Below are 57,055 nucleotides of genomic sequence, written 5' to 3'. Positions count from 1 at the left end.
ATGGGCGCCGGGCTGGGCGAGGCACGCGAGGCCATCCGCCTCGTCATGCTGGTCAATGATGTGACGCTTCGCGCCATCACGGGGCCGGAACTGGCAAAGGGCTTCGGCTTCTTCCAGTCGAAGCCGTCTTCTGCTTTCTCGCCGGTCGCGGTGACGCCGGACGAGCTTGGTGATGCCTGGGACGGCGGCAAGGTCAGCCTGCCGCTGCTCGCCGATCTCAACGGCAAACCGTTCGGCCGTGCCAATGCCGGCATCGACATGACCTTCGATTTCCCGGCCTTGATCGTGCATGCCGCGAAAACGCGGCCGCTCGCCGCCGGCGCCATCATCGGCTCCGGCACCGTCTCCAATAAGCTGAATGATGGGCCAGGCAAGCCGGTCGCGGCAGGCGGCGCCGGCTATTCGTGCATCGCCGAACTGCGCATGATCGAGACCATCGAGAGCGGCGAGCCGAAGACACCGTTCCTGCGCTTCGGCGACACGGTGCGGATCGAGATGAAGGACAAGGCCGGCCATTCGATCTTCGGCGCCATCGAGCAGAAGGTCGAGAAATACGAGGGGGAGAAAGGAACCTGAAAGGGTGACCTTGCTCGAGCACCTGCGCCGGATGGCGCGCAACAATTTGTGGTCGAACGACCGGCTCTACCGCGCCGTGCTGGAGCTTCAGCCCGGCGAGTTCGAGGCCGGTCGAACCAGTTTCTTTCCCTCGATCAAGGAGACGCTCAACCACATCCTTGCGGTCGATTGTCTCTATCTCGATTTTCTGACCGGTGGCGGCCTCGGTGCTGCGGCCTATGACGACTTCATACCGTTTGACGATGCGTCAAGCCTGGCCGCTACACAGACCGATTTTGACCGCAGGCTTGTCGCCTTCTGCGACGGCCTGTCGGAGGCAGATCTCGACCGCCGCGTCATCACCGACCGCCGCGAGGACGGCATGATCCCCGAAAGGATCGGCGACATCCTCGCCCATGTCTTCCTGCACGACATCCACCATCGCGGCCAAGTGCACGCGATGCTGTCGGGCACCTCGGTTGCACCGCCGCAATTGGATGAGTTCTTGCTCGATTACGACATTAAGCTCAGGAAGGACGAGGTCGAGCGGCTTGGGTTGTGAACAAGTGAGAACGCTTCGGGAATTATTGTAGTTACGAAAATTATTGACTTAATTCATGTAGGTACATAAATTCAGATGCAGATCGTCTGGGATGAACCTAAACGGTTGGCCAACATTGACAAACACGGCTTGGATTTCGCGGCGCTAGACGAGGAGTTTTTCCTTGCCTCGGCGATCCGGGCGGCCAAATCCGGCCGTTTCATGGCGATTGGTCGGGTAGTCGGCGGCGGCGTTGTTGCAGTGGTCTTTTCCCGGCTTGGCTCCGAAGGCATCTCGGTTATTTCAATGCGGGCGGCCAACCAGACGGAAAGGAGATTGTTCGATGGCGAAAGCTAAGCTGAACACTACAAAGCTGGACAACGGATTCAAGTCAGGCAAGGGATTCACCGAGGAAGATTGGGATGCGGTTTCGGACAATCCCGAATGGACCGAGGAGGATTTTCGGAATGCTCGTCCCTTCGCCGACGTGTTTCCGGACCTTGCCGAAAGCATTCGCCGCTCACGTGGTCGGCCGGCACTCGACAATCCGAAGAAGCAGGTAACGCTGCGCCTCGACAGCGATGTGGTTGCTCGTTTCCGTGCCAGCGGGCCCGGCTGGCAGAGCCGAATCAACGAAATTCTGAGGAAGGCCGCCGGCCTTTAGAGTAGCCGGCGGCTTGGTCTTTCGGCTGACTACGCCGCCCTGCCATCCAGCTTGATCACGCCACGCTTGATCTGGTCCTGCTCGATCGATTCGAACAGCGCGCGGAAATTCCCTTCGCCAAAACCTTCGTCGCCCTTCCTTTGGATAAATTCGAAGAAGATCGGCCCGATCACCGTCTTCGAGAAGATCTGCAGCAAGATCTTGGTCATACCGCCGTCGACGACGCCTTCGCCGTCGATCAGGATGCCGTGCTTCTTCATGCGCTCGATCGGCTCGTCATGGCCGTGCACGCGCTCATGCGACATCTCGTAATAGGTGTCGGGCGGGCCGGGCATGAACTTCAGCCCGTTGGCGGCGAGCTTGTCGGTGGCATCGTAGATCGCGTCCGTACCGACGGCGATGTGCTGGATGCCCTCGCCATTGTACTTCTTCAAATACTCGGCGATCTGGCTGGTTTCGTCCTTGGACTCGTTGAGCGGAATGCGAATCTTGCCGCAGGGCGAGGTGATCGCCCGGCTGACCAGTCCGGTGATCCTGCCGTCGATGTCGAAGAAATGGATCTGCTTGAAGCCGAACAGGTCACGGTAGAAATCCCACCACTTGTCCATGTTGCCGCGATAGACATTGTGGGTCAGGTGGTCGAGATAGTAGAAGCCGACGCCTTCGGGTTTCGAATTGCGCTCGCCCAGCCACTCGAACTCGGCATCGTAAGCCGAGCCCTTGTCGCCATAGGTTTCGATGAAATAGAGGAGCGATCCGCCGATGCCGACGATCGCCGGCGCGTCGAGCGCCTTGTCGGTGCCCTCATAGGGCACAGCACCCTTCGACACGGCATGGTCGAAGGCATGCTTGGCATCGACCACGCGCCACGCCATCGAGGCGGCGCAGGGGCCGTGCTTTTCGACGAATTTCATCGCATGCGAGCCTGGCTCGGCATTGACGACATAGTTGATGTCGCCCTGGCGCCAGACGGTAATGTCCTTGGTGCGGTGCTTCGCCACCGCGACATAGCCCATGCGGGCAAAGAGCTCGGCGAGTTTTGCCGGGTCTGAATGCGCGAACTCAACGAATTCGAAGCCGTCGGTGCCGGCGGGATTCGCCTTGCTGATCTTGGCAGGCGGGGCGTCATGCGGGAAGGGGCCCATGGCAGTCCTCCGAAAGCTGGTGCGGCCGTGCTTGGCCAGTTTTCACCATAATAACGCTGGACGGCTGCATGGTGCTTGCATTCAACCGCCTGGAATGCCCATCATGTGCGTAGATTGTGCATGATTGGGGAGAAAATCATGGATGATGCGCGCCTTGATCAATTTGACCGCAAGATACTGGCGCTCCTGCAGGGCGATGCGCGGCTCACCAACAACGACCTTTCGGAGCGTGTGAACCTGTCGGCCTCGCAATGCTCGCGCCGCCGCCAGCGGCTGGAGGAAGATGGCTATATCAGGGGCTATCGCGCCGTGCTCGACCGCGACCGTCTCGGCTTTTCGCTGGTCAATGTGATTTCGGTGACCTTGGCCACCCACAACCGCGACAATGCCCGCCGCTTCGGCGAGCTGGTGGCGCGGCTACCCGAGGTGCAGGAAGCGCACGCGCTGACCGGCGAGATGGATTACATCCTGAAGGTGGTGACGCCCGATCTCAAATCGCTTTCCGAGTTCGTCAACGGCGTGCTGCTGCCGCATGAATCGGTGCAGCACGTCAAGACAGCGATCGTGCTGGAAACGTTGAAAGAGACCGGCGCGCTGCCGATTTAGTTTGCGGAGATCTTTGTTGGATGCGACGGCGACGGAACGCGAACCTGCGGAATTGGCTCTCGCCAATGCGCAAGCTTTCACCCCCGCTGCTGCTGGATCAGCCCATAGAGGTTGGTGCAGCGCGCGCCGGAGCGGCAATAGGCGAAGACTGGGCCTTCGAGCTCGTCGAGCGCCTCGGCCTGATCCTCGACATTGTCCATGGTGAGCTGGCCGCTGATCACCGGGATGTAGCGGAAGGCGAGCCCCGCAGCTTCCGCGGCCGCCTTGACGCTGTCGGCAGAGGGCTGGCCGGGCTGCTCGTCGTCCGGCCGGTTGCAGATGACGCTCTTGAAGCCGGCGTCCTTGATGGCAACGATGTCCTCGGGCTGGATCTGCCCCGAGACCGAATAGTCTTCGCTGATCTGGCGGTATTCCATAGCGTCGTCCTCGCAATCCTTGGCCGCAGTCATGCCACCGCGCGGCATTAGCGGCAATCCGTAGCACCGGATCTCTCTGCCAAATAGAGAGTGCGGGGCGGAAAATCCAACCGGGCCGATTTTAGCCCGGTTGGATGATGCCGCTTAGCTTCCGAGCAGCGCGCCTTTGAACTGCTCGATGTTGTTGTGCATCATGTCGATATAAGTCGAGGCCGGGCCGTCGGGCGGCGACAGCGCATCGGAATAGAGCGTGCCGCCGACCTTGATGCCGGTCTCGCTGGCGATCTGCTCGATGAGCCTGGGGTTGGTGATGTTCTCGATGAAGATTGCCGCCGCCTTGTCCTGCTTGACCTGGTTGACCAGCTTGGCCACGTCGGCGGCCGAAGGCTCGGAATCGGTCGAGATGCCTTGCGGAGCAAGGAAGGTCAGGCCGTATGCATGCTCGAAATAGCCGAAGGCGTCGTGCGAGGTGATGACGACGCGCTTGGCCTCGGGGATCGCCTGGATCGCCGCGGTCACTTCGCCCTCCAACGCGTCGAGCTTCTGCGTGTAAGCGGCGGCATTGGCCTTGTAGCTGTCGCAGCCCGCGCTATCGGCGGCGCAGAATGCATCGGCGATATTCTTCACGTAGATCTTGGCATTGGCAATCGACTGGAAGGCGTGCGGGTCGTTGACCGTCTTGCCGCCGCCGGTGCCGGCGCCTTCGGCCGCGTCGGCATCGGCGAATTCCGGCTTGAAGGCGATCGGCGTCACGCCCTTGGTCAGCGTCACGATCGTCGCCTTGGTGGCGCTGGTGTCGACCAGGCGCTGCAAAAAGCCTTCGAAATGCAGACCGTTGACCAGCACGACATCGGCGCCGGCCATCGCCACCGCATCGGCGGGGGTCGGCTCGTAGACATGCGCGTCGCCGTCCGGGCCGACGATGGTGGTGATGTTGACGCGGTCGCCGCCGACATTTTTCGCAAAGTCAGCGATCACCGTGAAGCTCGCCACCACCTTGAGCGGCGCCGCAAAAGCGGACGATGTGGCGAAAGCGCTTAATGTTATAACGCTCAGCGCCAGGGCGGCGCGGAAGGATTTCAACATTGGGAAGAGTCTCCTTGCTTGGGGATTAAGCTGTGCGGTGGCGGTGATGCACGATACGGGCGCGCAGCGCGCCGCGCGTGCCGAACAGGATCGAGCAGAAATAAACGACGCCGGCCGAAAGGATGATAGCCGGGCCGGACGGCAGTGAGGCGTGATAGGACAAAAGCAGTCCGGCTATGCAGGAGGCAAAGCCGATCAGCACCGCCAGCGCGCACATCGGCTCGACGCGAACCGTCCAGAAGCGGGCGGCGGCGGCCGGCAGCATCATCAGCCCGACCGAGAGCAGCGTGCCCAGCGCCTGGAAACCGCCAACGAGGTTGAGCACGACCAGCCCAAGAAAGATGAAATGGACCGGGCTGCCCATGCGGCTCACCGAGCGCAGGAACAGCGGATCGAGGCATTCGGCGACCAGCGCCCGCCAGAAGATGGCGAGGCAGGCGAGCGTCACAACCACGATGCCGCAGATCAGGATCAGCGCCTCGTTGTTGAGCGCCAGCACGGTGCCGAACAGCACATGCATCAGGTCGACGCTCGAGCCGCGGATCGACACCATAAGCACGCCGATGGCGAGCGAGATCAGATAGAAGGCCGCCATCGAGGCGTCCTCGCGCTGGATGGTGAAGCGCGAAACCGCCCCTGCGCCGAGCGCGACGATGATGCCGGCGATCAGCCCGCCGACGGTCATCGGCAGGATCTCGAGGCCATAGAACAGGAAGCCCGCGGCGGCACCGGGCAGGATGGCGTGCGCCATTGCGTCGCCCGACAGGCTCATGCGCCTGAGCATCAGGAAGACGCCGACCGGGCAGGCGCCGAGCGACAGCATCAGCGAGCCGAACAGCGCCCGTTGCATGAAGGCGAAATCGGCGAAGGGCTGGATGAACAGGCCGTAGAGAAACTCCATCACGCCGCCCTCGGTCCGGAGCCATGGCCGTGATGATGATCATGCGCGTGCGCGTGGTCATGATGTTCGTGGTCATGGCCATGGTCATCGGGCTCGCACCAGGGCGCGTTCTCTTCCCAGGCCTCGTGAAAACGCCGCGCCTTGAGCAGGTTTTCAGGCCTGAGCGTCTGTTTTGTGTCGCCCCAGGCGACAGGCTGGCGGGCGAGCAGCAGCGTCTCGGGAAAATTCCGCCGCACGAGATCGAGGTCGTGGACGACCACCATGATCGTGCGCTCCTCGCCATGCCAGCGCTTTATCAGCTGGATGAGGTCGCCGACGGTCTTGGCGTCGACGGCATTGAACGGCTCGTCGAGCAGGATGAGGTCGGCATCCTGCAACAGCACGCGGGCAAACAACGTGCGCTGCAGCTGACCCCCGGAGAGCGTGTCGATCGGCCGCTTCTCGAAGCCGCCGAGCCCGACCGCCATCAGCGCCTTGCTGACCGACTCGCGATCCTCTTTGGTGTAGCGTCCGAGCATGCCGCGCTTCGGCCACAGGCCAAGCGAGACCAGGTCGACCACCCGCGCCGGGAAGCTGCGGTCGAGCTCCGACTGCTGCGGCAGATAAGCGGTGCGCACGCCGGGCGCGCGGACAACCGTGCCCTCCATCGGCTTCAGCACGCCGACAATGCCCTTCATCAGCGTCGACTTGCCCGAGCCGTTGGCGCCGACGACGGCAGTCAGCGAGCCTTTTCGGACCGTGCCGTTGAGGTGATGGATGGCGGGATGGCTGTTGTAACCGAGCGTCAGGTCGCGGAAGGTCAGGCAGGCATTTGTCATCAGACGTTCCGGATCGGACACGAATTCGAGAGTACTCGTCGATATGTGATGTTATTACATTAGTCAACATGCCGGTTCGGCAGAATTGTGTCCAGATCGGTCAACTCGCCGTGTACACGGAAGCGGTCCGGAGCCGATAAATTGGCTCAATCGGTTTCGCGCCGGTCGGCCTTGCCCGGAGCCGGCACGAACTCTAAACAGGCGCGACCCTAGAAAAGAAGGAAACTCTCCCATGAGCATTCGTCGTATCGATGTCGGCCCGCGCATGAGCCAGATCGTCATTCACGGCAACACTGTCTATCTGGCCGGCCAAGTCGGTGAGCCCGGCGGCAACGTCGCCTCGCAGACTCGCGACATCCTGAAGACCATCGACGAATTGCTGGCCAAGGCTGGCACCGACAAGACCAAGATCGTGCAGGCGATCATCTGGCTGGCCGACATGGGCACCTTCGCCGAGATGAATTCGGAGTGGGACAAGTGGGTGCCGCAGGGCCACACCCCCGCCCGCGCCACCGGCGAAGCCAAGCTCGCCACCCCGGAATATCTGGTCGAGATCATCGTTACGGCGGCGCTGTAAGGCGCAGGAACCGCCAATCTTCCCCGTGGGCCCCACGAGGGGAAGATCGCTCATCCCTGCGAAGGCGTGAACCGCGCCACAAGCGTGTGGCTTTCCGCCGGATAGATGAAGCGCACTTGCGTGACCGGATGCTCGGCGCTCCAGGTGCGGCGCTCGACCACCAGGCAGGGCGCGCCGGGATCGATGTCGAGCGTGTCGGCGATAGTTTCGTCAGCCGCCATGGCGCGGATACGGTGCTCGGCCTCGCTCCACGGCACGCGTCCGATCAGCCAGGGGCCGGGCGCAATGTCGAGAAATTCTTCCTCGCTGGCCTCGCCCACCGCCGAAAGATTGATCAGGCGCTGCTCGAGCGCGAATGGCCGTTCGCCGGCAAAATGCAGCCCCTCCAGCCAAAGCACTGGACCCGTGGCTGATAGCCCAAGCAGCGACCGATCCTCGGCATTGCCACGCCGTTTCATGCGCTCGAGCCGTTCATAACGATAGGGCAGGCCAAGCGCCTCGACCTCGATCCTGATGTCGTGCAGCTCCAGCACCGCCGCCTGCGACTGCGGCTGGCGCACGAAGCTGCCCGAGCGGCGGCGGCGCTCGATCAACCCCGCCTTGGCGAGCTGCGACAGCGCCTTGTTCACCGTCATGCGCGAACAATCATATTGAGCCGTCAGCTCGTGCTCGAACGGGATGCGGTGGCCGGGTGCCCATGCACCCGACAGGATTTTTTCCCGGATGTCGGACAGGATCCGCTGGTGCAGCGAGAGAGTCTCGCCGTCTTCCATCTCTGCCGTTTCGGCCATGCTCATCGGGATCAGCCTTCGGACAGCGCCATCATCACTTTGCGGAAGCGCCCGGCGACCGCCTCGCGTTTGACATGCCTGCCGCCGCTCACTTGCTTCTTGCCATGCACCCAGACACAATCGACCTTGCTGCCATTGGCAAAGATCCAGGCGTCGAGGATGGCATCGCCCGCCTTGCCGGCAAGCGAGGGATGGCTAGCGTCGAGCGAGACGAAATCGGCGGGCCTGGCGACGGCGAGGGTTGAGGGGCCGGCGCCGAGCGCGATACTGCCGCCATCGAGCGCGGCCTCGAACAGCGCGCGACCGGTAGAGCCGCCGGCGCGCGCCAGCACATTGCGGGCGCGGTGGGCAAGGCGCTGCGAATATTCGAGCTGCCGAAGCTCGTCCGGCGGGCCGATCAGCACATTGGAGTCGGAGCCGACGCCGAAGCGGCCGCCATGTTCGATGAACAGGGGGGCGGCGAAAGTGCCGTCGCCGAGATTGGCCTCGGTGATCGGGCAGAGGCCAGCGACGGCTCCGGCCTTGGCCATGGCGATCGTCTCGGCTTCGGTCATATGCGTGGCGTGGATCAGGCACCAGCGACTGTCGACCTTGGCGTTTGCCAGCAGGAATTCGACCGGGCGCTTGCCCGACCAGGCGATGCAGTCCTCGACCTCCTTCACCTGCTCGGCGACATGGATGTGGATCGGCCCGTTCGGCGCCATTGCGGCAACGGCGTTGACTTCGTCCGGCGTTGCGGCGCGCAGGCTGTGCGGCGCGACGCCGACGACGGCTTGCTCAAGCGAGCGAACGCCCTCGCGAGTTTTCTCAAGCAAACGTCTGAAGCATTCGACATCATTGATGAATCGCCGCTGGCCTTCGTTGGGAGCAGCGCCGCCGAAGGCCGAATGGGCATAGAAGACTGGCAGCAGGGTCAGCTCGATGCCGGTGTCGGCGGCGGCAGAAGCAATGCGCTCCGCCATCTCGGCGATGTTGGCATAAGGCTGCCCGTCGCGGTCGTGATGCAGATAGTGAAACTCGCCGACGCGCGAAAAACCGGCTTCCAGCATCTCCACATAAAGCTGCGCCGCGACCGCTTCGACCTGGTCCGGCGTCATCGACAGCGCGAAGCGGTACATCACCTCGCGCCAGCTCCAGAAACTGTCGGCCGAGGGACCGCGCAGTTCGGCAAGCCCCGCCATGCCGCGCTGGAAGGCGTGGCTGTGCAGGTTGGGCATGCCGGGCAGGACGATGGCGTGGCGTTCGTCGCCGGCGTGCGCCGAAGAGCCCGCTTCGACTGCAGAGATACGGCCGCCCTCGAATGCGATCCTCACATTGCCCCGCCAACCGCCGGGCAGCAGCGCCTGTTCCGCAAAGATCACCGTCACGTCCAAACTCCCAATCCGAAAGCCCGAGCGACATTAACACTTGCGTCGCGTTCCAATATGTATATACATAATCGTCATCCTTTCAAATGGAAAAGATGATGGGTGGAGCAAACGGAAAGAGCAGCCTTCGTCTGTGGCGCAATGCGCGCCTGGCGACCATGGCCGAGGGTGCTCCCGGTCTCGGCATCGTCGAGAAAGGTGCGATCGCCGCGCGCGACGGGCTGATCGTCTATGCCGGACCGGAGGCCGACCTGCCGGCAGCCGCCGGGCAGGGCGCCGAAACGGTTGATTGCCAGGGCCGCTGGATCACCCCCGGCCTGATCGATTGCCACACCCACCTTGTCTACGCCGGCAACCGCGCCAACGAATTCGAGATGCGCCTGGCCGGAGCCACCTATGAGGAGGTGGCGAGGGCAGGGGGTGGCATCGTTTCCTCGGTCAAGTCGCTGCGCGCCGCGAGCGAAGACGAGCTCGTCTCCCAGACGCTGCCCCGCCTCGACGCGCTGATGGCCGAAGGCGTGACGACCGTCGAGGTCAAGTCGGGCTACGGCCTCGATGCCGACAATGAAAAAAAGTCGCTGCGCGCTGCCCGCCGTCTGGCCAGTGAGCGTCCAATCACGATCCTCACGACCTGTCTCGCCGCCCATGCGCTGCCGCCCGAAGCCAGGGGCGACAAGGACGCTTTCATCGATCTCGTCGCCGGCACGATCCTCCCGGCGGTTGCCGCCGAAAAGCTCGCGGACGCCGTCGACGGTTTTTGCGAGGGCATTGCCTTCTCACCGGAACAGATCGCGCGCGTCTTCGATAAGGCGAAAGCGCTTGGCCTGCCGGTGAAGCTTCACGCCGACCAGTTGTCCAACCTGCATGGCGCCGCGCTTGCCGCGCGCTACGGCGCGCTGTCGGCTGATCACCTGGAATACACCGATGAGGAGGGCGCCGCGGCGATGGCCGGGTCCGGCACCGTCGCGACCATCCTGCCCGGCGCCTACTACTTCATCCGCGAGACCAAGAGGCCGCCGGTCGATCTCTTCCGCCGCCACGGCGTGAAGATGGCGGTCGCCACCGACTCCAATCCCGGCACCTCGCCGCTTACCTCGCTGCTGCTCACCATGAACATGGCCGCGACGCTCTTTGGCCTGACCATCGACGAATGCCTCGCCGGCGTCACCCGCGAGGCCGCGCGTGCGCTGGGGCTTCTCGACCGGACCGGCACGCTGGAAGCCGGCAAATCGGCCGACCTTGCCGTCTGGGATATCGAGCGTCCGGCCGAACTTGTCTACCGCATGGGCTTCAATCCGCTCCATGCCCGCATCTGGAGAGGACAATGACCGAACTGATCCTGAAGCCCGGCAGCGCAACGCTTGCCGACTGGCGCGCCATCTATCGCGGCGCCGTGCCGAAGCTCGACGATGCCTGCCGGCCGAAGATCAAGGCCAGCGCCGAAGCCGTCGCCCGCATCGTCGCCAAAGGCGAGCCGGTCTACGGCATCAACACCGGCTTCGGTAAGCTCGCCAGCGTTCGCATTCCGGCAAACGATCTTGAAACGCTGCAACGCAACATCGTGCTTTCCCACGCCGCGGGCGTCGGCGAACCGATGCCGGCCCCCGTGGTGCGGCTGATGATGGCGTTGAAGCTGGCGAGCCTCGCCCAGGGCGCTTCCGGCGTGCGCGCCGAGACCATCGACCTGCTCCAGGGGATGCTCGCCAACGACGTCATCCCGGTGGTGCCGGCGCAAGGTTCTGTCGGCGCCTCGGGCGACCTTGCGCCGCTCGCGCATATGACGGCGGTCATGATCGGCGTCGGTGAATGTTTTACCCCGCATGGCCGCTTCCCGGCCAAGGTTGCCTTCGTCTCGCATGGGCTGGAACCGGTCACGCTCGGGGCCAAGGAAGGCCTGGCGCTGCTCAACGGCACCCAGTTCTCGACCGCCTTCGCGCTCGCCGCCCTGTTCGAAGCCGAGACGCTCTACCAGTCGGCGCTGGTCGCCGGCGCGCTGTCGACCGATGCTGCCCGCGGCTCCGACGCGCCTTTCGATCCGCGTATTCATCTGTTGCGCAAGCATCGCGGCCAGATCGAGACCGCGGACGCGTTGCGCGACCTGATGGCCGGCAGCGCCATTCGTGAATCGCACCGCGTTGGCGACGAGCGCGTGCAGGATCCATACTGCCTGCGCTGCCAGCCGCAGGTGATGGGCGCCGCGCTCGACGTCCTGCGCAAGGCGGCCGACACGCTCGAGACCGAAGCCAACGGCGTCACCGACAACCCGCTGATCTTCGCCGAGGACGACACCGCGCTCTCGGGCGGCAACTTTCACGCCGAGCCGGTGGCCTTTGCCGCCGACATGATCGCGCTTGCCGTCTGCGAGATCGGCTCGCTGTCTGAGCGCCGCATCGCCATGCTGGTCGATCCGGCGCTCTCCGGCATGCCGGCTTTCCTGACGCCGAAGCCTGGCCTCAATTCCGGTTTCATGATCCCCCAGGTGACGGCGGCGGCGCTCGTTTCGGAAAACAAGCAGAAGGCCTATCCGGCGAGCGTCGATTCCATCCCGACCTCGGCCAACCAGGAAGACCATGTCTCGATGGCTGCCCACGGCGCGCGCCGGCTGCTCGGCATGATCGAGAATGCAACGGCCGTCATCGGCATCGAGCTGTTGGCAGCCGCGCAGGGCTGCGATTTCCATGCCCCGCTCGCTTCGAGCGAAGCGCTGGAAACGGTGCGCAAGCTGGTCCGAGCCGAGGTGCCGCATCTCGACAACGACCGGCATTTCCACCCCGACATGGAAAAGGCGATCGCCCTGGTCCGCAGCGGCGCCGCGGTTAAGGCGGCGGGTGCGGTGGCGCTGCCGGGGATTGCGTCATGAGATTGAATGCTCTGATAGGTCGCGATCCTTCACGTCCCCCGCTGTCCTGCCGGACATCTCCCCCACAAGGGGGGAGATTGGCAACTTTGGCGCCCCGCTCCTTCTTGCAACGTGGACGATTGGCGAAAGCCGGCGTGATATCTGATCTCCCCCCTCGTGGGGGAGATGTCCGGCAGGACAGAGGGGGGCGCCGTAGAGCTCCAACCCGTGGAGAGCTCCAATGACCACGCCCTGGCTCACCATCACACGCGGTACGGCGCCGCTGCTGGTCTCGATCCCGCACACCGGCATAGATCTTGCGGGCCTCGACAGCCGGTTGGTGTCGCCGTGGCTCGGCCGCCGCGACTGCGACTGGTGGATCAACAAGCTGTACGACTTCGCGAACGATCTTGGCGCCACGGTCGTCCACACCGCCATCTCGCGCACCGTCATCGACGTCAACCGCGACCCCTCCGGCGTCTCGCTTTATCCTGGACAGGCGACGACCACGCTCTGCCCCACCGACACGTTTGATGGCGACCCGCTCTACCGCATGGGCGAGGAGCCGACGCCGTCCGAGATCGACCGGCGCCGCGAGACTTACTTCGCGCCTTACCATGCCGCACTGCAGGCTGAGATCGACCGGCTGCGCGGCATGCATGAGAAGATCGTGCTGTATGATTGCCATTCGATCCGCTCGGTGCTGCCGCGCCTGTTCGAAGGCACGCTGCCGGTGTTCAATCTCGGCACCAATGACGGCAAGAGCACCGAACCATCGCTGCAGGAAAAGGTAGCCGCCATCCTCGCGGCGAGCAGCCAGTCCTGGGTGGTCAATGGGCGCTTCAAGGGCGGTTGGATCACCAGAAGTTTCGGCCGGCCGCAGAGCGGCGTCCATGCGCTGCAGATGGAGCTCTCGAACCGCGGCTATATGCGCGAGCCGTCGGAAAAGGGCGCGCCAGACAACTGGCCGGTGCCTTACGACCCAACCTACGCGGCGCCGATCCGCGCCACGCTGAAAACCATTCTCGAAACCGCGATTGCCTGGGCCGCGCGCTGACGCTCCCGCCGCACCTGATCGAAAGGGAACTGCCGACATGACCGACCCTCGCCACAACATCCGTGAAGTCCGCGCGCCGCGCGGCGACAAGCTCAACGCCCGCTATTGGACGACCGAGGCGCCGCTGCGCATGCTGATGAACAATCTCGATCCGGAGGTCGCCGAGAACCCGAACGAGCTCGTGGTCTATGGCGGCATCGGCCGGGCGGCGCGCACCTGGAACGATTTCGACCGCATCGCCGCGTCACTGAAGACGCTCGGCGAGGACGAGACGCTCTTGGTGCAGTCGGGCAAGCCGGTCGGCGTCTTCCGCACCCACAAGGACGCGCCGCGCGTCTTGATCGCCAATTCCAACATCGTGCCGCACTGGGCGACCTGGGAAAAATTCAACGAGCTCGATAGGAAGGGCCTGATGATGTACGGCCAGATGACGGCCGGTTCCTGGATCTATATCGGCACGCAAGGCATCGTTCAGGGCACCTACGAGACCTTCGTCGAGGCCGGCCGCCAGCACTATGGCGGCAATCTCAATGGCAAGTGGATCCTGACCGCCGGCCTCGGCGGCATGGGCGGCGCCCAGCCTCTGGCCGCCGTCATGGCCGGCGCCTCCTGCCTCGCCATCGAATGCAATCCGGACTCGATCGACTTCCGCTTGCGCACTCGCTACCTCGACGAGAAGGCCGAAACGCTCGACGAGGCGATGGAAATGATCGAGCGCTGGATCAAGGCCGGCGAGGCGAAGTCCGTCGGCCTGCTCGGCAATGCCGCCGAGATCGTGCCGGAGATGTTCAGGCGTGGGATCCGCCCCGATATCCTCACCGACCAGACCTCGGCGCATGACCCGATCAACGGCTATCTGCCCAAGGGCTGGACCATGGCCGAATGGCGCGAGAAGCGCGTCAGCGATCCGAAGGCGGTGGAGAAGGCGGCGCGCGCGTCGATGCGCGAGCATGTCGAGGCGATGGTGGCGTTCTGGAACGCCGGCGTGCCGACGCTCGACTACGGTAACAACATCCGCCAGGTCGCCAAGGACGAGGGTTTCGAAAATGCCTTCGCCTTCCCCGGCTTCGTGCCGGCTTACATCCGTCCGCTGTTCTGTCGCGGCATCGGCCCGTTTCGCTGGGCTGCGCTCTCGGGCGATCCGGAAGATATCTACAAGACGGACGCCAAGGTGCGCGAACTCACCCCCGGCAACACGCATCTGCACAATTGGCTCGACATGGCGCGCGAGCGCATCTCCTTCCAGGGCCTGCCGGCGCGCATCTGCTGGGTCGGGCTTGGCGACCGCCACCGATTGGGACTCGCCTTCAACGAAATGGTGGCCAAGGGCGAGATCAAGGCGCCGGTCGTCATCGGCCGCGACCATCTCGATTCCGGCTCGGTCGCCTCGCCGAACCGCGAGACCGAGGCGATGAAGGATGGCTCCGACGCCATTTCCGACTGGCCGCTGCTCAACGCGCTGCTCAACACCGCGTCCGGCGCCACCTGGGTCTCGCTGCATCACGGCGGCGGCGTCGGCATGGGCTTCTCGCAGCATGCCGGCATGGTGATCGTCGCCGACGGAACGCCTGACGCGGCCAGGCGCCTGGAGCGCGTGCTGTGGAACGACCCCGCGACCGGCGTCATGCGTCACGCCGATGCCGGTTACGACATCGCCATCGAGTGCGCGAAGGAGCACCAGCTCAACCTGCCGGGCATACTGGGTTGAACCGATGCGCATCCTTCGTACCGCCGGCTATCGCGTCATGCCGTGGAAGAACGGCGGCGGCACGACCACCGAGATCGCCGTCTCGCCTGATGGCGCCGGTCTCGAGGATTTCGACTGGCGCATCTCCATGGCGCGCGTCGAGACCAGCGGGCCATTCTCCAGCTTCGCCGGGGTCGACCGCACGCTGTCGGTGCTGGAAGGCGACGGCATTATGCTCGACATCGCCTCTCGACCGCCGGCGCGGCTGACGCCAGCCTCGGCGCCGCTTCCTTTTCCCGGCGACGTGCCGACCCGCGCCACGTTGATTGGCGGCCCGATCACCGATCTCAACGTCATGAGCCGCCGCGGCTGCATCAGCCATACGGTCGAGCGCTTGCCTGTTTCGGGTGAAGTCGAGATAAGGTCGACCGACGGCACGACGATTATCTTGCCGGTTGGCGGTGGCGTCACAGTCCTCACGGACACCGCTGCCAGCCTCGGACCGCTTGATGCGCTCGTCCTCGATCAGCAGAGCCAGAAACTGCGCCTCCAGCCTGAAGGGCATGAGCTGATTTTTGTGATCCGCCTGCGCGTCACCGCCGCCAATGGTTAACGGCTGTTGCCAAACATGATCGCGGCGCGGGCGAAATATCGCCTGGCCCCTTGCATGTATCACGAAAAAGCCTGAATCCTTTCCCTGATCGGACCCGGGGCGGGAAGCGAGGGGCGTTCGCCCTTGAGTTGTCGAAAGGGGACGCCCCTGTCATGGAGCGCAAACAAACTTTCGGCCGAACCTGCCATGCAACAGATTGCATTTGAACCGGTTTTAGGGCCATTGCCGTGGCGGTGACGCCGCATCGCGCCCGCCTTACGGAATAATCAATGAACATCCAGACGAATCCCGCCAAGATCGAACAAACTAGTGCCGGCTTCCCGACCGTCACGGAAGCGCCGATACGCTCCAATTTCCTGCCGGAAGACCGGCTGCGCGCGCTGGGCGCAGCACTCGCCAAGGGCGATGTCAGGGACCTGTTCGGGCTTTCGCCGTTCGAATTCCAGGCCCGCATCCGCGATAGCGCCAAGAAGATTCTCGAAGTCTACCGTTCGACCAACGCCGCCCAGGCCAAGGGCGAGACGATCACGCCCGCGGCGCAATGGCTGCTCGACAACAACTACCTGGTCGAAGAGACCATATTTCAGGTCAAGCGCGATCTGCCGCGCCGTTTCTACCGCCAGTTGCCGACGCTCAAGCTTGCGGGCGGCACGGCGTTGCCGCGCGCCTTCGTCGTCGCCTGGAGCTATGTCGAGCATTCCGACAGCGCCGTCTCGGCGACCATGTTCAAGGCCATCGTCGAGGGCTTTCAATCGGTCGAGCCGCTGAAGATCGGCGAGCTCTGGGCGCTGCCGTCGCTGCTGCGGTTCGTGCTGATCGAAAACCTCCGACGCATCGCAGTGCGCGTCAACCGTACGAGAGAGATGCGCCAGATCGCCAACGAGGTCGCCGACCGGGTGCTGGCGACCGACGACAATGCCGACCGGACCAGGATCCTGTCGAGCTACGCCGCGCATGCGCAGGATACCACTTTCGCCACCCAGCTCCTTTATCGCCTGCGTGACGGTTCGCAGAACGCCGGCCGCGCGCTGGAATGGCTGGAGGGCGAGCTCGAGAAGACCGGCTCCGACGCCGAGGAGATCATCATCTCCGAGCATCAGACGCTGTCCAGCGGCAACGTCACCACCGGCAACATCATCCGCGGCCTGCGCCTCATCAACGACGTCGACTGGACGGTCTGGTTCGAGGGCGTCAGCCGCATCGACACGCTGCTGCGCGAGAAGACCGATTTCGCCGCGCTCGATTTCTTCTCGCGCGATCAGTATCGCACCGCGATCGAGCAGCTTGCGCGCCGCTCCGACCTTTCCGAATTCCGCGTCGCCGAAACGGCGATCGAGCTTGCAGGCCACATGCCTGGGGTCACCGATGCGTCCGGCGTGCCGGAAACTGCCGACCCCTCCGTGCATACCGATGTCGGCTTCTTCCTGGTCGGGCCGCGCCGGCCGGAGCTGGAACAGGCGATCGGCTATCGGGCTCCCTTCTATGTGACTTTCAAGCGCGCCTTTGCCGCCACCGGCTGGCTCGGCATCGTCGTGCCGGTCTTCCTGCTGACGGTGCTCCTGCTTGTGCTGTCCGGCAACGCGCTTGCCAATCTCGGCCTCTCGGCGGGGGCGATCACGCTGATGCTGGCTTTGTTCGCGGTGCCGGCGAGCGAAGGCGCGTTGGCCTTCTTCAACACCGTCGTGGCGCTCTTCCTCAAGCCGACGCGGCTAGTCGGCTATGACTACAAGCACGGCATCCCCACCTCAGCGCGCACGCTGGTCGTCGTGCCTTCGCTCATCGGGTCGCGCGACGACGTCGAGGAAAACATCCGCAACATCGAGGTGCATCATCTCGCCAACACGGCAGAAGAGATCCATTTCGCGCTTTTGTCCGACTGGCCGGATTCCAAGACCGAAATCGACGCAGCCGACATCGAGATCCTGCAATATGCCCGCGACGAGATCGCCAGGCTGAACGCCCGCTATCCGTCGGAAGGCGCTCCGCGCTTCTATCTTCTGCATCGCCGCCGGCTCTACAATCAGGCCCAGGGCTGCTGGATGGGCTGGGAACGCAAGCGCGGCAAGCTGCACGAGCTCAACCTTCTGCTGCGCGGCGACAGCGACACCACCTTCCTGCCGCTCGATGTGCCGCTGCCGGACAAAGTCACCTATGTGATGACGCTCGACGCCGATACGCGCACCACCCGCGACGCCGTCTCGAGCCTTGTCGGCAAGCTCGCGCATCCGCTCAATCGTCCGCATTTCGATCCGGCAAAGCGCGTCGTCACAGCCGGCTACACCATCCTGCAGCCGCGCATCACCGCCTCGCTCACCAGCGGCGACGATGCCTCCTTCTTCCAGCGCGTCTTCTCGGCCAATCGCGGTCTCGACCCGTACGTCTTTGCCGTGTCCGACGTCTATCAGGACGTCTTCGGCGACGGCACTTTCACCGGCAAGGGCCTCTACCATATCGACGCCTTCGAAACGGCGCTGAAGGGCCGCATCGAGGAAAACACCATCCTCAGCCACGATTTGCTCGAAGGCGCCCTGGCGCGCGCCGCGCTCGTCACCGATGTCGAACTGGTCGAGGACTATCCGACCCGCTACTCGGTCGACGCCTCACGCCACCACCGCTGGGCGCGCGGCGACTGGCAATTGCTCGGCTTCATGTTCGATCCGCGCTCTGGCGTTCCGGCACTGTCGCGCTGGAAGATGGTCGATAACCTCCGCCGCTCGGTGACCCCGATCTTCTGGGTGATGGCCTGTATCGCCGGCTGGACGCTGCTGCCGTTCACGCAGGCCGCGCAGTGGCAGGCGCTGATGATCCTCAGCCTGTTCATGGCCCCGACTTTCGACATCGTCAACGGCATCCTGCCGAAGAGCGGCGACCAGACGCCGCGCGGCCATTTCTCGGCGCTGGCGCGCGACACTGTGTTCGGCACCGCGCTGGTGGCGCTGAAGGTGCTTTTGATGGCGCACCTTGCCTGGATGATGGGCGATGCCATCGTCCGCACTCTTTACCGGCTCTTCGTCAGCCGCCAGAACCTTCTGGAGTGGCGCACCGCCTCGCAGGCGCACAAGACCGGCGGCAGCGATCTCGGCGCCTATTACAGCATGATGTATGGCGCCGTGATCATCGGCGTCGTCGGCCTTGCCGTTCCGGTGCTGGCCGATTCCACCGGCGCGTTCGTCGCCTTCTTCTTCGCGATTTTCTGGATCGGCTCGCCCGCCGTCGCCTGCTGGATCAGCCGCTCGGCCGAGACCGAGGACAGGCTGCGCATTTCCGCCGCTGACATCCATGCGCTGCGCACCGTGGCGCGTCGCACCTGGCATTATTTCGAGACCTTCGTGACGGCCGAGCATCACCATCTGCCGCCCGACAATTTCCAGGAAAGCCCGGCCCCGGTGGTGGCGCCGCGTACCTCGCCGACCAACATCGGCGTCTACCTGCTCTCGGTGGTGTCGGCGCGCGACTTCGGCTGGATCAGCCTGTCGGATGCCATCACCCGCATCGACGCCACGATGACGACCATCGAGAACATGCCGCGCGATCGCGGGCATCTCTACAATTGGTACGACACGACGACGCTGAAGCCGCTTTATCCGCTCTATATCTCGGCGGTCGACAGCGGCAATCTCGCCGGCCATCTGGTCGCCGTGGCCGCGGCCTGCGCCGAATGGGCCGAGGCGCCTTCCGTCCACCTGCAGGGCGATTTCGAGGGCATCCTCGACACCGTCACCATCCTCGACGAGAGCCTGGAGGAACTGCCCGACGACCGCCGCCAGCTGCGGCCGCTTCGCCAGCGTCTTGCCGACCGCCTCGACGGCATGCGCCGGGCAGTGATGACCATCAAGGCGCAGCCCGAGATGGCCTCGATCCGCACGATCAATCTCGCGGTGCTGGCCGGCGAGATCCGCAAGCTCGCCACGGCCATCCACGTCGAGGCGGCGTCGCCCAAGAGCGACGTCATCGCCGACTGGGCGGCCAGGCTGGAGGCGACCTGCGAGGCCCATGTGCACGATTCGCACAATGACGAAAGCGCGGTCTCGGCGCTCCGCACCAAGCTGCTCGCGCTGCGCGGGCGCTGCCGCCGCTACGCCTTCGAGATGGATTTTTCCTTCCTGATGCGGCAGGAGCGCAAGCTCCTGTCGATTGGCTATCGCGTCGAGGAGCACCAGCTCGACGAGAGCTGCTACGACTTGCTCGCCTCCGAGGCGCGGCTGACCAGCCTGTTCGGCATCGCCAAGGGCGACTTGCCGACCGAGCACTGGTTCCGGCTCGGCAGGCCGATTGTCGAGATCGGTTTCAAGGGCGCGCTGATGTCCTGGTCGGGCTCGATGTTCGAGTACCTGATGCCGCCGCTGGTGATGAAGGAGCCGCAGGGCTCGATCCTCAACCAGACCAGCAAGCTCATCATCAAGCGCCAGATCCAGTATGCGCGCTCGAAGAACGTGCCCTGGGGCATCTCGGAAGCGGCCTACAATGCCCGCGACCGCGAGCTCACCTACCAGTACACCAACTTCGGCGTGCCCGGCCTCGGCCTGAAGCGTGGTCTCGGCCAGAACACCGTGATCGCGCCTTACGCCACCATCCTGGCGGCGCAGTTCAATCCGCGTGAGGCGGTGCAGAACCTGATGCGGCTGCGCGCGATCGGCGCGCTCGGCCGGCACGGCTTTTACGATGCGGTCGACTTCACGCCGCAGCGCGTGCCGGAAGGCACCGACCATGCCGTCGTCCAGAACTACATGGCCCACCATTCCGGCATGTCGATCGCCGCCGTGGCGGACGCCATCTTCGAGGGTCGGCTGCGCGAACGCTTCCACAGCGATCCGGTGATTGAGTCGGCCGAACTCCTCTTGCAGGAGAAGGCGCCGCGCGACATCCCGACCGCCACCGTCAGGACCGAGGCCGACGAGCGCTCCAAGGACGAGACCGAGACCGAGAGCCCGGACAGCCGCATCATCCTTGACCCGATCAAGGCGCTGCGCGCGACCAACGTCATGTCGAATGGCCGTTACTCGGTCATGGTCACCGCCACCGGCTCCGGCTACAGCCGCTTCGGCGAGCTTGCCATCACCCGTTGGCAGCCGGACCCGAGCGAAGACCGTCTCGGCTCCTATATCTTCTTGCGCGACACCGCGACCGGCGACTGGTGGTCGGCCACCGCCGAGCCGAAGCGCGCCGAGGGCGAGCGCGTGCAGACGCTGTTTGCCGACGACAAGGCGAGCTTTACCAAATCGATCGGCTCGCTGCGTTCGGAGGTCGAGTGCATCGTCATCTCCGAAGGGAACGGCGAAGGCCGGCGCGTCACGCTTTACAATGACGGCCCCACCGACCGGCACATCGAGGTGACGTCCTTTGCCGAGCTGGTGCTGGGCAACGAAGCCTCCGACAACGCCCATCCGGCGTTCTCGAAGATGTTCGTCGAGACCGAGATCTCCGCTAACAACGGCGCGATCTTCGCCACCAGGCGCAAGCGCGAAAAGAACGAGCCCGACCTAACCATGGTGCATTTCGTCACCGATCCGTCGGGTCCCTCGCGCGACGCCGAGGCCGAAACCGATCGCCGCGCCTTCATCGGCCGTGGCCGCACCATCGCCGACGCTGCCGCCTTCGACCCCGGCGCCCGGCTCTCCGGCAGCCACGGGTTCACGCTCGACCCGGTGGCGGCACTTCGCCGCCAGGTGCGCGTGCCGGCCAACAAGAAGATCTCGCTGACCTTCTGGACCGTCGTCGGCGCCAACCGGGGCGAGCTCGACGAGGCGATCGGCCGCCTCGACCATCAGGAGAGCTTCGCCCGCCAGGCGATGCTCGCCTGGACGCGCAGCCAGGTGCAGACGCGCCATCTCGGCCTCAGCCTGACCGATGCCGCCAATGTGCAGAAGCTGGCGCGTTACCTGATCTATCCCGATCCGTTCCTGCGTCTGCCCGCCGACTCCATCGCCTCGGGCCTCGGCCGCCAATCGAGCCTCTGGCCGACCAGCATCTCCGGCGATTTCCCGATCTTCCTGGTGCGCATCGGCGACGTCGCCGATCTCGAGATCGTCGCCCAGGCGCTGCGCTTCCAGGAATACATGCGCGCCCGCGGCATGATGATCGACTTCGTCGTCGTCAACGAGCAGGCATCCTCCTACGTGCAGGACCTGCAGCGCGCAGTGGAGACGCTGTGCGAGAACAGCCGCCTGCGTGGTCGCGAGCTTGGCCCGCGTCAGCACATCTTCGCCGTGCGCCGCGACCTGATGGACGAGCCGACCTACAAGACCCTACTGTCGGTCGCGCGTGTTGCGCTCCACACCCGCAACGGCACCATCTTCGACCAGCTCGAGCGGGCCGAAACGGCGGCATTGCAGGCTCGCGATGCTTTGCAGCAGGCGGAAGGCGTTCCGGCCCGCCAGCCGTCGTCGCCTTTGCCTGAGCCGACGCGGGCAAGCGAGGGGGGAGCCGATATTGCCGCCGACGGCACCGGCCTCAGCCTCTGGAACGGCTTTGGCGGCTTCGACGGCGACGGCCGCCACTACGTGACGCGGCTGACCGGCCGTCGTGTGACGCCGCAGCCCTGGATCAACGTCATCTCCAACGCTTCCTTCGGCTTCCACGTCTCGGCCGAGGGCGCCGGCTTCACCTGGAGCCGCAACAGCCGCGACTACCAGCTGACCCCGTGGTCGAACGACCCGGTGTCGAACCGGCCGGGCGAGGGCTTCTATATCTACGACCAGTTGAGCGGCAAGGCGTTCTCGCCGATGGCCGCGGTGGTGCGCGATCCCTCGATGACCTACGAGACCTGGCACGGGCAGGGGTTCTCGACCTTCCGCTCGAAGCGCGGGCCGCTGTCGATGGATCTGACGCAGGTCGTCGACCCGGTGGATCCGGTGAAGATCACCCGGCTGCGCATCCAGAATGCCGGCCCCGCGCCGGCAAGGCTGCGCGTCTATGCCTATGCCGAGTGGGTGCTCGGCGGCCATCGCTCGCGCACGGCGGCAACCATCGTGCCGACCAGGGACGCCGCGACGGGGGCCATGCTGGCGCAGAACCCCTACGGGCTCGACTTCGGCGAACGGGTGGCTTTCCTCGCCGCGACGGCGCCTGTTCATTCGGTGACCGCCGACCGCGGCGAGTTCGTCGGCAGGCACGGCACGACCGAATATCCGCAGGCCGTGCTTGGCGGAGTTGCTTTGTCCGGCCGCGTCGAGGCAGGCGACGATCCGTGCGCGGTGATCGCCAGTGACATCGACATCCCGGCCGGCGGCGACGTGACGCTGTTCTGGCTGCTTGGCGACGCCGCCACGGCCGCCGAGGCGAGCGCCCTGGTGCAGACCCACAGGGACAAGGATTTCGACCGGCGTCTGGCCGACAATGAGCGCGTCTGGCGCGGCTTCCTCGACACCATTCAGGTCGAGACGCCGGACAAGGCGCTCAACGCCATGGTCAACCACTGGCTGCCCTACCAGAGCCTGGCCTGCCGCATCCGCGCGCGGTCGGCCTTCTACCAGGCGAGCGGCGCCTTCGGCTTCCGCGACCAGTTGCAGGATACGCTGGCCTTGCTGGCGCATGATCCGAAGCTGGCGCGCGACCAGATTCTCAACGCCGCCCGCCGGCAGTTCCAGGAGGGCGACGTGCAGCACTGGTGGCTGCCCCGCACCGATGCCGGCGTGCGCACCATGATCTCGGACGATGTCGTATGGCTGGCGCACGCGACGGCCCGCTACATCGAGGTGACGGGCGATGCCGCCATCCTCAAGGAGCAGATACCGTTCATCGACGGGCAGGAGCTTGGCGAGGGGGAGCACGACGCCTTCTTCACGCCCGAGATCACCAAGACCACAGCCTCGCTTTACGAGCACTGCGCGCGGGCGCTCGATCTGGCCATCAAGCGCAGCAGCCCGGCCGGCCTGCCGCTGATCCTCGGCGGCGACTGGAACGACGGCATGAACCGTGTCGGCGAGGGCGGCAAGGGCGAAAGCGTCTGGCTAGGCTGGTTCCTGCTGAAGACGCTGGGTGACTTCGCCCCCATCGCCAAGGGACAGAGCGATGGCAAGCGGGCGCAGGCCTGGACGAAGCACGCGGACCTGCTGAAGCGGGCGCTGGAGAGCACGGCCTGGGACGGCCAGTGGTACCGGCGCGGCAGCTTCGACGACGGCACGCCGCTTGGCTCCCGCAATTCGGATGAGTGCAAGATCGACTCCATCGCCCAGTCCTGGAGCGTGCTGTCGGACGAGGGGGATCCTGCCCGCTCGACCACGGCCATGGAACAGGCGACGAAGATGCTCGTCGACGACAAGCACAAGATCGTCAAGCTGTTCACGCCGCCCTTCTCGAACAGCGACAAGGATCCCGGCTATATCAAGAGCTACCCGCCGGGCGTGCGCGAGAACGGCGGCCAGTACACCCATGCCGCCACCTGGTTCGTCATCGCGCTGGCCGAGATGGGACGCACCGACGAGGCTTATCGCTGCTTCTCGATGCTGAACCCGGTCAACCACGCCTCGGACGAGGCGGCGGCCGAGCATTACCGCGTCGAGCCTTACGTCGTGGCGGCGGACATCTACGCCGGCGAAGGAAAAGGCGGCCGCGGCGGCTGGACCTGGTACACGGGGTCGGCCGGCTGGCTCTACCGGGCCGCGGTGGAAGGAATCCTCGGCATCGAGCGGCGCGGCAAGCAGATCACGTTTAGGCCGAAGCTGCCCGGCCACTGGGATGGCTACGCCGCCACACTCAAGATGTTCGGCGGCGAAATCAAGGTTCGCGTCATCCGCGACAAAAAGACCAAGTCGATCGCGCTTGAAGTCAATGGTTCGAAGACCAAATCATGGTCTTTCGAACCGAAGGCCGGCGAGATGACCGACGTCGTCGTCAAGATACCTGCGTAGGATCAACGGTTTGCCTTGCAGGCCGCGCATCTCTCGGGATGCGCGGCCGAGCTTGGCGTTTTACTTTGCCAATGGGCCGGGCAGCGTGCGCCCACGCTGCTTCAGGCACGGCTAAGCAAGCGCCAAGTGATTAAAAATGTGGCAGCGCTGGGCAGGTGCCATTGTTTTGCCGCAAGGCTGACATTTCACCTTTTATCTCAAACCGTTAGGTGATCACGTCAGATTTCGCACCGTCGTCATCTTTTGTTCGCTAAATGGGAACGGAAGGGATAGACGACGCATTGTTTCGCGACACATAAACCGGTACGTGTCAAAAAATGGTGCGGCGCACAATACCGACATTGAGCACAGACAAGAGTTTGGCGGAGTAGCTGAAGTGTCACTTCTGCAGATCTACTTTAGAGCGCTGAGTTATCTGGCTGCGGACAAGAAGCGCGTCGCGCTGATCTGCGGCGCCAACGTCGCGCTTGCCGCGATCGCCATTCTCGAGCCGATCCTTTTGGGCCGGGTGATCGGCGCCATTTCCGAAAAAGGTCCGGTGTTTTCGACGCTCGCCGTCTGGGCCGCTCTCGGTGTCTTCAATGTCATAGCTTTCGTGCTGGTGTCGCGCGGCGCCGACCGCTTCGCCCATGCCCGGCGTTCGGAAGTGCTGTGCCAGTCCTTCGAGCGCGTCATCACCATGCCGCTCGCTTGGCACCACCAGCGCGGCACGTCCAATTCGCTGCACACGCTGCTGCGCGCCGTCGAAACCCTGTTCAGCCTGTGGCTCGAATTCATGCGCGTGCATCTCTCGACGGCCATTGCGCTGGTGCTGCTGGTGCCGACCGCGCTTTCCATGGACATCCGCATGTCAATCGTGCTGCTGGGCCTCGGCGTGCTTTACGTCGGAATCGGCCGTATCGTCATGCGCCGTACCAAGTCGGGGCAGACCGCCGTCGAGCGCCACTACCACACCGTCTTTGCCCATGTGACCGACAGCGTCAGCAACGTCGCCGTGCTGCAGAGCTACAACCGCATCGGCCATGAGACCGCGACGCTGAAGCGCTACGTCAAGGACCTGCTCGACGCGCAGAACCCGGTGCTCGACTGGTGGGCGATCGCCAATGCGCTGAACCGCCTGTCGTCGACCATCTCGATGATGATCGTGCTCTCGATTGGCGCTTATCTCGTCACGCGTGGCGAGCTTCGTGTCGGAGACGTCGTCGCCTTCACCGGCTTTGCCGGAATGCTGATCGCCCGTCTCGACCAGATGTCGGCCTTCACGACGCAGATTTCCGAGGCCCGCGCCAAGCTCGAGGATTTCTATCGCCTCGAGGACTCGGCCGCCGAAACCGCCGAGCCGGACGGCCTGCGCGAGTTGACCAACGTCACCGGCCGTGTGCGCTTCGAGGACGTCAGCTTCGAGTTCGCGAATTCGGGCCATGGTATCGAGAATGTCTCCTTCGAGGTGCCGGCCGGCAAGACCGTCGCCATCGTCGGCCCGACCGGCGCCGGCAAGACGACGCTTATCAACCTGCTGCAGCGCGTGTTCACGCCGTCCAGCGGCCGCATCCTGATCGACGGCATCGACACTCGCACGGTGACCCGCAAGTCGCTGCGCCACTCGATCGCCACCGTCTTCCAGGACGCCGGCCTGCTCAACCGCTCGATCGAGGATAACATCCGGGTCGGCCGTGCCGATGCGAGCAATGACGAGGTGCACGCCGCCGCCAATGCCGCCGCCGCACAGGACTTCATCCTGGCCAAGAGCAGCGGCTACGATACCGTCGTCGGCGAGCGCGGTGGCCAGCTCTCGGGCGGCGAGCGCCAGCGCATCGCCATCGCCCGCGCCGTGCTGAAGGATGCGCCGATCCTGGTGCTCGACGAGGCGACGAGCGCGCTCGACGTCGAGACCGAGGACCGAGTCAAGGAAGCGATCGACGAACTGCGCCGCAACCGCACGACCTTCATCATCGCCCACCGCCTGACCACCGTGCGCGACGCCGACTTGGTCGTCTTCATGGACAAGGGCAAGGTGGTCGAATACGGCGGCTTCACCGAGCTGTCGCTGCGCAACGGCCGCTTCGCAGCCCTGCTGCGCGCCGGCGGCCTGCTCAACGACGAGGAGGTCCGTCGCCTCAGCCGTCCAGTGACGGAAGCGGCGTAAGCTTTCTTCCCTGTGGGACAAGGTCGCCGCAGGCGACAGATGAAGGTGTTCCAGGAAGACCAGCGTCTCACTCCGTCGCGCAGCCTATCCGTCTCGGCGCTCGCGCGTCGATCCACCTTCTCTCACAAGGGGAGAAGGAAAGAGTGCGACAACCGTCCGATTGCCCCTGATGCATCGCCGGTCTATTTAGATCGGCATGAGCGACACCACCTCACGCCTCGCCGGCTGGATCAATCTCGCCAACCCGACGCGCTTCGTCGGGCTGGCCGACAAGGTCATTCCGTGGCTCGCGGCGACCGCTGCGATCCTGCTCGGCGTCGGCCTCTATATGAGCTTCACCGCGCCGGAGGATTTCCAGCAGGGCATCACGGTGCGCATCATGTACATCCACGTGCCTTTCGCCTGGCTTGCCATGATGTGCTACACCATCATGGCGATCTCGGCGCTCGGCACGCTGGTCTGGCGCCATCCGCTGGCCGACGTGGCGCTGAAGGCAGCGGCTCCGATCGGCGCCACCTTCACCGCGCTCGCGCTGATCACCGGCTCGATCTGGGGCAAGCCGATGTGGGGCACCTGGTGGGTGTGGGACGCTCGGCTGACCTCGGTCTTCGTGCTTTTCCTCATGTATCTTGGGATTATCGCGCTGACCCGCGCACTGGACGACGCCGGCCGCGCCGCCTGGGCCGCCGCCATCATCACGCTGGTCGGCTTCATCAACATACCGATCATCAAATTCTCGGTCGATTGGTGGAACACGCTGCACCAGCCGGCCTCGGTCTTCCGCCTCGGCGGCCCGACCATCGACCCTTCGATGCTGTGGCCGCTCGCCGTGATGGCGCTTGGCTTCACCGTGCTGTTCTTCGCGCTGCACCTGATGGCGATCCGCACGGAGATTTTCAGGCGCCGCGTGATCGCGATGCGCAGGGTTGCGGCGCGGCAGGCGGAACGGCAGTAGATTTTCGACCAATAGCGGTCTGTCGCGTTCCTTCTCGCCCCCCTCTGTCCTGCCGGACATCTCCCCCACAAGGATGGTGGCTTTCGGCAACTTTCAGCGTTTGGAGGAGGGCGCGACGCCCGAGCCGCCAATCTCCCCCCAAAAGTGGGGGAGATGTCCGGCAGGACACGGGGGGCGCTGTCCCGCCAGCCTAGACGAACTTAAAACATCTGCGTGCGTCTGAGGATCCTCAAGCCATCTTCCCCCGCGCCGCCACCGGCAGCGTTTCCAGCACCTTGTCGCCGTCGATCAGATGCACCTGGTCGAACAAATTCGTCACCACGCAGCAATGATCGGGAACCACGCGCACGCGCTCGCCAATGCGCAGGGCGCCGCCGTCTGAAAGCGTGACGTTGCCGTGCTCCTCGCTCAGTCCAGTCACTCGCGCGCTGGGCACGCCGAGCAGCTCGCCGAAATCCGGCAGTCCTAGCGTATCGGAGGACAAAGCCTTGCTGCCGCTGTCGAGGATGGCGCGGGAGGGCGTCGGGTGGCTGACCACGGTGGCCAGCACCGTCAGCGCGCAATCGTCGAGCGTGCCGACGCCTTTGGCGACCTGGTAGCGGTCGAGATAGATGTAGGTGCCGGGCCGGTATTCGGTGACGACGCTGTCCTCGCCCGAGCGCCACATGTCCGGCGTGCCTCCGCTGGAGATGCGCCGGCATTCGAGCCCGGCCGCCGCAAGCGTCTCGCGCGCGTTCCGCAGCCACGCCTCGGCTTCGGCGGCGCGGCCCGCCGCCGGATAAGTCATCAGCCCGCCGAAGGTTAGTCCTCTGGCCTGGTCGATCACTTTCGCCAGTGCAACCGCTTCGGCCGGGCTCTGCACGCCGCAGCGGCCCATGCCGGTGTCGCATTCGACCAGCACCGGCAGCGGGTGGCCGGTATCGGTGAAGGTCGCGGCTAGCCCTGACAGCGTTTCGTGGCTGTCCGCCGTGACCGACAGCGTGACGCGGCCATGCAGTGCCTTCAGCCGCTCCAGCTTGGCGCGGCCGAGAATGTTGTAGGGCAGGAAAATGTCCTCAAGCCCGGCATCGGCCATCACCTCGGCCTCGCCGATCTTCTGGCAGGTTATGCCGACCGCGCCAGCCGCGACCTGCTTCTTCGCCCAGTAGGGCAGCTTGTGCGTCTTGATATGCGGGCGGAGCTTCAGCCCGTGGCGGTCGGCATGCGCCTGCGCCTTTGCGATGTTGGCTTCGGCGCGGGCCGCGTCGATCAGGATCGCCGGCGTGTCGAGATCGTCTATGCTTGCCATGAAAATCACCGTTCAAAAGCATGTCTCCCGAAAGTGGGAACCGGTTTCGGGATAAAGACATGCGCAATCAAAAACCCGTTGGGGTTATGGGCTCGTTCGGGCCGGATGTCACGGGGCCAGAGCCGCCAGTTTGCGTCGACAGCGGACCGGCATTGCGATATTCGGGTTGGCAGATTTCAGCAGGCAGCGGCCGGAAGGAAAACGACCATGAAGCGCTCCAAAATCAACGACATCATCCGCGAAGCCGACGCCTTCATCCGCTCGTTCGGCTACATCATGCCGCCCTTCGCCTACTGGTCGCCGGAAGAGATGAAGGCGCACAAGGCGGACTCTTCGGCCATTTTCAGCTCGCGTCTCGGCTGGGACATCACCGACTACGGCCAGGAGAAGTTCGATGAGCTTGGTCTCTTCCTTTTTACCGTCCGCAACGGCCGCTACGCGGACATGAAGCTCGGCATGGGCATGCTCTACGCCGAGAAGATCATGATCTCGCGCAAGGACCAGCTGTCGCCCATGCACCGCCACAACATTAAGGCCGAGGACATCATCAACCGCGGCGGCGGCAAGCTGGTGCTGGAACTGTTCATGCACGACCGCGACGGCGGCATCGACCCGAAGGCCGAAGTGTCGGTGCCGGTCGACGGCACCATCACCAGATTGCCCGCCGGCGGGCTCCTGAAGCTCGACCCGGGCCAGAGCGTGACGCTGCTGCCGGGCGTCTGGCACGCCTTCTGGGCCGAGGGCAAGGACGTGCTGATCGGCGAGGTCTCGACCGTCAATGACGACCTCACCGACAACGTCTTCCGCGATCCGATCGGCCGCTTCTCCAACATCGAGGAGGATGTGGCGCCGGTTCACCTTCTGGTGTCCGACTACGAGAAGTGGGTGGGGTAGGCGGGGGCGCTGAGGCTCTATCCGGTCTGATTAAGGAGTGCGCGCAGCCGGCGCACTTCCGCGACCAGGCGAGGAACGTCCTGCCGCGCAGCCGCAATGAAATCTTGCTCCGCGACGGTCGCACCGGACCTTTCAATGTCTTCGCCGCGCTCTGCGCCGTTGCCGGTCTGGATGAAGTTGGATCCTCCGTCGAAATCCCGACCTTCGTCCCAAGATTTCCACGGTCCGGGGCAGGCTGCGGCCGCCCGCGATTCCATTTCCTGAAGTTCGAATTCGGGCAACGAACTCATCATTCCCTCGCTTAGGCGTCTACCGCGCGTACTTGTCCGCCTTCCGATTGCCCAGCAGCAGCTTGCGCTCCAGGTGCGCGCGCAGCTCGCCGTAATAGGCGGTGAGGAATGCCCTTGAATCGACTGGCTCGACCCTGGCGCCGATCTTGCGGCCTATCGTTTCCGCCACCGCTTTCATCGCGAAATAGTCGTCGCGGCGCAGCACTTCCTCCAGCTTGTGCAGCTCGGCGATGCCATAGGCGTCGAGCTGCGCGGCGCTGAACTGGAAGCGGGTCGCGACCGGATCCTTGCGCAGCGACAGATCCTCGAGCAGCGCCACCTTCGGCGCCTCGACCACCCAGGTTCCGGCGAGCAGGTCGCCAATCCGCAGCCGGTCGCGGTTGAAGAGCGGGAATAAGGAGAACAGCAGCGCCCACACCAGGCCGAAGATGGTCGACAGCGTGTCGGCGACGCCGGCGCTGCCGCGCGCCGCCAGGATCGACAGCGGCAGGAACACCTCGATCTCGCGCATCAGGTTGCGCGCGATGACCTGGTCGAGGCTGAGGCCGGCGCCGCTGCGCGAAGCGACGCGGACGCCGACCATCCGCTTGCCGGGCGTCGCCGCCCGCCGGCCCGCCTCGAAGGCGATGAAATAGACGTTGCGCAGCAGGAAGATGAAAATGATCCAGACGATGAAGAGCGGTTCGGCGTCCTTCACGCCGAGCCCGCCCAGGCCGAAGATCGCGACAAGGCTGACCGCGACGGCGGCGACGACGATGATCACCACATCGAGCAGGAATCCGGAAGCCCGCGTCCCGGCATCCGCCAGCTTGACGCGCAGGTCCACGCCCTCCGGCGTGACCAGCGGGCGCACCAGCGCGGCGGGATTCCTAGCCGTTGCCATGCCGCACCATCCGGAACAGGTAGAAATAAGAAATCCAGAACGCCAGCATGCCGCCGCCGATCGAATAGCGGGCGATATCGCTTGTGATCGTCTGCCGGCCGATGCCTTCGAGCAGGCCGGCAAACAGCAACATCACGACGACGCCGACCATCGCGGTCGCCGCCACGCGGCCCGCGCGTGAGGCCGCGGCCATGCGCGTCAGCTCGCCGGGAAAGGCGATGCTGGTGCCGATTCGCATGCCGGCCGCGCCCGCGATGGCGATGGCAAAAAGCTCCGTCGTGCCGTGGATCGACAGCCAGCCGCCGAGCTCGAAACCGAGCCCCTTGGCGGCATAGATCTGGAAGATGGCGCCGAGCATGCAGCCGTTCATCAGGATGATCAGCACGCTGGGCACCGCGAAGGCGAAGCCGAGCGCGAAGGCCAGGATCGACACCTGCGTGTTGTGGGTGAAGAGATAAGCGGCGAAGCCCGAGAGAAAGTGGTCGCCGCCGCCATAGAGCACGCTGCGCAGCATCTCGGCCGACGAATCCGGATTGCGCCCGCCGGCGAGGCTCGGCGCGATGATGGCGTCGTACCAGCGCTTGTCGGAGGCGACCAGCCAGTATCCGGCAGCGGCACCGATCACCGTCAGGGCGACCGACGCCCACACCTCGCGCCACAGGTCGCGGATCGCCGCCGGCCAGTCGTGCAGGAAGAAGTCGCCGATGCGCGTTCTCAAGGATCGCCGCGCGCCATAGAGGTAAAAATAGCCGCGCAGGCAGAGCGCTTCGAGATAGGCGATGAGCGCGCTGTCGAGCGAAGTGGCGCGTGCCACCGAAAGCGAGGACAGCGCCGAGCGGTAGAGGAGGGGCAGTGACAGCAGCTCGTCTTCCGACAGCGCGCGCGGCGCGCGCTTCTCGACGCGGGCAAGCAGCGCCTCGAACGCCTTCCAGCCGGCCTCGCGCTCCTGGCGGAAGCTTGCCAGCGACTGGCGGAGCGTATCGGTGCCGGCGGGCAGCATCATAAGAGGTTTTCCTCCTTGAGCTGGATATAGCGCTCGACCAGGGCGGGGCCGAGCCGCTGGTGGTCGGCCTCGATGACATGCGCGCCGAGCAGCCTGAGGCGTCCGATCACCACCTGCCGCTGTTTGAGCAGGTCGCCGGCGGTGACCGCGCGGGCCACGTCCTCCGGGACGGTAGGCGCCATATCGGCCAAGGTCTCCAGCTCGACATCCTTCATCAGCATGAACAGCACCAGATGCCGCTCGGTCAGCCGCCCGACGGTGCGCAGCATCAGCTCGGCGCTGATCGAGTCGACGAAATCGGTGAAGACGATGACCAGCGAGCGCCGGTCGAGCTTCGCGGCGAGCGTCGTCAGCGCCAGGGTGAAATTGGTCTCCTCGGTCGAATAGTCGATCTCGGCGGCGCGCTTCTGGATCATGGTGAAGCTCGGCGAGCCGCGCACGGCGCCGCTGGAAACGCGCGGCCTGGCGTCGAAAGAAAACAGGCTGACGAGGTCGCCGCCCTTGAGCGCAATGAAGGCGGACAACAGCGCCGCCGTCACGGCCCGGTCGACTTTCGGCACGCCCTCGACCGGCTCGCACATCAGCCGCCCGCTATCGATGGCCAAGACGATGTTGTTGTTCTCTTCGATGCGGAATTCGCGGGCAAGCAATTTGCCGTGGCGGGCGCTGCGCTTCCAGTCGATCATGCGCCGGCCCATGCCGGGCTGGTAGTCCTTGAGCGCCTCGAACTCGCGGCCCTGGCCGGCGCGCTTCTGCGCATGGCCGTCGGCAAGAGCGGAGCGCTGCAGCAGCGTGATCGCCTCGTCGCGCGCGCGGCTGACATCGAGCAAAACCGCTATCTTGCGGTCCACCGGCAGCACGGCCTGGTTCCAGACCAGCCCGAACGGCCCTTGCCAGCGCAGCCATAGCCGATCGAAGCTGGCGATGCCGCGCCGAACGGCGTCGAATTCGAGATCGAGCGTGCCGCCATTCGCCGGCAGCGTGCCGCCCGTGCCGTTGACCGGCGCCAGCCGCTGGTCATGCCCGACGCGCGCCTGCAGCCGCCGCGTTCGCGCCCCGAGACCGGCTGCGATGTGCAGCGTGAAACGTCCGCCGACGCCGACCTGCGGCGGCGCGGTGAGCGTGGCGCTGAGCGACGCGCGTCCGCGCCCGGCCGCCGCGTCGACCGCCAGGAAGGCAAGCAATGCGCAAATCCAGAGCAGCCCGAGATACCAGACATGCGGCAGCGCGAGCGCGGTCAGGAAGGCGGGAATCGCTCCCGCCGCCGCCGCCCATACCGCTCTGCCGCTCGGATAGATCAACGCGGCGCTTCCGTCTGGTCGACGAGGTCGGACACGATCTGCTCGACCAGCCGTCCGTCGATCTGCGCCGCCGGCGAGAGGATGACGCGGTGGCGCAGCGCCGGCACGGCTAAAGCCTTGACGTCGTCGGGGATGACATAGTTGCGGCCGTCGAGCGCGGCCCGGGCTCGCGCCGCGCGCGCCAGCATGGCGCCGGCACGCGGGCTTGCGCCGACCTCCAGATCCGGGCTTTCGCGCGTGCCGCGCACGAGGGCAGCGATGTAGCCGACGACGTCGTCGACCAGCGTGACGGCGCCCACTGTGGCAAGCGCCGCCTCCAGCGTCTTGCGGTCGGTCTGCGCCTTGATGCCGTATTGCTCGATGTTGTGCGAGGCGGAGCCGCCGCCGTGGTGGATGATGATGGCACGTTCTTCCTGCGCGTCCGGATAGCTGACCCGGTGCTTGAACAGGAAGCGGTCGAGCTGGGCCTCGGGGAGTGGATAGACGCCTTGATGCTCGATCGGGTTCTGCGTCGCCACCACCATGAAGTTCTTGCCGAGCGAATGGGTCGTGCCGTCGAATGTGACAGCGTGCTCCTGCATGGCTTCGAGCAGTGCAGCCTGCGTCTTCGGCGGCGTTCGGTTGATCTCGTCGGCAAGCAGCAGATCGCAGAAGATCGGGCCGCGCGTCAGCGTGAACTGGCCGGTCTGGAAATTGTAGATGTTGGCGCCGACGATGTCGCCGGGCATCAGGTCGGGCGTGAACTGGATGCGCCCATAGGCGACGCCGAGCGCCTGCGCGAAGCAGCGCGCGGTCATGGTCTTTGCGGTACCGGGCGGACCTTCGAGCAATATATGCCCGCCGGCGAACAGCGCCGTCAGCATCAGATCGACCGTGTCGCGCTGCCCGGTGATCGCTTTAGCCACCTCTTCCCTGATCGCGCTCGCCAGGGCTTTCACTTCAACGACGTTCACCGAGCCTCCTTGCCGTCCAGTCATGCAGCTCTTCCGCTGCTTCATGCATTGCGGCCAATGTTTTGGAACCGTTCGCAGCCTTGAACCGCGCGGTGAAGCCGTTCGCTTCATTTTTGTCGCGGGAATCCAGCCAGCGGTCTAGCGCTTCACCCTGCAGCCCGTGCGGCGCGCCAAGCAGCGCGGCGGCGCGCTGGCGCATCAGCGCGGCATAGCGGTCGCCGAGTTCCTGCAGCCGTCCTGCCCGCTTCAGGAGCATTGCCGTGGTGTCGACCAGCGCCTGCTTGCCGAAGGCGATGGCGCGACCCTCGGTGCGCGGCGGCCCGAAGCGACCGAGCCCGTGCAGGAAGGCGAGGGCAGCCGCCACCAGCACCGACAGCGTCAGCGCCAGGAAGGGCGGTTCGACCAGGAGCTTGCCGAGATCGTAGTTCTGGCCGATGCCGTGAAGCGTCAGGTCGAACATAACCGCGCCCTTGGCGGGCTCCAGCATGGCGATCATGTCGAGCGCCGCTGCCGCCTTTTGGGGATCCTTCAGCGCCGCGTTGTTGATGAGATCGGGATCGGTCAGGATGTAGAAGGGTTCGCTGTCGAGTTCGGTGAGAACAGCCTTGCCGTCACCCGCGGCAATCAGCGGATGATTGTCGGCTACCCATTGCAACTCCTCGGGCACGGCGATCTTGCGCCCCTCTATATCGATCCGATCGACCGATGGCTTGCCGTCGCCGAGCTTGGCCTTGGCGAGGCGACCGAGCCAGTCGTTGACCGCCGTTGCGGGCAGCCGCTCGACTTTCGTCTCCCAGCCCTCCTGGCCCGGCTGCGGAAAGGTGACCCATTTGGGCAGCACGAAAAGCGTGTGCTTGCCCAAGCGGAGCTTGATGATGCGCTGAAGCGCCGCCGGGTCGCTGTTGGGCGCGATGGTGACGATCAGCAGGAATGTGGATGCCAGGGGAGATTGCAGATCCTTCTCCCCGCGCGCCATGGGCGGCGCCTGCCCGTTGGTGAGCTTCAGCCATTCCATGAGCCCGGCATAGCCGGTGCCGCCCTTGGAGAGCGGTGTTGCGCCGCCCTGGGGCTGACGAAAGTCCGGAGCGTAGGTCGAGAGCAGGAAAAATCCGGCGGCCGCGAGCAGGCTGGCGAAGATGCCCCAGAACAGCGTCCTGCGGCTGAACGGCTCTTGTGCCTCTGTCGCCTCCGCGCTCATGCCCAGGCATCCCGGAAGGCAAAGCGCTCATAGGCGCCGCGCGCCTGCTGCCAGCCCTCGGCGCCGACCGGCCGGCGAGCGAACAAGGCAGCCTCGACGATGCGCGCGATCTCACTGAAGGCAGCGCGGGGGCGGGACGGGATGGAACCTGCGGCGGCGATGTCGCGCGCGGTCAGCGACGGGCGCAGGAAGTCGGGCAGGCGGCTGGCGATGTCGGCAACGCTGCGCCGGAGCAGCAGATGCACCGCCTCGTCATAGTCGCCGCGCGCGGCGAGCGCATCGGCTTCGGAGAGCAGGATCTGAGCCGCGCCGGCATCCGGGCGCCATTCCTCCTGCGCCTCCGCCTCCTTGCTCACGCGCCGCCACGGCAGCCGCCAGGCGATGCCCTTCGCCTCGAGCACGAGCAGGAACACGATGATTGCGACGCCGATGATCACCGCGCCCCAGAACAGATAGACCATGTAAGGGCCTAGCTTTGCCAGGGCTTCCAGAAAAGGCTTCAGCCATTCCGGCGGCTCCGGCCGCACCAGCCCCGGCAGGTCAAACTGGATCGAATCGTCAGCCAGCAGCTGCTTGTGCATCTTGGCCAGCCATTCGGCGTCCGCTGTGGCCGGCTGCGCCGCTGTCACCAACTCGCTCCCCTGCTACCTACGGGTTCGACACTGGCAATACCGCAGGACAATTGCAAGTGATTGGACGCGTCTCGTCAATACTGGCAGATTTGCTTTGGGGCGATTGGCTGGCGTGGAGCGGCCAAGCAGGGGAGGGGGTCATGACTTCAGCCGCGTTGGTACGGCAGGAGAAGTATCAGATCGGCCGAGTGTTCAACAACACTTTCTCCGTGATCGGTCGTAATATTGTACTCTGCGTTGGTCTTGCGGCGCTGTTTTCAGGACTGCCGCAACTGGTCACCCAACTCATGCCACAACTGGTCACCCAGCACGTGGGTCTGAATTCCCATACTGGAAATCCGGCGAATTTTGCCGCGGCTATCACGAACCACAAGCTCGGCTTCATCATTGGAACTGCGGTCATTGTAATACTTTATCTCGCCTTTGCGGTTCTGTTGCAGTCGAGCCTCGTCCGGGTGGCGATCGAGGACATGAACGGCAAGAAGCCGACTTTCGGGGATTCCATCGCAACAGCGATCCGCTTCCTGTTGCCCACGGTCGCCATAGGTCTGCTTGTAGCGCTCGGCGTGGGCGCGGCCTCGATTGCCTTGCTGGTGCCCGGAATCATCCTCGGGCTCGGCTGGTCGGTGGCAATACCGGTGCTCATTCAGGAGCGCTTGGGCGTCTTCGGCTCGATGTCGCGCAGCCGCGCCCTGACCAAAGGCAGCCGCTGGGCTCTGTTTGGCCTTTTCGTGATCCTGGTCATCATGGGGCTCGTGATTCAATCCATAACCGGAGTGGTCGTTTATCTATTCCATGGCATCGTCGCCGCCGTCGTGGCCGCCATGGTCCAGAGCATCGGCTCGATGGTGGGTTCCGTCGCAGCCGCGGTCAGCTATGTCGAACTGCGCCAGGTCAAGGAAGGCACCGGCGTCGATGAACTGGCGGAGATATTCTCGTAGTCTGGGATGCTGGCGAGGCCGGCCGAAGTGCTGGTGAGCGGCAGCCCCCGCTGAGAGCCTGCCTGAAAATCGTCATCCTGGCCTCAAATCAGAGCGCGACCGTGAGCTTTTTCTGCAGCCGGCGGTTCTGGCTCACACCGGGAATACCCGAAACAATTGCAAGTCCACTGGACGGAGCTCGCAGTTCTTGGCAAATTTACTTTGAAGTTGCCGAATTGGATTCGGCGGCGGCTCGGGGGAAAGCTATCATGACCACTGCGACATTGGGACGACCAGGCAGATTCGAAATCGGCAGGGTGTTCAACAGCACTTTTGCCGTCATCACGCGCAACATAGGACTCTGCGTCGGGCTTGGGCTTTTGTTCGCCGGCCTGCCGACGCTGCTCATCAGGTTGTGGACCCAACCGCAGATGGAAGCGGTTATGAACGGCGATCCGAGTGCCATGGCGGATCCGAACGCGGTGCTGCGCAACTCCTATCTCAGCATCCTCGCGGGATTGATTTCCTTCGTCTTCACGCTGCTGCTCCAGTCGTCGCTGGTGCGGGCAACGATCGAGGATCTGAACGGAAGGCGGCCATCCTTCGGCGACAGCGTGCAGATTGCCATCCGCTTCCTATTGCCGACGCTTGCGATCGGCCTGCTCGTCGGCATCGGCTCTGCGCTTGCTATGATCGCGCTGATCGTCCCCGGCATCATCCTGTGGCTTGGCTGGTCGATGTCGGTTCCCGTTCTCATCCAGGAGCGGTTGGGCGTATTCGGCTCGATGTCGCGCAGCCGAGCGCTGACCAAAGGCAATCGCTGGTCGCTGTTCGGCCTCTTCCTCATCCTGGTCATCATCGCGATGGTCATCCAGTGGGGGATCCTGGTGGTGCTGCTTCTCTTCGGCGGGATCCTCGCCGAACTGGGCGCCGCCGTGGTGCAGGCCGTCGTCTCGATGGTGCTCTCCGTTGCCACCGCGGTCAGCTATGTCGAACTGCGCCAAGTCAAGGAAGGCACCAGCGTCGACGAATTGGCGAAAATCTTCTCTTAGCAACGGCCTGGCCGCCTTCCACTTTGAGGGCGGCCGCCCGCTGTCTCAACGACAACAGCAGTGGTCTGCCTGCACGCTCGTGCGGCAGAGGCATGACGATGTGATCGGCACGTCCGCCTTGGTCAGCGCCAAAGCAAGTTTCGCCTGCAAGCCCGGCAGCTCCTCGCTCTCGCGGCGCCCCTTCAGGCATTCGACCAGCCCGTGTAGCGCCCAGACATTGTCCGGATGCTGGGCGCAGCGCTGCACGGCGCCGCTGAGGCCCAGATCGTCGCGATCGGTCCTGGGAGGAATCAGGACTCGAGCCAGACCGTCTCGAAATGCTGCTCGAGCGCCTGGTGCTGCTCGCAGCCATGCACGCCCTTGCGGTAGGTGCGGTAGACCGAGCGCCAGTAGGGCTGGATGATGATGCCGGAGTCGCGCAAATTCTGCTCGATCTTGGCCATGATCTCCTTGCGCTGGGCGGCGTCCGGCGTCGCAAGTGCTTTATCGAGAAGCTCGTCGAACTCCTTGTTCGAATAAGCGCTTTCGTTCCAGGCCGCGCCTGATTTATAGGCCAGCGCCAGCACCTGGACGCCGAGCGGACGGCCGAGCCATTCGGTGCAGGAGTAGGGGAACTTGCTCCAGTCGTTCCAGAAGGTGGCGGCCGGCAGCACGGTGCGCTTGATCTTGAGGCCGGCCTCGCGGATCTGGGCGGCGATCGCGTCGGCGGTGCTCTTTTGCCATTCGATGTCGACCGAGATCAGCTCGTATTCGTGCTCGGCCTTGCCGGATTCGGCCAACAGCTTCTTCGCTGCGTCGACATCGCGCTTGGCCGGGCCGATATCGGCGAATTCGGGATGCATCGGTCCGACATGGTGGTTATCGGCGGGCTTGCCCCTGCCGTCGAGGCCGAGCTTCAGCACGGCCGCATTGTCGACGGCAAGCTGGGCGGCACGGCGCACCTTGACGTCGTCATAGGGCGCGTTGCCGACATTGAAGCGCGCGACGATGGTCGAGCCGGTCGCGATCTCGGAATTTTCGAGCCCCATCTGCTCGGTCTGCGACACGGCGTCCGAGGCGGTCTCGTGGTCGGTGTCGATCTCGCCGGATTCGAAAGCCGACAGCATGGCGTTGGGATCGGAGCCGTAGTCGACCCACTTGATGCCGTCGAGATAGAACTCGCCCTTCCACCACTTGTCCTTGCGCTTCACCTCCGCACCGGTCTCGGCGTCCCAACTCACCAACTCGCACGGGCCGGTGGTGATGGCCAAAGCCTTCTTCGGATCGGCATCGCCTTCATAGGAGCGGTGCATGATCAGCGCCGGATAGTCGGCCATGCCGGCGATCAGCGAGATGTCGGACTTTGGCAGGTTGAGCTTGACGGTGTAGTCGTCGACTTTCTGGATGCCGCCGTCGACCGGCTTCTTGGTGTCGGCGTTGACCAGCGCACCCATGCGCGCGGCGACCGAATTGCCGGCGACCGAGGCATCGCACCAGCGGTTGAGGTTGTGGATCACGTCGTCGGCGTTGAAAGTGTCGCCGTTCGACCAGGTGATGCCTTTGCGCACGTGAAGCGTGATCGTCTTGGCGTCGTCGCTGGTCTCCCAGTTTTCGAGCAGCCAGGGCTCGAAGGTGAAGTCGGTTTTCCAGCGCACCAGATATTCGTTGCAGTGACGCGCGACATTCGACATCTCGACGCCATCGAAAGTGCGCGGATCCTTGAAGCCCTTCACGTTCATGGCGACGCGCAGGACCCCGCCGCGCTTCGGCTCCTCGGCCCGAGCGGGCGAGGGAGTAAGGCCGCCCAGCGCCAGCGCGCCGGCGGCGCTGACGCCCAAGCCGGCCATAAGCGCCAGATACTCGCGCCGGCTGATCGCGCCCTTCTTGAAATCACCCGCGGTCGGCTTTGCCCGCGGGTGCAGTTTTCTGTCGGTCAGCATGAATTTCATTGTCGTTCCCTCTATTGTTGGTGCAGGTCGCCCGCGCGGCGGCTTTTGGCGGCAACGACCTGCACGAAACCCAGGGGCGCCCCCCTGCCGTCAGGCGCGGAGGCGGATACGGCCGCTGGGCGCCGTTGCCTGCGAGGGGATCATAGGTCCGCTTTCCGCGACGAAATGTTTGGTTTTCCGCAATTCTTGTGCGCTGTTCCGCAGGCTAAAGTTGGCTGACGCGCATAATTGCTGCGCCTTGCCGGGCGGCTGGGTCTCCGGTCTTCGCGGTCAGAGCTCTGCGTAAAGTTGCGCCGCATTCTCGAAGGTGAAGCGCAGCGGCACCGATCCCTCGACCTGCCACACGCTCACCGTGTCGCCTGCCATCAGCCGGCAAGCGTCGAGCGTGTTGGTCACGGCGCCGCCATAGAGGCGGTTGGCGAGGTTGAGGATGCCGGTCTGGTGCATGGCGCTGCTGCCGCTGCCGCAGGCATCCTTGACCAGGAGCACGCGAAAACCGTGCGCCACCGCGTCCTTCACCGTGGCGTCGATGCAGGCTTCGGTCCACACGCCGGCAATCACCAGCCATTCGATGCCGGCTGCTTCGAGCTTGTCGCCAAAATCGTTCTTGCCGAAGACGCTGGCTTCCTGCTTGACCAGAGTGGCTTCGCCGTTTTGCGGCGCCACTTCATGGCAGATCGCCGTCAGCGGATCGTCCTTGTCGGAGAAGGCCGACTTGCCGCTCTCGTCGAGCGGATGGAACGGCCGCGCCTCGGCGAGGTCGACGATATAGGCCCAATGATAGAGCGGCACGAAATTGCGCCGCGCCGCCTCCTGCAGGCGTTCGACGTTGGCGAGGATGTCGGCAAAGCCCTCGACCAGATAGCGTTTGTCCTTGCGATGCTCCTCCTGGAGATCGATGAACACCGCGGCCACCGTGCCGCGCCGGATGGAAATGGGGGATTTCATGCGGATGCTCTCAAAGGGGTGCGGCGGCGCGTCGGAATGTGCCGCAGCGTATCAGCTTCGTCATTCCAGCGCGAAGCAGCCGCGAAGCGGCGTCGCGAAGACCCTGGAATCCATTCCGTTACCTTGACCGAAGAGTGCGGCCCAACAGAATTCTGCACCGTTGCGGCGCTCGGACGTAACGGAATGGATCCTAGGGTCTGCGCCGCGTCGCTTCGCACCTTGCTTCGCCCGAGGATGACGACGACATGAGTGCTGCGGCCAATCTCGAACGCCTGCGACAACGTATGGGCGGCGCCAACACAGCGTATCGGCATCAAACCGCTCATTCCAGAAACTCATCCTCATAAGGAAACCGCGAAAGCAGCTCGGTCCCCGTTTCGGTAATGAGAATCTCGTCCTCCAGCTTGACGCCCTCGCGGCCGCCTTTCTCGCCGATATAGCTTTCGACGCTCACCACCATGCCCGGCACGATCATGCCGTCGCGGCCGTACGTCTCGTAATCCATCGCGTGGGCGATGAAGGGCGTCTCGCCATGCATGCCGACGCCGTGCATGACCGAGGTATAGCGCTGGTCGACGAAGCGGTCCGGGATTTTCCAGGCCCTCTCGGCGATCTCGCGGAAGGCCATGCCGGGTTTCACGATGGAAATGTTGTGCTGCACCTGGTCGTGCGCCATGCGGTAGAGCGATTTCTGGTAGGGCGTCGGCTTGCCCGGGCCGCAGCGGAAGGTGCGCGAGAAGTCGGAATAATAGCCGTAGCAGCCGATGGTGTCGGTATCGAGCGCGACCAGCTCGCCCGGCCTGATCTTGCGGCCGCTCGCCTCGTTGAACCACGGATTGGTGCGCTGTCCTGAAGTCAGCAGCCGGGTCTCGATGAACTCGCCGCCTTGGCGGATCACCTCGTGATACATAATGGCGAAGAGCTCGTTTTCGGAAACGCCGGGCTTGATCGCCTCGCGCACGGCGGCCACCGCGGCTTCGGCTCCAGCCATGGAGGCCTGCAGGCATTTCACCTCCTCTAGCGTCTTCACCGCACGCACGGCAAGAATCTCGCCCTGGCAGTCCTTCACCTCGCAGCCGCGCTTTTCCAGGGCGAGCGCCTGCAGATGGCTGCAGCGGTCGAGGCCGAGCTTCATCGAGCCGCCGCCATGCTTCTTGAGCAACTCGGTGATCTCGTCGGCGAACGGACCCGCCGTCTCGTCGTCGCGGCCGGAGACGGAGGACCAGACGAGCTTGGAAGGACGCGCCTCGTCGATCGTGTCGAGCACCATCGAGACATGGTAGCTCTGCGGATATTCGAACAGCACGATCGGCCCTTCGGTCGGGATGAAGAAGTAGCGGGTCGAATTGCGCAGGAAATAGCCGAACATGTTGCGCGAGCCGGTGGCGTAGCGCTGGTTATAGGGGTCGAACAGCACCACGCCGCCATAGCCCGCCTCGCGCATCCAGGCGCGCAGTTTGGCGAGGCGCCCCTTGCGCAGTGCGTCCGCATCGATGAAGGAGGGCTCGGTGTCGGAGAGCCACATGCCGCCGGCGGGATCGGCCGCGGCCGGATGGCGCATGCGGTCCTTGAAGTCCACATCCTCGGTGCTGTCTGGATCGAAAACGACGATGCTCATGGGTGCCTGGCCTTGAGTAGGTTGTAAATGCCGACCATGGCGCAGGAGGGGAGAAGGTATTGTGCGGAAAGCCGCTCGTGCTGTGCCGGATGCCGCTGGCCGTGTGGAACTGCAACCGCTAAAATTCTGCTCGATGCCTCATCAGCTTTGAGACTTTGTGGTAAAGTCGCTGAATAATCTGGTATTGCGGACCACACCGTGGATTATCGAATAGCGCTTGGCCCCTTATACATCCTGCTTTTTTTCAGCTTCTGCCTTCTGGCCTATATTCAGCCGATTCTGCATTGGCTGGCCGACGATTTTGGCAACACAACCATGCTCGCATGTCTGGCGGCATATTTCGGCATTATCGTCGGATTGGTTTGGGCTATCAACAAAATCAACAAAGCATTCCCGACATTGGACCTTCCGCCTTCTTCCAATCGCCAAGGGGTGATCTGGGATGTCGCGGCGACCTATGAAGAGGCAAGGCCCAACGTCGCCGCCGAGAAATCGCCGCCTGTCAAAGTCCGGTCGGAAACTGGCAAACCGGACGTTGAACTCTGATCCTACCGCCGCCGCATCGCCTTCGGCGCCTGCCCATGCTCCTCCTTGAAAGCCCGCGCGAAACTCGACATCGAAGCAAAACCGCACGCCAGCGCAACATCGCGCACCATCAGCGTCGAATGCGCCAGCAGATCGGCGGCGCGCTTCAGCCTGAGCCGCCGGTAATAGCCGTTCGGCGAGATATCCAGCTCGGCGCGGAAATTGCGCTCGAGCTTGTCGGGCGAGACCCCAAGCCGCTCAGCCAGCTCCGCCATGCCGAGCCGTTCCTCGACCGCGTCCTCCATGATGGCGATCGCCGACAGCACCAGCTCGTTCTGCACCCCGGTGCGCAGGCGCAGCGGCATCAGCTTGCGGTCGACGCTCGACCGCAGGGGAGAGTGCACGAACCATTCCGCGACACCCGCGGCAAGCTCGGCGCCGTAGTCGCGCGTGATGATCTCCAGCATCATGTCGAGGCTGCCGACGCCGCCGGCCGAGGTAAAACGCTTGCGGTCGATGACGAAGAGATCGCGCCTGAGCTCGATGTCGGGAAACGCCTCGGTGAAAGCGGCCTGGCTGGTCCAGTGCAAGGTGCAGGCATGGCCGTCGAGCAGGCCGGCGCGGGCGAGGAAGAACGCCGCATCCGCCACCGCGCCGATATGCGCGCCACCGCGCAGGCTTTTGCGGATCCAGCTCATCGCCTCGTCGGCCACGACATGGTCGGCATCGCCGCCCGAGCAGACGACGATGCGATCGACCTTCGGTGCGTTGGCGGCCGAGAAGCCGGGCTGGATGACGACGCCGTTGGAGGCTTCGACCGTGCCCTGATCCGCGCCGACGATCACCCATCGGTAGCAGTCGCGCTTCGCAAGAATGTTGGCGCCGCGCAGCGGCTCGATGACAGAAGAAAACGCCATCATCGGAAAGCCGGGAAAGACCAGCACCGCAAAGGTGAGCGGGGTCTCGCCTGCCTCCGGCTGCGCGCGGTCGCGTTTTCGGTTGGCGAGAATGGCGCTCACGACTTGTGTATTTCCCGCGCGCAGCATTGGTGGCAGATAAGGCCAAACTGTAGCGGGCGCTTCAGCGCCTTAGCAACGGAGAAACGACCAGGATGTTTGCGGCAACGGCCCTCGACACGAGCAACAAGCCGGCCTTCTACGATGAGCTGGCCAGGCAATTGAAAGCGCTGCTGGAAGGCGAGCGAGACTCGATCGCCAACGCCGCCAACACCTCGGCGCTCATCTACCAGATGGTGCCCGACCTCAACTGGGCGGGTTTCTATTTCCTTCAATCCGACGAAGAGCTGGTGCTCGGCCCCTTCCAGGGCAAGCCGGCCTGCGTGCGCATAGCGGTCGGCAAGGGCGTCTGCGGCACGGCGGTCGATCTCGATATGTCGATGCTGATCAAGGACGTGCACGATTTTCCCGGCCACATCGCCTGCGATGCCGACTCGCGCTCGGAACTGGTCGTGCTCTTGCGCGACGACGAAGGCATCTTCGGCGTGCTCGATCTCGACAGCCCGCTGCCAGGCCGCTTCGACAAGGAAGACCAGGCCGGCATCGAGAAGCTTGCCGCGATCTATGTGGCCGCCAGTTCCTTTGAGGACTGAACTCTTAGCGGACTGCGGTACGGCTCCGCCGCTGGCTCAACGACCCTGTCTTGCGCTGCCATACGCGCATCGTTATCTCTGGCGGAATATGACGCTCGCCAAGCGCGCCGAAGGGAGAAGATATGTCGCACAATCTGCAGTTCTATATCGAAGGCGTGTGGGTCGATCCGGTGGTGCCGAACAATTTCGACGTCATCGATCCGTCGAACGAAGACGCCTTCGCGCAGATCTCGCTGGGCACCAAGGCCGATGTCGACAAGGCGGTCGCTGCCGCCAGGCGCGCCTTCGCCACTTTCGGCTTCAGTGAAGTCGAGGAGCGCCTCGACATCCTCAACCGCGTCATCGAGGTCTACAAGAAGCGCAGCAAGGACCTTGCGCTCGCCGTCTCGCGCGAGATGGGCGCGCCGCGCCAGATGGCGCTGGACAGCCAGGTCGGCGTCGGCCAGGCGCATCTGGAGAAGATGGCCGAGGTGCTGAAGACCTTCCAGTTTCGCCATGTCAAAGGCTCCTCGCTGATCGTCAAGGAGCCGATCGGCGTCGTCGGCCTGATCACGCCCTGGAACTGGCCGCTCAACCAGATCACCTGCAAGGTCGGCCCGGCGCTCGCCGCCGGCTGCACCATGGTGCTGAAGCCGTCGGAGATCGCGCCGCTCGACGCCATCATCTTCGCAGAGATCATGGACGAGGCCGGTGTGCCGAAGGGCGTCTTCAACCTGGTCAACGGCGATGGCCCAACTGTCGGGCAGGCTTTGGCCAGCCATCTGGATGTCGACATGATGTCCTTCACCGGCTCGACGCGGGCCGGCATCCTCGTCGCCAAGGCGGCCGCCGACACGGTGAAGCGTGTGCATCAGGAGCTCGGCGGTAAATCCGCCAACATCCTGTTCCCCGACGTCGATCTGCAAAGGGCGGTGACCAAGGGCGTGGCCGGCTGCTTTGGCAATAGCGGCCAGTCCTGCAACGCGCCGACCCGCATGTTCGTGCCGCGCGACCGGCATGACGAGGCCGCCGGCTATGCCAGGACGGCGGCGGAGAAACTCACCGTCGGGCCGGCCGACGCGCCGGGAACGAAGCTCGGCCCGGTGGTAAGCCAGCTGCAGTTCGACAAGATTCAAGACCTGATCCAGAGCGGCATCGACGAAGGCGCGACCCTGATCGCTGGCGGCCCCGGCCGTCCGGCCGAGCTCAACCGCGGCTACTATGTCCGCCCGACCGTCTTCGCCAACGTGACGCACGACATGCGCATCGCGCGCGAAGAAATCTTCGGGCCGGTGCTGTCGATCATGCCTTACGACACGGTCGAGCAGGCGATCGAGCTGGCCAACGACACCGTCTTCGGCCTCGCCTCCTACATCCAGGCCAAGGACATCGAGAAGGCGCGCCAGGCCGCGGCCCGCATGCGCTCCGGCAACGTCTATATCAACTATCCGACGTGGGACGCCGGCCTGCCCTTCGGCGGCTACAAGCAGTCCGGCAACGGCCGCGAATATGCCGAATACGGTCTCGAGGATTTTCTGGAGATCAAGGGCATCGCGGGATACGCGGCGGCGGAGTAGGCGGAGCAGAGGCCGGCGCAGGCAGATAGGGAAAGGGCGCGATCTCGGCTTTGCCATTTGCCATGAGCCGCTTGCCGCGACAGCCGATCAGCTCTTCCTCGCCGCCTTCTTACCCGCGCCTTGCCTCGATGATGCCCACCATGGCGCGGGTGAATTCGACCACGCTGTTTGCCGTGATGGCGGCATTATCGGGGCTCTGGCCGATTTGCTCGGCTGCTCCGCAGCACGAGCGGCGGATGAGGTCGTAATGAGCAAGTCTTTCATCGTCCGGCAACGCCGCCAGGTTCAAGGCTCGACGGTGAAGCATGCGCAACAGCTGCGCCAGCGCTGTTTCGACACTCATGCGTTTGGCTCCGCATCGGTCGAACGTCTCGGCACATAAAGTGCCGGATCGTCGATCAGGGGGCGGTTCTCGTCCCCGATCCGGCAAGGCTGCGCCTTAGTCGTTAATACATCGTTGATCGCTAATATGATCGGCGAAGCCTTTGGGCGGATTCCCGGATGCTATCGGAATGGCGGAGGCAGATCATCCCCGCGCGGCACGGCTAACGTCCTCGGCATTTCAAAATCTAACGATCGGCAAAATGCACCAGTAAGGATGCTTGGTAAGGGTTGATTCAACCCTTGCTGGTATGTACAAGGTGGCGGCTCCGGCCAGGGGTAGGGTTGCCTGAAAGCCGGAGCCGCCTGCGCGGCCGATGGGTAGTGTCCGCGCTGTCCCAGAATAGGACAGCGTGGTCTACGATTCGTTAATTCGCTAATATATCGTCGTATGGGAAGCTCGCGGACAGCGATGCCGGCAAACGACATATCCCAAGCAATTGAATTCTCACACGAAGTTCTAGCTGCAAATCTGGATTCGAACCAGGACCGGCGGACTTAAGAGTCCGCTGGTCTACCCGTTCCTATCACCAGCAACGCTGCCAGCTCCCAGATAAGATCCACCATGTCTTTGGCCTTCTTTTCGGGGGGCGTTGGGATCGAGTAGGGATGTGATGGGGTCGACAGACCGGCCCGGCCGTCATCCTGAATGATGATTGCATCGATGCACTTCGTCGCCCAATGCTCAAGCCCTTTGCCATGGTTAACGAGTCATGGGCCGGCGGGACATTCATAAAGACTTTGCTAATATTAGAAAGAAGACAAGCCGTTCAGCGGAACAAGCCTCGCTGAACGCAGTTCGGTGCGACGTGGCGTCGGCTATTGCCGTCGCGTTGGGAGACAGCAGCGCAAGCGAACCCGACAGGAAGCCAAGCCTTCGCAAGGCCTCTCGCGAGCTGCCAAGAAATGAGTGGAACATCACCCCTAGGTGCGCAATGACTACCTCCAAACACATTTCAACGTTCGACCTCGATCAGTTGCGAGAAGCCTTCAAGCAATTGACTCGCGAGCAAGGCATCACAGCCGAAGAACGGGACGTATACGCCCAGCTTTTCCTGAAGCAGACCTGCGCCCCAGTTTTTCCGCTCGGGCCTGAACGGCGGCCGGTTCAGGCTTCGAGTTAGCTTGGTGTGCCGCATCGACGGTTGCGGGTCCACGGCAGCTTCCCGCAAAGTCCGGCGACACACTTGCGCCAAGCCAGGCTTGTCCGTCGAGATCATGGCCCGAACGCCGCTGCAGCTCTGCGATAGATCACCAGATGGTGGGCCGGGGGGCCCCCAACTGATCTGGACGCCCTATGAAGCGGCGCTAAATCAAGCCGATGCGGGTTGCGTTCAGTATATTTACTTTTCTTTTTTGCACCGCCTCTCTTCAGGCCCAGGAGTGGCAGCCGTTTGGGGTCCGGCAACTGGGCTTCACATTCGATGTTCCGCCTGGTTTCGTCCTCACCCAGCATTCGGATCAGGGTGCTGCATTCCAAGGCGAACAAGACGCGTTTCTTGCCGTGTGGGGCGCCAGACTTGGAAGAGCCAGCTTTCGGGCCGAGATCGAGCATCGCATGCTGGAAGACGAAAAGGCCGGCTGGAAGTTGACGTACCGGCGCCTGACCTCGACCTGGGCCAGCTATTCAGGGATCAACAACGGCGAGATCCGATATGTTCGCGCCATCAGGGTCTGTGATGACCGCGCCGCGCTTTTCACGATCAACTACAGCAGATCGGAGAAAACGCCTTATGATCGGATCATTGTGCGAATGGTAAGATCCCTAAGGGCCGAAGGCTGCTAGCCTTAGGCCCAGGGTGGGTTTCGATCTGCATTGCCGGCATGCCCTGATGCTATTTTTTACGAGCGACACGCATTTCAATGATTCCCGCATCCTGCGGATTGACCGGCGGCCTTTCGCATCGCTTACCGAACATGACGAAGCGCTGATCTCTTTCTGGAACGAGACCGTCACGCCTGACGACGAGGTCTGGCATCTTGGCGACTTCGCGCGCCACGACAAAGCAGGCGGGGAGGCACTTCTGTCGCGCCTCAATGGGCGCAAGAACCTGATCATCGGCAACAATGACCCGGACGAAACGACCGCCGCCGACGGATGGGCCAGTATTCAGCATTACGCGGAACTCAGGTTCAATGGGGTGCTTCTCATCCTGTGCCACTATCCGTTCCGCACCTGGAATCAGATGGGCAAGAAGTCGATCAATTTGCACGGTCACTCGCATGGGAAGCTTAAGCCGCTTCCACGCCAGTACGACGTTGGCGTAGATGCTTGGAACTTTCGGCCGGTCCCGCTTCCAGCATTGATCCAAAAAGGCGGTGCCCGGGCGCAAGCTTCGCTAGCTTAAAGTAGGTCAGCCGGCCAGCGAGAGCATCAGGGGCGGCCGTTCTTTTGGACCGCGCTAACCGAACACCCGAGTCCTTCATCATCGACGGCGAGATGATCACGCGGGATCCCGACGGACGGCCGAACTTCCATGCCATCCATTCGCGCATGACCTGGAACGCCCAGGCTCGCCTTCGTCGCTTTCGACCTTCTCTCCTCAACGGCGAGCACATTCGTGCTCTGCCGCTGATCGAGCGCAAGGCGAGGCACTGGAAACTGATCAAACCGTAAGACGGGGCGCTCACACGGCGCGATCCGGCGCGAAGACCGAGATCGCCTTTGGGTGAACCTTGAAATGGGCCGGTGTCGACGTGACGATCTCGCCATCGGTGTTGACCGGCATCGCCTTCCGCGTCTCGATGTCGAACTCGACGCACCTGGCCGTGCGCACCTCACGCCATGCGCCATGCGTTCCAGAACGGAAAGAGCGGAGCATCAGCGCCAGCTTCCAGAGGTTCGTCATTTCCAAGCTATAGAGATCGAGATGTCCGTCATCGATCTCGGCCGTTTCTTCCACGACGTTGCCGCCGCCGTAGTGCCGACCGTTTCCAACCGCGATCTGGTAGGTTTCCACCTCGATCGCCGCGCCTTTCTCGGTAATCTTCGCGTGAAACCGCGCGGCCCGGGTCAACACTTTCATCGCCGCCAGCGCATAGCCCAGCCTGCCGAAGCGCTTCTTCAGTGCGGGGTCAAGACCCTGCGCCAGTTCGGTGCTGAGTCCGATACTTGCGACATTGAAAAAGGCATGACCGTTGACCGTCCCGACATCGATCAGTCGGGTTCGGCCTCGCGCGATCACATCGGCGGCCTGCAGGAGATCCATCGGAATGTTGAGCGTACGAGCAAGGTCATTCGCCGTCCCCATAGGAATGATGCCCATCGGCAGGCCGCTTTCCATGATCGCCGTCGCCGCCGAGGACACCGAACCATCGCCACCGCACACGACCACAAGATCGGCCATATGGCGTAAGCGAACGATGTCTCGAGCGATTTCAGGCAACGCCTCGAACATCTCAACGGTGACGGAAAGCCGACCTCGCCCCAGCCGCTCCACAATTGGCGCGAGCATCTCCTGGCCGCGCCGAGCCTTGGGATTGAGGAGCAGCAACGCGCGCCTTTTGGCTGCTTCGCTCATTCAAAGATCGGTCCGACTGATCATGGCTCAACGCAAATAGGGTGGCTGCTTCCGGATTTCGACCGCAAACCGACGCGAAACGTCACGCCTGCCCCGCCTATGGCGCGCGGTTTCTAAGCGACGGAGAGCGTAGCGCGCCTGCGGCGTCGGATAATTCGCGGGCAAAAGGTCCACATTGGCTATGGCGAAGCGCTTTCTTGAGAAGGCGGGCTGAAGCGATCCGCTTTTTGCAGTAGGACTCCCGAGGAGCGAGAGAGCCGCCTTGGCTAGTGAAGTTTGTCCTTGGAAGGTTTGGCGGCCGACTCGCTCAAGATTTCTTTAAGCGCTTGCTCCAGCTCCAGCCGGAGCCGATAATGGGCTCGGGAATCGCAATCACGTCATTCCGGCCCGCCACCACTTGCGTCTCGGCCGAAAGCTCCGAGACTGCTTTACCGGCCGATTTCGATAGCAGTCGCGACAGGTGCTGCCGCTGCAATGCGTGAACCTCTTCCAACAGGCTCAGGAGCCTCAATGCATCCTCGATCGGCAGCCTGCTGGTTCTGAGGCAGGCAATCCGCTCGTGCTGACGTGCGATGTGCCGCTCGCCCTGTCGGACGTGGCGCCGCGCCATGCTGATGTGGTCGTGGAGAAGCATTGCCCAACGCGAAATCCCCCGCGTCGTTCCGTTGTGGTTTTGAGGCGCAAATCACAAAGGTTAATGCAGCGAGTTTCTTGCCCGCTTACATGCAGCAAGGCCGCAGTCTGCTCAAGCTTGTCGGTGCCGGTCGGATGATGAGAAGGGAATCTGATGAAGGCAATGAAGAGGGAAAATCGTCGCCGCTTGCTGATCCAACTCCGCCAGCAGGAGATGCGCTATCTAGAGCTGATCGACCAGACGCGAGTGATGATTGCCAAGAGCTCCAGACTGGTCGAGCAATCCAGAAAACTCCTGTTGGTTCAGCGCAGCGGCGCATGCAAGACCAAGCCGGCAATTGTCAGTCTTGCCGCCATCCCGACGGTATCGCGTTCGCTGTAGCGCAGACCGCTCGGGCTGACCCCGCGCTCGGGCGCGCTTATTATCCATCTAGGGAGGCGTACCGTCTTGCCGGACGAGGGTTACGCCACCTTTTCGTCCCTCGAATGAAAGGCGACGAGATACGCTGGCCCGCCGAGCCGGAAATGACGGCAAAACCAAGCTCTGGTTCCCGCGTGGCTCCTCTGTCCACCCCTCGGGCGGGACTCTTTGCAACTCAGTGATTTTCGCTTAGCCGCATTGTCTGGCGCCAAGCGGCCTTCGAGCTTGGCCATGTTCAGCAGTGTTAATCTAAGCTTGTCGTTCGCCAGCTTGCGGCTAAGCTTGCGGTATTGGGGAAGACAGGGAAACAGATTTGCCTCGTCGATCGGTACGAGCCCATCTGCTTGGACTAATCGCAGCGGCCGTGTTGCCGGTCTGGCTGTTTGCTGCCTATCTGTTCGTTGCCTACGCCCTGCATGAGCAGTCTCGTATCGAGCAGGAGGCGCTTTGGATTGCTCGTCAGGTGTCGCTGGTCGTTGATGGCGAACTCGTCAATCTCAAGACCCTTCTGGAAGGGCTCTCCAAGTCGCCTGCTCTCGCCAATGATGATCTGCAGGCTTTTAGCAACGAGGCGAGCCGCCTCGTCCAGGGTACGGATCAGGTAATCACGCTGCGTGATCTCGGTGGCCGCGCCTTGGCAAGCACTCAATCCGCCAAGGGCTCCGAGCCTTCGGCCGAACCGCTGACGCCCGAGGAGCGCGAGCACCTGGATCTTGCTGGCGTGCTGGTCAGCAACGTGTTCGCCGCGCCGCGATCGAACGCATACCGGATCGCGGTCACCAGACAAGTGTCGGGCTCGAAAGGCCAGTCGTTGCTGCTTTCGATGTCGGTCCCGACGGAACGCATTCGCCTTGCTATGCTGCCCGCGGTCCCAGCGGGGTGGACGGTCGCTGTCGGTGATCGTGAGGGCAACTACGTTGCAAGGTCCAAGTTGCATGGTGAGGTGACCGGCAAGCCCGGTTTGCCGGAATATTTAGCAAAGGTCGTCGGCCGCTCCGGTACGTTCCGATCTCGCAATTTCGAAGGCACCACGCTGCTGGCCGGGTACTATCGATCGCCCTATTCGGACTGGTTCTACACCGCCAATGTTCCGCTTTCTGATGTTCAGGCACCTCTCTGGTGGTCTCTCGCACACATTGGCGCAACAGGCCTAACTGCGCTGCTTTTTTCGCTCACTCTGGGCTACGTGGTCGGTAAAACCTTCACCAAGGCGACAGTCGACCTCGCCGCGCGCGCCGATGCGCTCGGCAAAGGGAGCGAGGTCAAACCTATGTCGACGTCTGTCGCCGAGTTCGACACGATTGCCCAAGCCATGATCAAAGCCGGCCGTGCAATCGCGGAACGCACGCGCGAGTTGGAAACCGTTCTGGATACGGCGCCGGTGGCGGTCTGGTTCACCTATGATCCGCAAGCGCGACAGGTGATCCGCAACCGGTTCGCGGCGGAACTGATGGGCCTATCGACGGAGTCCCGGAGATCCTTTGGGACGCCCGACTTGGTGATCGAAACGCTGGCGTACAAAGACGGCCAGACCATCAGCCGGGAAGACCGTCCGCTGAGCAGAGCCATGCGCGGCGAGGAAACTGACAGTGAGGAATTCGCCTATACGCTGCCATCCGGGGTGCAACGTTACCTGCTTTCCAGCGCGCGGCCCGTCCGCGATGCGGCAGGCTCGGTAATAGGCGCTGTCCAGATCAGCCTCGACATCTCCGAGCGCAAACGGAGTGAGGAGCAGCGCCAACTGTTGATCAATGAACTAAACCACCGGGTCAAGAACACGCTGGCCGTAGTTCAGGCAATCGCGAGCCAGACCATGCGCAGCGCAACCAGCCTCGCGCTCGCAAAGGAGGCGCTTTCGGCCCGGCTGGTTTCGCTGGCACAAGCGCATGATATCCTCACCCGGGAGAATTGGAGCGGTGCCGATCTCAGCACGCTCATTGCCGCCTCGATCGACCCGCATGCCTCTCTCGATCGGTTCGATCTCACAGGCGAGCCGGTTTGGTTGCCCTCGAACGTGGCGCTTTCCTTCGCACTGGCCATTCATGAACTTACCACGAACGCCATCAAATATGGGGCGCTCTCCAATCCTACCGGATCGGTCTCGATCTCGTGGCGGTTGGAATACGCAGATGGGGGCCGAATTCTGGTCCTCGAATGGTGCGAGCAAGGCGGCCCGCCGGTCGTGCCTGGCAAACACGGCTTTGGTACGCAACTCCTGCAGCGAGTGTTCGACAGCGAAAGAACGGGCGGGGTTGAGCTGGTCTACGATCGCTCCGGGCTGCGTTGCATTTTTAAGGTGGGATTGGACCGCAGCAAGTAGCGTAAGTGCCGACGCAAACACCAGACGGCGACGAGACCCGCGACGTCTTTCAGCACTACCACCTAGGAAGAATGGAGAGTTTGGCCCGGGAATTTAGGGGGTGCCTGTTCCGACAACTTCCAAACGTCTAATATGCCCAAATGCAGCGGTGTCGCATCGCCTTCGGTCCGTTCGTGCTCGATCCCGACATGGGGACGCTTCTTAAAGACCAGATCCCGATCACTGTTGGGCATCGTGGGCTGACGCTGCTTGCTGCGCTTACCGCACGGCCCGGTGAGATCCTGACGAAGGCCGAGCTGATGGACGCTGCCTGGCCGGGCACCGCCGTTGAGGAAGGCAACCTTACCGTCCAAATCGCGACGCTGAGAAAGGCACTCGGTCCGGCTGATAACGGCGGTGAGTGGATCGCCACAGTGCCTCGCCTCGGCTACCGCTTCACGGGGACTGTCGAGCCGGTGGCGAGCGCGTCCTACGGATCGATCCCACCGCCCGGCAAGCCGTCGATCGCGGTGCTGCCCTTTGTCAACTCGGGCGGCGATCCGGACCAGCAGTATCTCAGCGACGGCATAACCGAGGACATAATCACGGAGCTGGCCAGGTTCCGCTCCCTGCTCGTCATCGCACGCAATTCATCGTTTCAGTTCCGTCACCCCGCATTGGACACTGCCGAAGCCCACCGCAAGCTCGGAGTTCGCTACCTCGTCGCAGGCAGCATACGAAAGCTCGGTGATCGCATTCGGATCACCACACAATTGATTGATGCCGCCACCGGCACCCACCTTTGGGCCCAACGGTACGACCGGGCCCTCGACGACATCTTCGCATTGCAAGACGAGGTTGCGGCTCTTATCGCCTCGATGGTCGAAGGCCAAGCGGAGGCCGATTCTGCGAGCCGCAGCAGACGCAAGCGTCCGACCGATTGGGACGCATACGACTACTACCTGCAGGGGCGCGCGCACTTCTACCGATATGAACTGGACAAGGCCGAGCCCCTCTTCGCGCAGTGTATCAAGCTCGATTCGGCATTCGCTCAAGGTCACGCCTTCCTGGCGCAGGCCCTCGTCGGCAGATTTTGGTACGACAACGATCTGCGGACGCTACAGAAGGCCTGGGACGCCGCTCGAACGGCGCTCGCTCTCGACAGGAGCGATGGCGTCTGTCATCAGAGCATGGGGCTGGTGCTTACCCACATGCGCCAACACAGCGATGCGGGAGTGCATTTCGAGCGAGCGCGCTCGTTGAACCCGCTGGACGTGAACATAGCGGGGGATTACGCAAGCTGGCTCAACTACGGCGGACGGGCCGAGACGGCGCTCGACGTGCTCGAAACAGCGCTCCTGCGCGACCCGGTACCACCGATGTGGTTCTGGGAGGTGAAGGGTAGCTCCCTGTTCCTGCTTGGAAGGTACTCCGAAGCCGTCGCTTCGTATCAGAACGCTGGCGACCAATTCTTCGTCCATGCCTTCCTCGCAGCGTCGTACGCACATTTAGGCGAGACGGAGAAGGCCCGCGCTGAAGTCGAGGAAGCACTGACCAGGAAACACGACCTGACTCTCCGGCTGATTTCAAATCTCCCGTTCGCCGACCATGTCGCCCTCGGGCTTTTCACATCAGGCTTCAGAAAGGCCGGTTTTCCCGCCTGAACGCACCCCAGGGAAGGCTATTTTCACACTCGGAGGGGTAGATGCTTCCCATCTCTCAAATTTGAATGCGGGTGCACCTCGTGCGGCCCACAATAATGCATGCCGAACTATCTGTTCGAAGTCTTCCGAAATGGGCAAAGCCTCGGTGATGCTTGGGTCGACCTCGGCAACCTCACCGACCTGCGACGAGAAGCGCTGAAGGCGCTTCACGATATCGCTGCAGACGAAATCGCCTCAAGCGACTTGGATGAGACTGTGACCGTTGCCGTTCATGACGAAGCCGGCAGGCCGGTATATTCCGCAAGTCTCACCGTCTCGCAGCCGTTGCCCGCCTTGAACGGCTAGGAGTCGTCCGCTCATCCTCTGGGGGAAAGACGGCAGCGGAAGAGAGCCTTTCCTGCTGCTGATCCATCGGCCGCTCGCCGCCCTGCGCACGCGAGTGGCGTTCCTCTGCAGCATATTGGCTTGGAAGACCGACCAGCCGGTTGAGCCTGAAGCCGCACATTATTCACCGTGGTGATGAGTGTTTCTGCGTTTTCCAAATTGGACGCGTACAACCTTTTTGGGCGATGGGTCGTTCAGAACGCCTCTGCTCTCAACGCCACCAGCGAAGCAGGGCTGCGTGCCTGACGACCGATGGAGCAGACATCGATGCCTGTCGGGAACGCGCGATCGGGCCCACGCTGCAGCGGACCTCGATTGCGGGCTGGAGGCAGAAGGCACTGCTTGCCCAGGGAAGTTGAATAGGGAGTTGGTCGGCTCCCCTAAGAGTTGCCTTTCGACCAAGGAGCGATCGATGAAGTCGGCTTTCCGGTACCTGATGTTCGCCGCGGCCTTGCTGTCGCCAGCGGGAATGAATGCAGTCCAGGCAGCGGACGCTCAAATGCCACTCGCTGTTGCGAGGCCCCGGGAACCCTCCATCACCACGAGCACGTCCGAGATGACCGGCATGTCCCGGGTCAACGGCCAGAACGCTACGGTGCTCCATGTGAATGCGACGAAGCCTGGATTGCATGCCGTGTCGCACCTCGATTCCCGCTTCGCGACGATCCTGTCTGGAACCTTCTACGTTGCGTTTGACGACACATACGACGCAACCAAGCTCAAGGCCCTTCCGCCTGGTGGCATCTACGCTGAGCCGGCCTAGGCAGCCGTTCGGTTGCCGAATGGTGTGAGTAAGAAAACCTGAAGGGTTGAGGCGACCTACACGCGTCATTGGTTCGCCTCAGGCATTGTTTCATGATTGCACTCGTCCGCATTGCCCTCAGCCGGCCCTACACCTTCATCGTGTTGGCGCTGCTGATCCTGATCATCGGCCCGCTCGTGGCCCTGCGCTCGGTGTGCCCCCACACCCAGCGGCGGGCTAAGGTGACCGGCGTCTTTTCTCGTGGGGGAGAATTGCCTGAGAGCCCGGCGCCGGCCTAGCGACTAGTGGTCCGCCGCATATGCAAGATAGCTAATTTCTACCTCAAAAGGACATGGTGTGATCGCGTAACCTCTTTGGCAATCGCCCTGGCGATCAGGAATAATCCTCACCGGTGCGGCGACCCCAATTTGCGAGGATCGCCATGACAATGAAATTTCCCTTCACGGAAGACACACTCGGCAAAAGCTGGAGGCCGGGACGGGTCTTTCTGTCTATTGCCTCACTTGCCGGCGGTCGGCGGTATTGGACGTTGCCGCACTGGTGAAACGGCTCGGGCCAGACCATAAATGCCTGCTTTGCGTACCAGTTGATGGGATCGCCTACAGGACTGTTGTTCGATGGCGCAAGAGTGATCGCGTAGGCGTTGAATTCAAGGGCACCGAGCCAAAGCCGAAGTTCCATTACGGTTGAATGCCGGCTCCGGCCTTCCTGTCTCTAGTGGCAGAAATGTCACGCAATCTGAATATGCAGCGCTTCAACTAGGGCGCGCTTATGATCC

At 63.6% G+C, this 57,055-nt stretch carries 53 protein-coding genes and 2 pseudogenes (1 of these 55 running past the window's edge); 30 read left to right on the top strand and 25 right to left on the bottom strand.

Annotated features, from left to right (window positions below; translation table 11 throughout):
* From P9228_RS18900 to P9228_RS18885, 4 genes are all read left to right on the top strand, one after another.
* On the top strand, positions 1-576 hold the 3' portion of the coding sequence (locus P9228_RS18900; protein WP_095824778.1) for a fumarylacetoacetate hydrolase family protein. The gene continues 450 nt to the left of window position 1, outside the view; 576 of the gene's 1,026 nt are visible here — the last part of the coding sequence; the start codon falls outside the window, past its left edge; its stop codon occupies positions 574-576.
* Between the two features lie 4 nt (positions 577-580).
* A complete protein-coding gene (locus P9228_RS18895; protein ID WP_127246895.1) occupies positions 581-1,117 on the top strand; it encodes a DinB family protein in 537 nt (178 codons plus the stop codon).
* Positions 1,118-1,192: 75 nt separating this feature from the next.
* Positions 1,193-1,453, top strand: a complete 261-nt coding sequence (locus tag P9228_RS18890; RefSeq protein ID WP_095783194.1) for a BrnT family toxin — start codon at positions 1,193-1,195, stop codon at positions 1,451-1,453.
* On the top strand, positions 1,440-1,760 hold the full coding sequence (locus tag P9228_RS18885; RefSeq protein ID WP_095801227.1) for a BrnA antitoxin family protein: 321 nt from the start codon (positions 1,440-1,442) through the stop codon (positions 1,758-1,760). The genes P9228_RS18890 and P9228_RS18885 overlap by 14 nt, the downstream gene beginning before the upstream one ends.
* Before the next feature lie 29 nt (positions 1,761-1,789).
* On the opposite strand, the gene hppD is transcribed toward P9228_RS18885, so the two are convergent.
* Entirely contained in the window at positions 1,790-2,905 is a 1,116-nt protein-coding gene (hppD, locus tag P9228_RS18880; protein ID WP_278054840.1) for a 4-hydroxyphenylpyruvate dioxygenase, read from the bottom strand.
* Positions 2,906-3,043: 138 nt separating this feature from the next.
* Here hppD and P9228_RS18875 point away from each other — a divergent pair, with 138 nt between their 5' ends.
* Positions 3,044-3,511 carry an Lrp/AsnC family transcriptional regulator gene (locus tag P9228_RS18875; RefSeq protein WP_059187534.1) on the top strand — a complete coding sequence of 156 codons (468 nt, stop codon included), beginning with the start codon at positions 3,044-3,046 and terminating at the stop codon, positions 3,509-3,511.
* 77 nt (positions 3,512-3,588) lie between these two features.
* Here P9228_RS18875 and P9228_RS18870 read toward each other — a convergent pair whose 3' ends face one another.
* The 4 genes from P9228_RS18870 to aztA form a co-directional block, all read right to left on the bottom strand.
* On the bottom strand, positions 3,589-3,927 hold the full coding sequence (locus tag P9228_RS18870; RefSeq protein ID WP_067000965.1) for a TIGR01244 family sulfur transferase: 339 nt from the start codon (positions 3,925-3,927) through the stop codon (positions 3,589-3,591).
* A gap of 144 nt (positions 3,928-4,071) precedes the next feature.
* A complete protein-coding gene (gene aztC / locus P9228_RS18865; RefSeq protein WP_127215372.1) occupies positions 4,072-5,013 on the bottom strand; it encodes a zinc ABC transporter substrate-binding protein AztC in 942 nt (313 codons plus the stop codon).
* A gap of 25 nt (positions 5,014-5,038) precedes the next feature.
* Complete coding sequence (gene aztB, locus P9228_RS18860) at positions 5,039-5,914, bottom strand: zinc ABC transporter permease AztB (RefSeq protein ID WP_067000522.1); 876 nt, start codon at positions 5,912-5,914, stop codon at positions 5,039-5,041.
* Entirely contained in the window at positions 5,914-6,732 is an 819-nt protein-coding gene (gene aztA, locus P9228_RS18855; RefSeq protein WP_067330176.1) for a zinc ABC transporter ATP-binding protein AztA, read from the bottom strand. The genes aztB and aztA overlap by 1 nt, the downstream gene beginning before the upstream one ends.
* A 232-nt stretch (positions 6,733-6,964) precedes the next feature.
* Between aztA and P9228_RS18850 the strand changes: the two genes are divergently transcribed.
* Positions 6,965-7,309: a RidA family protein gene (locus tag P9228_RS18850; protein WP_067000525.1), complete on the top strand. Its 345-nt coding sequence runs from the start codon at positions 6,965-6,967 to the stop codon at positions 7,307-7,309.
* Positions 7,310-7,359: 50 nt separating this feature from the next.
* On the opposite strand, the gene hutC is transcribed toward P9228_RS18850, so the two are convergent.
* Together hutC and P9228_RS18840 are read right to left on the bottom strand one after the other, a co-directional pair.
* Positions 7,360-8,106: a histidine utilization repressor gene (gene hutC, locus P9228_RS18845; RefSeq protein ID WP_067000527.1), complete on the bottom strand. Its 747-nt coding sequence runs from the start codon at positions 8,104-8,106 to the stop codon at positions 7,360-7,362.
* A gap of 5 nt (positions 8,107-8,111) precedes the next feature.
* The gene (locus P9228_RS18840; protein WP_278054834.1) at positions 8,112-9,467 is read right to left on the bottom strand and encodes a formimidoylglutamate deiminase; all 1,356 of its coding nucleotides are present in this window, start codon (positions 9,465-9,467) and stop codon (positions 8,112-8,114) included.
* Between the two features lie 98 nt (positions 9,468-9,565).
* Between P9228_RS18840 and hutI the strand changes: the two genes are divergently transcribed.
* From hutI to P9228_RS18800, 8 genes are all read left to right on the top strand, one after another.
* Positions 9,566-10,795: an imidazolonepropionase gene (hutI, locus tag P9228_RS18835; protein WP_278054832.1), complete on the top strand. Its 1,230-nt coding sequence runs from the start codon at positions 9,566-9,568 to the stop codon at positions 10,793-10,795.
* Complete coding sequence (gene hutH / locus P9228_RS18830; protein ID WP_278054830.1) at positions 10,792-12,327, top strand: histidine ammonia-lyase; 1,536 nt, start codon at positions 10,792-10,794, stop codon at positions 12,325-12,327. The genes hutI and hutH overlap by 4 nt, the downstream gene beginning before the upstream one ends.
* 220 nt (positions 12,328-12,547) lie before the next feature.
* On the top strand, positions 12,548-13,363 hold the full coding sequence (gene hutG / locus P9228_RS18825; protein ID WP_278054828.1) for an N-formylglutamate deformylase: 816 nt from the start codon (positions 12,548-12,550) through the stop codon (positions 13,361-13,363).
* A gap of 37 nt (positions 13,364-13,400) precedes the next feature.
* A complete protein-coding gene (hutU, locus tag P9228_RS18820; RefSeq protein WP_095824770.1) occupies positions 13,401-15,071 on the top strand; it encodes a urocanate hydratase in 1,671 nt (556 codons plus the stop codon).
* A 4-nt stretch (positions 15,072-15,075) separates the two neighbouring features.
* Positions 15,076-15,663, top strand: a complete 588-nt coding sequence (locus P9228_RS18815) for a HutD family protein (protein ID WP_095824769.1) — start codon at positions 15,076-15,078, stop codon at positions 15,661-15,663.
* A 269-nt stretch (positions 15,664-15,932) separates the two neighbouring features.
* On the top strand, positions 15,933-24,512 hold the full coding sequence (locus P9228_RS18810) for a glucoamylase family protein (protein WP_278054825.1): 8,580 nt from the start codon (positions 15,933-15,935) through the stop codon (positions 24,510-24,512).
* Between the two features lie 376 nt (positions 24,513-24,888).
* Positions 24,889-26,658: a glucan ABC transporter ATP-binding protein/ permease gene (locus P9228_RS18805; RefSeq protein ID WP_278054823.1), complete on the top strand. Its 1,770-nt coding sequence runs from the start codon at positions 24,889-24,891 to the stop codon at positions 26,656-26,658.
* Between the two features lie 196 nt (positions 26,659-26,854).
* On the top strand, positions 26,855-27,613 hold the full coding sequence (locus P9228_RS18800) for a heme ABC transporter permease (RefSeq protein WP_278054821.1): 759 nt from the start codon (positions 26,855-26,857) through the stop codon (positions 27,611-27,613).
* A gap of 229 nt (positions 27,614-27,842) precedes the next feature.
* Here P9228_RS18800 and P9228_RS18795 read toward each other — a convergent pair whose 3' ends face one another.
* Positions 27,843-28,901, bottom strand: coding sequence for a D-TA family PLP-dependent enzyme (locus P9228_RS18795; RefSeq protein WP_278054819.1), 1,059 nt, complete (start codon positions 28,899-28,901; stop codon positions 27,843-27,845).
* 207 nt (positions 28,902-29,108) lie between these two features.
* Between P9228_RS18795 and P9228_RS18790 the strand changes: the two genes are divergently transcribed.
* The gene (locus P9228_RS18790) at positions 29,109-29,795 is read left to right on the top strand and encodes a D-lyxose/D-mannose family sugar isomerase (RefSeq protein ID WP_067329872.1); all 687 of its coding nucleotides are present in this window, start codon (positions 29,109-29,111) and stop codon (positions 29,793-29,795) included.
* 17 nt (positions 29,796-29,812) lie between these two features.
* Here P9228_RS18790 and P9228_RS18785 read toward each other — a convergent pair whose 3' ends face one another.
* Genes P9228_RS18785 through P9228_RS18755 form a run of 7 tightly spaced genes read right to left on the bottom strand, consistent with a single transcriptional unit; the run spans position 29,813 to position 36,052 of the window.
* Complete coding sequence (locus P9228_RS18785) at positions 29,813-30,085, bottom strand: hypothetical protein (protein WP_164747543.1); 273 nt, start codon at positions 30,083-30,085, stop codon at positions 29,813-29,815.
* A 19-nt stretch (positions 30,086-30,104) separates the two neighbouring features.
* A complete protein-coding gene (locus tag P9228_RS18780) occupies positions 30,105-30,968 on the bottom strand; it encodes an RDD family protein (RefSeq protein WP_067329877.1) in 864 nt (287 codons plus the stop codon).
* Positions 30,955-31,971, bottom strand: coding sequence for a stage II sporulation protein M (locus P9228_RS18775; protein WP_278054815.1), 1,017 nt, complete (start codon positions 31,969-31,971; stop codon positions 30,955-30,957). The genes P9228_RS18780 and P9228_RS18775 overlap by 14 nt, the downstream gene beginning before the upstream one ends.
* Complete coding sequence (locus tag P9228_RS18770; RefSeq protein ID WP_278054813.1) at positions 31,968-33,272, bottom strand: DUF58 domain-containing protein; 1,305 nt, start codon at positions 33,270-33,272, stop codon at positions 31,968-31,970. Before P9228_RS18770 ends, P9228_RS18775 begins: the two co-directional genes overlap by 4 nt.
* Positions 33,269-34,225, bottom strand: coding sequence for a MoxR family ATPase (locus tag P9228_RS18765; protein ID WP_278054811.1), 957 nt, complete (start codon positions 34,223-34,225; stop codon positions 33,269-33,271). The genes P9228_RS18770 and P9228_RS18765 overlap by 4 nt, the downstream gene beginning before the upstream one ends.
* Positions 34,212-35,423, bottom strand: a complete 1,212-nt coding sequence (locus P9228_RS18760; RefSeq protein WP_278054809.1) for a DUF4350 domain-containing protein — start codon at positions 35,421-35,423, stop codon at positions 34,212-34,214. The genes P9228_RS18765 and P9228_RS18760 overlap by 14 nt, the downstream gene beginning before the upstream one ends.
* Positions 35,420-36,052, bottom strand: coding sequence for a DUF4129 domain-containing protein (locus tag P9228_RS18755; protein ID WP_278054807.1), 633 nt, complete (start codon positions 36,050-36,052; stop codon positions 35,420-35,422). Before P9228_RS18755 ends, P9228_RS18760 begins: the two co-directional genes overlap by 4 nt.
* A gap of 143 nt (positions 36,053-36,195) precedes the next feature.
* On the opposite strand from P9228_RS18755, the gene P9228_RS18750 reads away from it, so the two are divergent.
* Together P9228_RS18750 and P9228_RS18745 are read left to right on the top strand one after the other, a co-directional pair.
* Positions 36,196-36,996: a hypothetical protein gene (locus P9228_RS18750; protein WP_278054806.1), complete on the top strand. Its 801-nt coding sequence runs from the start codon at positions 36,196-36,198 to the stop codon at positions 36,994-36,996.
* Positions 36,997-37,244: 248 nt separating this feature from the next.
* Positions 37,245-38,027 carry a hypothetical protein gene (locus tag P9228_RS18745; RefSeq protein ID WP_067000573.1) on the top strand — a complete coding sequence of 261 codons (783 nt, stop codon included), beginning with the start codon at positions 37,245-37,247 and terminating at the stop codon, positions 38,025-38,027.
* 45 nt (positions 38,028-38,072) lie between these two features.
* On the opposite strand, the pseudogene P9228_RS18740 reads toward P9228_RS18745, so the two are convergent.
* The 5 genes and pseudogenes from P9228_RS18740 to P9228_RS18720 all read right to left on the bottom strand — a co-directional run.
* Positions 38,073-38,300: pseudogene (locus tag P9228_RS18740) on the bottom strand (hypothetical protein); the annotation flags it as partial.
* A gap of 17 nt (positions 38,301-38,317) precedes the next feature.
* A complete protein-coding gene (locus P9228_RS18735) occupies positions 38,318-39,955 on the bottom strand; it encodes an ABC transporter substrate-binding protein (protein ID WP_278054804.1) in 1,638 nt (545 codons plus the stop codon).
* A gap of 270 nt (positions 39,956-40,225) precedes the next feature.
* Positions 40,226-40,903: an isochorismatase family protein gene (locus tag P9228_RS18730; RefSeq protein ID WP_067329902.1), complete on the bottom strand. Its 678-nt coding sequence runs from the start codon at positions 40,901-40,903 to the stop codon at positions 40,226-40,228.
* Positions 40,900-41,229 (bottom strand): hypothetical protein, encoded by a 330-nt coding sequence (locus P9228_RS18725; RefSeq protein WP_127241462.1) that lies wholly within the window; start codon positions 41,227-41,229, stop codon positions 40,900-40,902. Before P9228_RS18725 ends, P9228_RS18730 begins: the two co-directional genes overlap by 4 nt.
* The gene (locus P9228_RS18720; protein ID WP_067329905.1) at positions 41,226-42,521 is read right to left on the bottom strand and encodes a Xaa-Pro peptidase family protein; all 1,296 of its coding nucleotides are present in this window, start codon (positions 42,519-42,521) and stop codon (positions 41,226-41,228) included. The genes P9228_RS18725 and P9228_RS18720 overlap by 4 nt, the downstream gene beginning before the upstream one ends.
* A gap of 198 nt (positions 42,522-42,719) precedes the next feature.
* Between P9228_RS18720 and P9228_RS18715 the strand changes: the two genes are divergently transcribed.
* A complete protein-coding gene (locus tag P9228_RS18715) occupies positions 42,720-43,067 on the top strand; it encodes a hypothetical protein (protein WP_067329908.1) in 348 nt (115 codons plus the stop codon).
* 2 nt (positions 43,068-43,069) lie between these two features.
* Here the strand turns inward: P9228_RS18715 and P9228_RS18710 are convergent, their stop codons facing one another.
* Complete coding sequence (locus P9228_RS18710; RefSeq protein ID WP_245433081.1) at positions 43,070-43,966, bottom strand: GlxA family transcriptional regulator; 897 nt, start codon at positions 43,964-43,966, stop codon at positions 43,070-43,072.
* 191 nt (positions 43,967-44,157) lie between these two features.
* Here P9228_RS18710 and P9228_RS18705 point away from each other — a divergent pair, with 191 nt between their 5' ends.
* The gene (locus tag P9228_RS18705; RefSeq protein ID WP_067000588.1) at positions 44,158-44,655 is read left to right on the top strand and encodes a GAF domain-containing protein; all 498 of its coding nucleotides are present in this window, start codon (positions 44,158-44,160) and stop codon (positions 44,653-44,655) included.
* A gap of 122 nt (positions 44,656-44,777) precedes the next feature.
* Complete coding sequence (locus P9228_RS18700) at positions 44,778-46,211, top strand: aldehyde dehydrogenase family protein (protein WP_278054799.1); 1,434 nt, start codon at positions 44,778-44,780, stop codon at positions 46,209-46,211.
* A 109-nt stretch (positions 46,212-46,320) separates the two neighbouring features.
* Here P9228_RS18700 and P9228_RS18695 read toward each other — a convergent pair whose 3' ends face one another.
* Together P9228_RS18695 and P9228_RS18690 are read right to left on the bottom strand one after the other, a co-directional pair.
* Complete coding sequence (locus P9228_RS18695) at positions 46,321-46,554, bottom strand: hypothetical protein (RefSeq protein ID WP_067329916.1); 234 nt, start codon at positions 46,552-46,554, stop codon at positions 46,321-46,323.
* 994 nt (positions 46,555-47,548) lie between these two features.
* Positions 47,549-47,812, bottom strand: coding sequence for a hypothetical protein (locus P9228_RS18690; RefSeq protein WP_278054797.1), 264 nt, complete (start codon positions 47,810-47,812; stop codon positions 47,549-47,551).
* Between the two features lie 101 nt (positions 47,813-47,913).
* Between P9228_RS18690 and P9228_RS18685 the strand changes: the two genes are divergently transcribed.
* The 3 genes from P9228_RS18685 to P9228_RS18675 are packed head-to-tail and all read left to right on the top strand — an operon-like array spanning position 47,914 to position 49,209.
* Positions 47,914-48,378, top strand: coding sequence for a hypothetical protein (locus tag P9228_RS18685; RefSeq protein WP_067329922.1), 465 nt, complete (start codon positions 47,914-47,916; stop codon positions 48,376-48,378).
* A 46-nt stretch (positions 48,379-48,424) separates the two neighbouring features.
* On the top strand, positions 48,425-48,940 hold the full coding sequence (locus P9228_RS18680; protein WP_278054959.1) for a metallophosphoesterase: 516 nt from the start codon (positions 48,425-48,427) through the stop codon (positions 48,938-48,940).
* A gap of 44 nt (positions 48,941-48,984) precedes the next feature.
* Positions 48,985-49,209, top strand: coding sequence for a hypothetical protein (locus tag P9228_RS18675; protein WP_067329928.1), 225 nt, complete (start codon positions 48,985-48,987; stop codon positions 49,207-49,209).
* A 10-nt stretch (positions 49,210-49,219) separates the two neighbouring features.
* On the opposite strand, the gene P9228_RS18670 is transcribed toward P9228_RS18675, so the two are convergent.
* Together P9228_RS18670 and P9228_RS18665 are read right to left on the bottom strand one after the other, a co-directional pair.
* Entirely contained in the window at positions 49,220-50,113 is an 894-nt protein-coding gene (locus tag P9228_RS18670; protein WP_067329930.1) for a lipid kinase, read from the bottom strand.
* A 307-nt stretch (positions 50,114-50,420) separates the two neighbouring features.
* Positions 50,421-50,747 carry a hypothetical protein gene (locus P9228_RS18665; RefSeq protein WP_278054795.1) on the bottom strand — a complete coding sequence of 109 codons (327 nt, stop codon included), beginning with the start codon at positions 50,745-50,747 and terminating at the stop codon, positions 50,421-50,423.
* A 153-nt stretch (positions 50,748-50,900) separates the two neighbouring features.
* On the opposite strand from P9228_RS18665, the gene P9228_RS18660 reads away from it, so the two are divergent.
* From P9228_RS18660 to P9228_RS18630, 7 genes and pseudogenes are all read left to right on the top strand, one after another.
* Positions 50,901-51,128, top strand: a complete 228-nt coding sequence (locus P9228_RS18660; RefSeq protein WP_278054794.1) for a hypothetical protein — start codon at positions 50,901-50,903, stop codon at positions 51,126-51,128.
* Between the two features lie 403 nt (positions 51,129-51,531).
* The gene (locus P9228_RS18655; protein ID WP_278054792.1) at positions 51,532-53,487 is read left to right on the top strand and encodes an HWE histidine kinase domain-containing protein; all 1,956 of its coding nucleotides are present in this window, start codon (positions 51,532-51,534) and stop codon (positions 53,485-53,487) included.
* A 173-nt stretch (positions 53,488-53,660) separates the two neighbouring features.
* Positions 53,661-55,130: a winged helix-turn-helix domain-containing tetratricopeptide repeat protein gene (locus P9228_RS18650; RefSeq protein ID WP_278054790.1), complete on the top strand. Its 1,470-nt coding sequence runs from the start codon at positions 53,661-53,663 to the stop codon at positions 55,128-55,130.
* Between the two features lie 99 nt (positions 55,131-55,229).
* Positions 55,230-55,475, top strand: coding sequence for a hypothetical protein (locus tag P9228_RS18645; protein WP_127216273.1), 246 nt, complete (start codon positions 55,230-55,232; stop codon positions 55,473-55,475).
* 451 nt (positions 55,476-55,926) lie between these two features.
* Entirely contained in the window at positions 55,927-56,277 is a 351-nt protein-coding gene (locus P9228_RS18640; protein WP_278054785.1) for a hypothetical protein, read from the top strand.
* A 92-nt stretch (positions 56,278-56,369) separates the two neighbouring features.
* On the top strand, positions 56,370-56,555 hold the full coding sequence (locus P9228_RS18635) for a hypothetical protein (protein ID WP_278054783.1): 186 nt from the start codon (positions 56,370-56,372) through the stop codon (positions 56,553-56,555).
* Positions 56,556-56,847: 292 nt separating this feature from the next.
* Positions 56,848-56,967: pseudogene (locus tag P9228_RS18630) on the top strand (PilZ domain-containing protein); the annotation flags it as partial.
* Positions 56,968-57,055 lie beyond the last annotated feature (88 nt).

The sequence above is a fragment of the Mesorhizobium sp. WSM4898 genome, from assembly GCF_029625845.1.
Classification (GTDB): domain Bacteria; phylum Pseudomonadota; class Alphaproteobacteria; order Rhizobiales; family Rhizobiaceae; genus Mesorhizobium.
The sequence above is the reverse complement of the archived record's forward strand: the minus strand, read 5'-3'. Positions and strand labels throughout refer to the sequence as shown.

Excerpts from the sequence above, each read along its gene's own strand:
- P9228_RS18890 (WP_095783194.1), top strand. The coding sequence starts at position 1,193 with ATGCAGATCGTCTGGGATGAACCTAAACGGTTGGCCAACATTGACAAA.
- P9228_RS18885 (WP_095801227.1), top strand. The coding sequence starts at position 1,440 with ATGGCGAAAGCTAAGCTGAACACTACAAAGCTGGACAACGGATTCAAG.
- hppD (WP_278054840.1), bottom strand. The coding sequence starts at position 2,905 with ATGGGCCCCTTCCCGCATGACGCCCCGCCTGCCAAGATCAGCAAGGCG.
- P9228_RS18875 (WP_059187534.1), top strand. The coding sequence starts at position 3,044 with ATGGATGATGCGCGCCTTGATCAATTTGACCGCAAGATACTGGCGCTC.
- P9228_RS18870 (WP_067000965.1), bottom strand. The coding sequence starts at position 3,927 with ATGGAATACCGCCAGATCAGCGAAGACTATTCGGTCTCGGGGCAGATC.
- aztC (WP_127215372.1), bottom strand. The coding sequence starts at position 5,013 with ATGTTGAAATCCTTCCGCGCCGCCCTGGCGCTGAGCGTTATAACATTA.
- aztB (WP_067000522.1), bottom strand. The coding sequence starts at position 5,914 with ATGGAGTTTCTCTACGGCCTGTTCATCCAGCCCTTCGCCGATTTCGCC.
- aztA (WP_067330176.1), bottom strand. The coding sequence starts at position 6,732 with ATGACAAATGCCTGCCTGACCTTCCGCGACCTGACGCTCGGTTACAAC.
- P9228_RS18850 (WP_067000525.1), top strand. The coding sequence starts at position 6,965 with ATGAGCATTCGTCGTATCGATGTCGGCCCGCGCATGAGCCAGATCGTC.
- hutC (WP_067000527.1), bottom strand. The coding sequence starts at position 8,106 with ATGAGCATGGCCGAAACGGCAGAGATGGAAGACGGCGAGACTCTCTCG.
- hutI (WP_278054832.1), top strand. The coding sequence starts at position 9,566 with ATGGGTGGAGCAAACGGAAAGAGCAGCCTTCGTCTGTGGCGCAATGCG.
- hutH (WP_278054830.1), top strand. The coding sequence starts at position 10,792 with ATGACCGAACTGATCCTGAAGCCCGGCAGCGCAACGCTTGCCGACTGG.
- hutG (WP_278054828.1), top strand. The coding sequence starts at position 12,548 with ATGACCACGCCCTGGCTCACCATCACACGCGGTACGGCGCCGCTGCTG.
- hutU (WP_095824770.1), top strand. The coding sequence starts at position 13,401 with ATGACCGACCCTCGCCACAACATCCGTGAAGTCCGCGCGCCGCGCGGC.
- P9228_RS18815 (WP_095824769.1), top strand. The coding sequence starts at position 15,076 with ATGCGCATCCTTCGTACCGCCGGCTATCGCGTCATGCCGTGGAAGAAC.
- P9228_RS18810 (WP_278054825.1), top strand. The coding sequence starts at position 15,933 with ATGAACATCCAGACGAATCCCGCCAAGATCGAACAAACTAGTGCCGGC.
- P9228_RS18800 (WP_278054821.1), top strand. The coding sequence starts at position 26,855 with ATGAGCGACACCACCTCACGCCTCGCCGGCTGGATCAATCTCGCCAAC.
- P9228_RS18795 (WP_278054819.1), bottom strand. The coding sequence starts at position 28,901 with ATGGCAAGCATAGACGATCTCGACACGCCGGCGATCCTGATCGACGCG.
- P9228_RS18790 (WP_067329872.1), top strand. The coding sequence starts at position 29,109 with ATGAAGCGCTCCAAAATCAACGACATCATCCGCGAAGCCGACGCCTTC.
- P9228_RS18785 (WP_164747543.1), bottom strand. The coding sequence starts at position 30,085 with ATGAGTTCGTTGCCCGAATTCGAACTTCAGGAAATGGAATCGCGGGCG.
- P9228_RS18780 (WP_067329877.1), bottom strand. The coding sequence starts at position 30,968 with ATGGCAACGGCTAGGAATCCCGCCGCGCTGGTGCGCCCGCTGGTCACG.
- P9228_RS18775 (WP_278054815.1), bottom strand. The coding sequence starts at position 31,971 with ATGATGCTGCCCGCCGGCACCGATACGCTCCGCCAGTCGCTGGCAAGC.
- P9228_RS18760 (WP_278054809.1), bottom strand. The coding sequence starts at position 35,423 with ATGAGCGCGGAGGCGACAGAGGCACAAGAGCCGTTCAGCCGCAGGACG.
- P9228_RS18750 (WP_278054806.1), top strand. The coding sequence starts at position 36,196 with ATGACTTCAGCCGCGTTGGTACGGCAGGAGAAGTATCAGATCGGCCGA.
- P9228_RS18745 (WP_067000573.1), top strand. The coding sequence starts at position 37,245 with ATGACCACTGCGACATTGGGACGACCAGGCAGATTCGAAATCGGCAGG.
- P9228_RS18735 (WP_278054804.1), bottom strand. The coding sequence starts at position 39,955 with ATGAAATTCATGCTGACCGACAGAAAACTGCACCCGCGGGCAAAGCCG.
- P9228_RS18730 (WP_067329902.1), bottom strand. The coding sequence starts at position 40,903 with ATGAAATCCCCCATTTCCATCCGGCGCGGCACGGTGGCCGCGGTGTTC.
- P9228_RS18725 (WP_127241462.1), bottom strand. The coding sequence starts at position 41,229 with ATGAGCGGTTTGATGCCGATACGCTGTGTTGGCGCCGCCCATACGTTG.
- P9228_RS18720 (WP_067329905.1), bottom strand. The coding sequence starts at position 42,521 with ATGAGCATCGTCGTTTTCGATCCAGACAGCACCGAGGATGTGGACTTC.
- P9228_RS18710 (WP_245433081.1), bottom strand. The coding sequence starts at position 43,966 with ATGATGGCGTTTTCTTCTGTCATCGAGCCGCTGCGCGGCGCCAACATT.
- P9228_RS18705 (WP_067000588.1), top strand. The coding sequence starts at position 44,158 with ATGTTTGCGGCAACGGCCCTCGACACGAGCAACAAGCCGGCCTTCTAC.
- P9228_RS18700 (WP_278054799.1), top strand. The coding sequence starts at position 44,778 with ATGTCGCACAATCTGCAGTTCTATATCGAAGGCGTGTGGGTCGATCCG.
- P9228_RS18695 (WP_067329916.1), bottom strand. The coding sequence starts at position 46,554 with ATGAGTGTCGAAACAGCGCTGGCGCAGCTGTTGCGCATGCTTCACCGT.
- P9228_RS18690 (WP_278054797.1), bottom strand. The coding sequence starts at position 47,812 with ATGATCTCGACGGACAAGCCTGGCTTGGCGCAAGTGTGTCGCCGGACT.
- P9228_RS18685 (WP_067329922.1), top strand. The coding sequence starts at position 47,914 with ATGCGGGTTGCGTTCAGTATATTTACTTTTCTTTTTTGCACCGCCTCT.
- P9228_RS18680 (WP_278054959.1), top strand. The coding sequence starts at position 48,425 with ATGCTATTTTTTACGAGCGACACGCATTTCAATGATTCCCGCATCCTG.
- P9228_RS18670 (WP_067329930.1), bottom strand. The coding sequence starts at position 50,113 with ATGAGCGAAGCAGCCAAAAGGCGCGCGTTGCTGCTCCTCAATCCCAAG.
- P9228_RS18665 (WP_278054795.1), bottom strand. The coding sequence starts at position 50,747 with ATGCTTCTCCACGACCACATCAGCATGGCGCGGCGCCACGTCCGACAG.
- P9228_RS18660 (WP_278054794.1), top strand. The coding sequence starts at position 50,901 with ATGAAGGCAATGAAGAGGGAAAATCGTCGCCGCTTGCTGATCCAACTC.
- P9228_RS18645 (WP_127216273.1), top strand. The coding sequence starts at position 55,230 with ATGCCGAACTATCTGTTCGAAGTCTTCCGAAATGGGCAAAGCCTCGGT.
- P9228_RS18640 (WP_278054785.1), top strand. The coding sequence starts at position 55,927 with ATGAAGTCGGCTTTCCGGTACCTGATGTTCGCCGCGGCCTTGCTGTCG.
- P9228_RS18635 (WP_278054783.1), top strand. The coding sequence starts at position 56,370 with ATGATTGCACTCGTCCGCATTGCCCTCAGCCGGCCCTACACCTTCATC.